General features: G+C 64.3%; 51 protein-coding genes (1 of these 51 running past the window's edge). 23 read left to right on the top strand and 28 right to left on the bottom strand.

Annotation, left to right across the window (positions count from 1 at the left end; translation table 11 throughout):
• Positions 1–86 precede the first annotated feature (86 nt).
• The gene (locus LB526_RS22565) at positions 87–554 is read right to left on the bottom strand and encodes a VOC family protein (protein ID WP_224545143.1); all 468 of its coding nucleotides are present in this window, start codon (positions 552–554) and stop codon (positions 87–89) included.
• Positions 555–825: 271 nt separating this feature from the next.
• Between LB526_RS22565 and ilvD the strand changes: the two genes are divergently transcribed.
• A complete protein-coding gene (gene ilvD / locus LB526_RS22570) occupies positions 826–2670 on the top strand; it encodes a dihydroxy-acid dehydratase (RefSeq protein WP_224526950.1) in 1845 nt (614 codons plus the stop codon).
• A gap of 192 nt (positions 2671–2862) precedes the next feature.
• On the opposite strand, the gene LB526_RS22575 is transcribed toward ilvD, so the two are convergent.
• A complete protein-coding gene (locus tag LB526_RS22575) occupies positions 2863–4617 on the bottom strand; it encodes an ABC transporter ATP-binding protein (protein ID WP_224545144.1) in 1755 nt (584 codons plus the stop codon).
• 176 nt (positions 4618–4793) lie between these two features.
• Between LB526_RS22575 and LB526_RS22580 the strand changes: the two genes are divergently transcribed.
• Together LB526_RS22580 and LB526_RS22585 are read left to right on the top strand one after the other, a co-directional pair.
• A complete protein-coding gene (locus LB526_RS22580) occupies positions 4794–6074 on the top strand; it encodes an amidohydrolase family protein (protein WP_224526946.1) in 1281 nt (426 codons plus the stop codon).
• Positions 6075–6155: 81 nt separating this feature from the next.
• Complete coding sequence (locus LB526_RS22585; protein ID WP_224629889.1) at positions 6156–7076, top strand: DMT family transporter; 921 nt, start codon at positions 6156–6158, stop codon at positions 7074–7076.
• 84 nt (positions 7077–7160) lie between these two features.
• Here LB526_RS22585 and LB526_RS22590 read toward each other — a convergent pair whose 3' ends face one another.
• Positions 7161–8063 (bottom strand): phosphotransferase family protein, encoded by a 903-nt coding sequence (locus LB526_RS22590; protein WP_224526940.1) that lies wholly within the window; start codon positions 8061–8063, stop codon positions 7161–7163.
• A 96-nt stretch (positions 8064–8159) separates the two neighbouring features.
• On the opposite strand from LB526_RS22590, the gene LB526_RS22595 reads away from it, so the two are divergent.
• Complete coding sequence (locus tag LB526_RS22595) at positions 8160–8792, top strand: class I SAM-dependent DNA methyltransferase (RefSeq protein ID WP_224526937.1); 633 nt, start codon at positions 8160–8162, stop codon at positions 8790–8792.
• Positions 8793–8804: 12 nt separating this feature from the next.
• Here LB526_RS22595 and LB526_RS22600 read toward each other — a convergent pair whose 3' ends face one another.
• Together LB526_RS22600 and LB526_RS22605 are read right to left on the bottom strand one after the other, a co-directional pair.
• The gene (locus tag LB526_RS22600; RefSeq protein ID WP_224545145.1) at positions 8805–11258 is read right to left on the bottom strand and encodes an FAD-dependent oxidoreductase; all 2454 of its coding nucleotides are present in this window, start codon (positions 11256–11258) and stop codon (positions 8805–8807) included.
• A complete protein-coding gene (locus LB526_RS22605; RefSeq protein WP_224629890.1) occupies positions 11255–12139 on the bottom strand; it encodes a phosphotransferase in 885 nt (294 codons plus the stop codon). The genes LB526_RS22600 and LB526_RS22605 overlap by 4 nt, the downstream gene beginning before the upstream one ends.
• A gap of 387 nt (positions 12140–12526) precedes the next feature.
• On the opposite strand from LB526_RS22605, the gene LB526_RS22610 reads away from it, so the two are divergent.
• Entirely contained in the window at positions 12527–13291 is a 765-nt protein-coding gene (locus LB526_RS22610; protein WP_095766071.1) for a DeoR/GlpR family DNA-binding transcription regulator, read from the top strand.
• Between the two features lie 20 nt (positions 13292–13311).
• On the opposite strand, the gene LB526_RS22615 is transcribed toward LB526_RS22610, so the two are convergent.
• Together LB526_RS22615 and LB526_RS22620 are read right to left on the bottom strand one after the other, a co-directional pair.
• Positions 13312–14208, bottom strand: coding sequence for an NAD(P)/FAD-dependent oxidoreductase (locus LB526_RS22615; protein ID WP_224629891.1), 897 nt, complete (start codon positions 14206–14208; stop codon positions 13312–13314).
• Positions 14198–14647: an RrF2 family transcriptional regulator gene (locus LB526_RS22620; protein WP_224629892.1), complete on the bottom strand. Its 450-nt coding sequence runs from the start codon at positions 14645–14647 to the stop codon at positions 14198–14200. The genes LB526_RS22615 and LB526_RS22620 overlap by 11 nt, the downstream gene beginning before the upstream one ends.
• A 90-nt stretch (positions 14648–14737) precedes the next feature.
• Here LB526_RS22620 and LB526_RS22625 point away from each other — a divergent pair, with 90 nt between their 5' ends.
• The 6 genes from LB526_RS22625 (at position 14738) to LB526_RS22650 (ending at position 21723) form a co-directional block, all read left to right on the top strand.
• Positions 14738–15649 carry a LysR substrate-binding domain-containing protein gene (locus tag LB526_RS22625; RefSeq protein ID WP_140629159.1) on the top strand — a complete coding sequence of 304 codons (912 nt, stop codon included), beginning with the start codon at positions 14738–14740 and terminating at the stop codon, positions 15647–15649.
• 208 nt (positions 15650–15857) lie between these two features.
• Positions 15858–17012, top strand: coding sequence for an ABC transporter substrate-binding protein (locus LB526_RS22630; RefSeq protein WP_224629893.1), 1155 nt, complete (start codon positions 15858–15860; stop codon positions 17010–17012).
• Positions 17013–17191: 179 nt separating this feature from the next.
• On the top strand, positions 17192–18190 hold the full coding sequence (locus tag LB526_RS22635) for an ABC transporter ATP-binding protein (RefSeq protein ID WP_224545150.1): 999 nt from the start codon (positions 17192–17194) through the stop codon (positions 18188–18190).
• 223 nt (positions 18191–18413) lie between these two features.
• Positions 18414–19379 (top strand): ABC transporter permease, encoded by a 966-nt coding sequence (locus tag LB526_RS22640; protein WP_411967983.1) that lies wholly within the window; start codon positions 18414–18416, stop codon positions 19377–19379.
• Complete coding sequence (locus LB526_RS22645) at positions 19369–20184, top strand: ABC transporter permease (RefSeq protein ID WP_224545151.1); 816 nt, start codon at positions 19369–19371, stop codon at positions 20182–20184. Before LB526_RS22640 ends, LB526_RS22645 begins: the two co-directional genes overlap by 11 nt.
• A gap of 111 nt (positions 20185–20295) precedes the next feature.
• Positions 20296–21723 carry a gamma-aminobutyraldehyde dehydrogenase gene (locus LB526_RS22650; RefSeq protein ID WP_224545152.1) on the top strand — a complete coding sequence of 476 codons (1428 nt, stop codon included), beginning with the start codon at positions 20296–20298 and terminating at the stop codon, positions 21721–21723.
• 155 nt (positions 21724–21878) lie between these two features.
• Here the strand turns inward: LB526_RS22650 and LB526_RS22655 are convergent, their stop codons facing one another.
• The 11 genes from LB526_RS22655 to LB526_RS22705 form a co-directional block, all read right to left on the bottom strand.
• A complete protein-coding gene (locus tag LB526_RS22655) occupies positions 21879–23285 on the bottom strand; it encodes an FAD-binding oxidoreductase (protein WP_224629894.1) in 1407 nt (468 codons plus the stop codon).
• A gap of 324 nt (positions 23286–23609) precedes the next feature.
• Complete coding sequence (locus tag LB526_RS22660) at positions 23610–23924, bottom strand: hypothetical protein (RefSeq protein ID WP_095766062.1); 315 nt, start codon at positions 23922–23924, stop codon at positions 23610–23612.
• A gap of 41 nt (positions 23925–23965) precedes the next feature.
• Positions 23966–24328, bottom strand: coding sequence for a nuclear transport factor 2 family protein (locus LB526_RS22665; RefSeq protein WP_224629895.1), 363 nt, complete (start codon positions 24326–24328; stop codon positions 23966–23968).
• Between the two features lie 85 nt (positions 24329–24413).
• Entirely contained in the window at positions 24414–24884 is a 471-nt protein-coding gene (locus LB526_RS22670) for a carboxymuconolactone decarboxylase family protein (RefSeq protein WP_224629896.1), read from the bottom strand.
• Between the two features lie 109 nt (positions 24885–24993).
• Positions 24994–26547: an alpha/beta fold hydrolase gene (locus LB526_RS22675; protein ID WP_224629897.1), complete on the bottom strand. Its 1554-nt coding sequence runs from the start codon at positions 26545–26547 to the stop codon at positions 24994–24996.
• 113 nt (positions 26548–26660) lie between these two features.
• Positions 26661–26972, bottom strand: coding sequence for a formate dehydrogenase subunit delta (locus LB526_RS22680; RefSeq protein WP_224629898.1), 312 nt, complete (start codon positions 26970–26972; stop codon positions 26661–26663).
• Entirely contained in the window at positions 26962–27792 is an 831-nt protein-coding gene (gene fdhD, locus LB526_RS22685; protein ID WP_224629899.1) for a formate dehydrogenase accessory sulfurtransferase FdhD, read from the bottom strand. The genes LB526_RS22680 and fdhD overlap by 11 nt, the downstream gene beginning before the upstream one ends.
• 144 nt (positions 27793–27936) lie before the next feature.
• Complete coding sequence (fdhF, locus tag LB526_RS22690; RefSeq protein ID WP_224629900.1) at positions 27937–30849, bottom strand: formate dehydrogenase subunit alpha; 2913 nt, start codon at positions 30847–30849, stop codon at positions 27937–27939.
• Positions 30850–30859: 10 nt separating this feature from the next.
• Positions 30860–32416, bottom strand: a complete 1557-nt coding sequence (locus tag LB526_RS22695; RefSeq protein ID WP_224629901.1) for a formate dehydrogenase beta subunit — start codon at positions 32414–32416, stop codon at positions 30860–30862.
• Positions 32413–32892, bottom strand: coding sequence for a formate dehydrogenase subunit gamma (locus LB526_RS22700; RefSeq protein WP_095766057.1), 480 nt, complete (start codon positions 32890–32892; stop codon positions 32413–32415). The genes LB526_RS22695 and LB526_RS22700 overlap by 4 nt, the downstream gene beginning before the upstream one ends.
• A gap of 193 nt (positions 32893–33085) precedes the next feature.
• Positions 33086–33985 (bottom strand): LysR family transcriptional regulator, encoded by a 900-nt coding sequence (locus LB526_RS22705; protein ID WP_095766056.1) that lies wholly within the window; start codon positions 33983–33985, stop codon positions 33086–33088.
• Positions 33986–34143: 158 nt separating this feature from the next.
• On the opposite strand from LB526_RS22705, the gene LB526_RS22710 reads away from it, so the two are divergent.
• Both LB526_RS22710 and LB526_RS22715 read left to right on the top strand, forming a co-directional pair.
• Complete coding sequence (locus LB526_RS22710; RefSeq protein ID WP_224629902.1) at positions 34144–34785, top strand: DUF47 domain-containing protein; 642 nt, start codon at positions 34144–34146, stop codon at positions 34783–34785.
• Between the two features lie 3 nt (positions 34786–34788).
• Positions 34789–35793, top strand: a complete 1005-nt coding sequence (locus LB526_RS22715) for an inorganic phosphate transporter (protein ID WP_095766055.1) — start codon at positions 34789–34791, stop codon at positions 35791–35793.
• Positions 35794–35822: 29 nt separating this feature from the next.
• On the opposite strand, the gene LB526_RS22720 is transcribed toward LB526_RS22715, so the two are convergent.
• Positions 35823–36200, bottom strand: a complete 378-nt coding sequence (locus LB526_RS22720) for a VOC family protein (protein WP_095766054.1) — start codon at positions 36198–36200, stop codon at positions 35823–35825.
• Positions 36201–36407: 207 nt separating this feature from the next.
• Here LB526_RS22720 and LB526_RS22725 point away from each other — a divergent pair, with 207 nt between their 5' ends.
• On the top strand, positions 36408–37595 hold the full coding sequence (locus LB526_RS22725; RefSeq protein ID WP_224629956.1) for an Mrp/NBP35 family ATP-binding protein: 1188 nt from the start codon (positions 36408–36410) through the stop codon (positions 37593–37595).
• An 18-nt stretch (positions 37596–37613) separates the two neighbouring features.
• Here the strand turns inward: LB526_RS22725 and LB526_RS22730 are convergent, their stop codons facing one another.
• On the bottom strand, positions 37614–38063 hold the full coding sequence (locus LB526_RS22730; protein WP_224603147.1) for an SRPBCC family protein: 450 nt from the start codon (positions 38061–38063) through the stop codon (positions 37614–37616).
• Between the two features lie 150 nt (positions 38064–38213).
• On the opposite strand from LB526_RS22730, the gene LB526_RS22735 reads away from it, so the two are divergent.
• Both LB526_RS22735 and LB526_RS22740 read left to right on the top strand, forming a co-directional pair.
• Entirely contained in the window at positions 38214–40019 is a 1806-nt protein-coding gene (locus LB526_RS22735) for an IlvD/Edd family dehydratase (RefSeq protein ID WP_224629903.1), read from the top strand.
• A gap of 131 nt (positions 40020–40150) precedes the next feature.
• Entirely contained in the window at positions 40151–40549 is a 399-nt protein-coding gene (locus LB526_RS22740; protein WP_224629904.1) for a hypothetical protein, read from the top strand.
• Between the two features lie 176 nt (positions 40550–40725).
• Here the strand turns inward: LB526_RS22740 and LB526_RS22745 are convergent, their stop codons facing one another.
• The gene (locus tag LB526_RS22745) at positions 40726–42315 is read right to left on the bottom strand and encodes a trimethylamine methyltransferase family protein (protein WP_224629905.1); all 1590 of its coding nucleotides are present in this window, start codon (positions 42313–42315) and stop codon (positions 40726–40728) included.
• Between the two features lie 221 nt (positions 42316–42536).
• Entirely contained in the window at positions 42537–44030 is a 1494-nt protein-coding gene (locus LB526_RS22750; protein WP_224629906.1) for a PLP-dependent aminotransferase family protein, read from the bottom strand.
• A gap of 418 nt (positions 44031–44448) precedes the next feature.
• Here LB526_RS22750 and pgi point away from each other — a divergent pair, with 418 nt between their 5' ends.
• Together pgi and LB526_RS22760 are read left to right on the top strand one after the other, a co-directional pair.
• Positions 44449–46092 carry a glucose-6-phosphate isomerase gene (pgi, locus tag LB526_RS22755; RefSeq protein ID WP_224629907.1) on the top strand — a complete coding sequence of 548 codons (1644 nt, stop codon included), beginning with the start codon at positions 44449–44451 and terminating at the stop codon, positions 46090–46092.
• 6 nt (positions 46093–46098) lie between these two features.
• Complete coding sequence (locus LB526_RS22760) at positions 46099–46824, top strand: HAD family hydrolase (protein WP_095766047.1); 726 nt, start codon at positions 46099–46101, stop codon at positions 46822–46824.
• A 26-nt stretch (positions 46825–46850) separates the two neighbouring features.
• Here the strand turns inward: LB526_RS22760 and LB526_RS22765 are convergent, their stop codons facing one another.
• The 6 genes from LB526_RS22765 to LB526_RS22790 form a co-directional block, all read right to left on the bottom strand.
• A complete protein-coding gene (locus tag LB526_RS22765; RefSeq protein ID WP_224629908.1) occupies positions 46851–47405 on the bottom strand; it encodes a CGNR zinc finger domain-containing protein in 555 nt (184 codons plus the stop codon).
• 12 nt (positions 47406–47417) lie between these two features.
• Positions 47418–48314 (bottom strand): DMT family transporter, encoded by an 897-nt coding sequence (locus tag LB526_RS22770; RefSeq protein ID WP_224551437.1) that lies wholly within the window; start codon positions 48312–48314, stop codon positions 47418–47420.
• A gap of 10 nt (positions 48315–48324) precedes the next feature.
• Entirely contained in the window at positions 48325–48651 is a 327-nt protein-coding gene (locus LB526_RS22775; RefSeq protein WP_095766044.1) for a hypothetical protein, read from the bottom strand.
• Between the two features lie 40 nt (positions 48652–48691).
• Entirely contained in the window at positions 48692–49570 is an 879-nt protein-coding gene (locus tag LB526_RS22780) for an alpha/beta fold hydrolase (RefSeq protein WP_224629909.1), read from the bottom strand.
• A gap of 150 nt (positions 49571–49720) precedes the next feature.
• Positions 49721–50359, bottom strand: a complete 639-nt coding sequence (locus LB526_RS22785; protein ID WP_224629957.1) for a class I SAM-dependent methyltransferase — start codon at positions 50357–50359, stop codon at positions 49721–49723.
• 71 nt (positions 50360–50430) lie between these two features.
• Positions 50431–52380: a long-chain fatty acid--CoA ligase gene (locus LB526_RS22790; protein WP_224629910.1), complete on the bottom strand. Its 1950-nt coding sequence runs from the start codon at positions 52378–52380 to the stop codon at positions 50431–50433.
• Between the two features lie 457 nt (positions 52381–52837).
• On the opposite strand from LB526_RS22790, the gene LB526_RS22795 reads away from it, so the two are divergent.
• The 5 genes in view from LB526_RS22795 to LB526_RS22815 are tightly spaced (at most 51 nt apart) and all read left to right on the top strand, a layout consistent with a single transcriptional unit that may run on beyond the window.
• Positions 52838–54436 carry an ABC transporter substrate-binding protein gene (locus tag LB526_RS22795; RefSeq protein WP_095766043.1) on the top strand — a complete coding sequence of 533 codons (1599 nt, stop codon included), beginning with the start codon at positions 52838–52840 and terminating at the stop codon, positions 54434–54436.
• Positions 54437–54487: 51 nt separating this feature from the next.
• The gene (locus LB526_RS22800) at positions 54488–55495 is read left to right on the top strand and encodes an ABC transporter permease subunit (protein ID WP_140629740.1); all 1008 of its coding nucleotides are present in this window, start codon (positions 54488–54490) and stop codon (positions 55493–55495) included.
• On the top strand, positions 55496–56404 hold the full coding sequence (locus tag LB526_RS22805) for an ABC transporter permease subunit (protein ID WP_095766042.1): 909 nt from the start codon (positions 55496–55498) through the stop codon (positions 56402–56404).
• Positions 56404–57255, top strand: a complete 852-nt coding sequence (locus LB526_RS22810) for an ABC transporter ATP-binding protein (protein ID WP_095766041.1) — start codon at positions 56404–56406, stop codon at positions 57253–57255. The genes LB526_RS22805 and LB526_RS22810 overlap by 1 nt, the downstream gene beginning before the upstream one ends.
• On the top strand, positions 57252–57377 hold the beginning of the coding sequence (locus LB526_RS22815) for a dipeptide ABC transporter ATP-binding protein (RefSeq protein WP_126079682.1). Its footprint extends 699 nt past the window's final position; the window shows 126 of its 825 coding nt (coding positions 1–126); the start codon lies at positions 57252–57254; its stop codon lies beyond the right edge, outside the window. The genes LB526_RS22810 and LB526_RS22815 overlap by 4 nt, the downstream gene beginning before the upstream one ends.

The raw sequence follows: 57377 nt of genomic DNA on the forward strand, positions 1-57377 counted from the left end.
TGGCCTTCAAAAAACGCCTCATTAGCCCAACAAACAGAATTCACTCTCCCGTGCAAAGCCCTCACAAGGGGAGAAGGAAAAAGTGCTCACCCCTTCGCCGCCGCTTCCAGTTTGTCGATTTCGATCTTGCCCATCTGCATCATCGCGGACATCACGCGGCCGGCTTTCTCGCGGTCCGGATCCTGAAGCAGCCGCGGCAGTTGCTCCGGCACGACCTGCCAGGAAACCCCGAACTTGTCCTTCAGCCAGCTGCAGCGTCCCGGTTCGCCGCCTTCGGTGAGCCTGGTCCAGAAATGATCCACCTCTTCCTGCGTCTTGCAGTCGATCGACAGCGAGATCGCTTCGGTGAACTTGTATTGCGGCCCGCCGTTGAGGGCTTGGAATTGCACGCCGTCGAGCTCGAACGAGGCGACCAGCACCTGGCCTTCCTGGGGATGGCCTTTGGGCCAGCGCGTCACGCTCAGCACCTTCGAATTCTTGAAGATGGAGATGTAGTGGTTCATGGCCTCCTCGGCCTGGTCGTCGAACCACAGGAAGGTGGTGATCTTCTGCATGCCTTGCTCCTCGGGCTTCATGTTGGCTTCGTTGTCAAACGGTTCGGTGGCGATTTCGTGCCATTTCGATGCCGTCTGCCTCAAGGACGCTTCAGCGAAGCGTCATCCGACAGCGGCAACAAAAATTTTCTGAAAAGCGCAAATTTGCCGAAGCATGCTGTCGCAGCGCAAAATGGTGGTCATGCCGAGACATGGCCGCTATAACCGCTGCCGACTAAATTCGAGCGCCGCCCGCCGCGCATCGGTGTGGCCAGCCAGCAAGGACAATCGAATGCCCGCCTATCGTTCCCGCACCACCACCCATGGCCGCAACATGGCCGGCGCTCGCGGCCTCTGGCGCGCCACCGGCATGAAGGATTCGGATTTCGGCAAGCCGATCATCGCGGTGGTCAATTCCTTCACCCAGTTCGTGCCGGGCCATGTCCATCTGAAGGATCTCGGCCAGCTCGTCGCGCGCGAGATCGAGAAGGCTGGCGGCGTCGCCAAGGAGTTCAATACCATCGCGGTCGACGACGGCATCGCGATGGGTCACGACGGCATGCTCTATTCGCTGCCGTCGCGCGAGCTGATCGCCGATTCCGTCGAATACATGGTCAACGCGCATTGCGCCGACGCCATGGTCTGCATCTCCAACTGCGACAAGATCACCCCCGGCATGCTGATGGCCTCGCTGCGCCTCAATATCCCGACCGTCTTCGTTTCCGGCGGTCCGATGGAGGCCGGCAAGGTGGTGCTGGCCGGCAAGGCGCAGGCGCTCGATCTGGTCGACGCCATGGTCGCGGCCGCCGACGACAAGATCTCCGATGAGGACGTCAAGGTCATCGAGCGCTCGGCCTGCCCGACCTGCGGCTCCTGCTCCGGCATGTTCACCGCCAATTCGATGAACTGCCTGACCGAGGCGCTGGGTCTGTCGCTGCCGGGCAACGGCTCGACCTTGGCCACCCATGCCGACCGCAAGCGCCTGTTCGTCGAGGCCGGCCATCTCATCGTCGATCTCGCCCAGCGCTATTACGAGCAGGACGACGAGACGGCACTGCCGCGCAGCATCGCCTCCAAGGGCGCCTTCGAGAACGCCATGGCGCTCGATATCGCCATGGGCGGTTCGACCAACACGGTGCTGCATATCCTTGCCGCCGCGCATGAAGGAGAGGTCGACTTCACCATGGAGGACATCGACCGGCTGTCGCGCAAGGTGCCGGTGCTCTGCAAGGTGGCGCCGGCCAAGTCCGACGTGCACATGGAGGACGTCCACCGCGCCGGCGGCATCATGGCCATCCTCGGCCAGCTCGACGAGGCCGGTCTGATCAATCGCGACCTGCCGACGGTGCATACGGCGACCCTCGGCGAGGCCCTCGACCACTGGGATATTTCGCGCACCTCTGCCGAAAACGTCCGCGACTTCTTCCTCGCCGCTCCCGGCGGCGTGCCGACCCAGGTCGCCTTCAGCCAGGACCGCCGCTGGGACGAACTCGATCTCGACCGTGAGAAGGGCGTCATCCGCTCGGCCAGGACGCCGTTCTCGAAGGATGGCGGTCTTGCCGTCTTGAAGGGCAATCTGGCGCTCGACGGCTGCATCGTGAAGACTGCCGGCGTGGATGAATCCATCCTGAAATTCACCGGCCCGGCCCGCGTCTTCGAAAGCCAGGACGCCTCGGTCAAGGCGATCCTCGGTAACGAGATCAAGGCCGGCGACATCGTCGTCATCCGCTACGAGGGACCGCGCGGCGGCCCCGGCATGCAGGAGATGCTCTACCCGACCAGCTACCTGAAGTCGAAGGGCCTCGGCAAAGCCTGCGCGCTGATCACCGACGGCCGCTTCTCCGGCGGCACGTCGGGCCTTTCCATTGGCCACGTCTCGCCGGAAGCCGCCGAAGGCGGCGCCATCGGCTTGGTCCAGGAAGGCGACACGATCGAGATCGACATACCCAACCGCACTATTCGCCTCGCCATCAGCGATGCCGAGCTCGAAGCGCGCCGGGCTGCGATGAACGCCAAGGGCGCAGACGCCTGGAAGCCGGCCGAGAAGCGCAAGCGCAAGGTGACGACGGCATTGCGTGCCTATGCGGCTTTCGCCACCAGCGCCGACAAGGGCGCGGTGCGCAAAGTGCCGGAGTAAGGAGCGCTTCCCCTTCTCCCCTTGGGGAGATGGTGGATCGGCGCGCAGCGCCGAGACGGATGAGGGGTGCTCCAGCGGAGCGAGACGCTCGCAAATTCCGACTGGATGAACGGCGCCACCAAGCTGGAACACCCCTCATCCGTCGCCTTCGGCGACACCTTCTCCCGCAGGGGGAGAAGGAGAGGCGCTGCGTCACGGCATCAGCTGATATTCATAAAGCTTCTGGTAGAGCCCGCCCTGCTTGAGCAGCGTCTTGTGCGGGCCGCTTTCCACTACTTTGCCCTTTTCCAGCACCACGATCGTGTCGGCTTGGTGCACGGTCGACAGCCGGTGCGCGATCACGATCGTCGTGCGCCCGACGGTAAGCTGCTGCAGCGCGTCGCGGAACAGCGCTTCCGATTCGGCATCGAGCGCGCTGGTCGCCTCGTCGAGCAGCAGGATCTCGGCGTTGCGCAGCATGGCGCGCGCGATCGAAATGCGCTGGCGCTGGCCTCCGGACAACAGCGAGCCGTTCTCGCCGACCTCCGTGTCGTAACCCTTGGTCATGGCGCTGATGAAGTCATGCGCGTTGGCGGCCTTGGCGGCGGCGATCACCTCTTCGTCGGTCGCGTCCTCGCGGCCGAGGCGGATGTTGTGCATGACGGTGCCGGCAAACAGGAACGTGTCCTGGCTGACATAGGCGATCTTGCGCCTGAGCGAATCGAGCGTCGCGAACGAGATGTCCTGGCCGTCGAACATCACCTTGCCGGTCTGCGGATCATACATGCGCATGATCAGGTTCAGGATCGTCGACTTGCCGCTGCCCGACGGTCCGACCAGCGCCGTCATCTTGCCGGCGTCAAGCGTCAGGTTGAATCCTTCGAACACCGGAGGGCTTTCCGGATAGGCGAAGCTGACATTGTCGAAGCGGATTTCGCCCGGACCGGGTTGGAGCGGCGTGGCGCCGGGTTTCTCGGCCAGCGTCAGCGGCCGGTCGGCGAGCTGGAACATCATGCGCACGCCGACAATGCCCGTCTCCAGCGAGATGCGGACGCGGGCCAGGCGCTTTGCCGGCTCATAGGCCAGCAGCAGCGCGGCGATGAAGGCCATGATGTTGCCCGGCATCTGGCCGCCCTGCAGCACCAGCAGGCCGCTGACCAGCACGGCGCCGGCAATCGCCAGCCCGGCCAGCGTTTCCATCACCGGGCTGGTGGCGGCTTCCAGCGTGGCGATGTTGTTGGCACGGGTTTCGACGTCCGACACCGCCTTGTGCATGCGCTTGCGCATAGCGGCTTCGAGATTGAAGGATTTGACGACCCGCACGCCGATCGCCGTTTCCTGCATCACATGCACGATCTGGCCGAGCGAGATGAATTCCATCGCCGCGATCTTGCGGACGCGTCTCAGGATGCGGTTGACGCCGTAGATCGCCACCGGTCCGACGACGAAGCAGATCAGCGACAGCGCCGGCTGTTGCCAGACCATGACCATCACCAGCACAACCAACGTCACCAGGTCGCGCACATAGGACGTGACGACGAGGTCGAGCACGCTGCGCGCCGCCTGCGCGTTGTTGGTCATGCGGGTGATCAGGTCGGAAGACGAGGTCGAATGGTAGAATTCGATGCCTTGCGCCAGGATACGGTCGTAGATCTTGCGCTGCCGGTCGGCAATGATGGCATTGCCGACGCGGCTCATGAAATAGGTCTGGACGAAAGTCGCGATGCCCTTGAGAACAAAGATCGCCGCCACACCCCCGGCAATCAGGTTGACGCGGTCTATCCGCTTATAGACCACGAACTCGTTGGTGATTTCGCGCAGGATCCAGGCGCTTGCCCCCGTCATGAGGGCGACCACCAGCATCGACAATATGGCCGCGCCATAGCCGAACTTATGGTCGTGGAAGGATTCTCTTACCAGCCTCGCGATGAGGCGTTGGTTTTCCGTCGAGCGGAAGAAGCGAAACAACGGCCGATCCTATGGCTGGCTGTGAGAAATTCGGATTCGCCACAAGGGCGCGTGGCGGCTTATAGAGCGAGTTGAGGCCGGATGGAACCTTTCGCCGTCGAGGGAAAGAAAAGGCTGCGGCAGGCTGTCTTTTCGGTCACGATAGCAGCCGATTCTGGTATTGGGGACGACGGCAGATGGATTTCGACTTGATCGTGCGCGGCGGCACGCTGCCGGATGGCAGGATTGCCGACATAGGGATTGCGGGCGAGACCATCGTCGCGATCGAACCAAAGCTCCAGGGTTCGGCGCCGGCCGAAATCGACGCGAGCGGCAATCTCGTCTCGCCGCCTTTCGTTGATCCGCATTTCCATATGGACGCCACGCTCTCCTACGGCATTCCGCGCATCAATGCGTCGGGCACGCTGCTCGAGGGCATCGCGCTCTGGGGCGAGCTGAAGCCGCTTTTGACGCATGAGGCCGTGCGCGAGCGCGCGCTCGCCTATTGCGACTGGGCCGTGTCGATGGGCCTGCTCGCCATCCGCAGCCATGTCGATGTCTGCGACGACCGGCTGCTCGCGGTGGAAGCCCTGCTCGATGTGAAGAAAACCGTCGCGCCCTATATCGACCTACAACTGGTCGCGTTTCCGCAGGACGGCCTCTACCGCTCGCCGAATGCTCGTGAAAACACCATCCGCGCGCTCGACATGGGCGTCGACATCGTCGGCGGCATCCCGCATTTCGAGCGCACCATGGCCGAGGGCGCCCGCTCGGTGACCGAGCTTTGCGAGATCGCGGCCAAACGCGGCCTGATGGTCGACATGCATTGCGACGAGACTGACGATCCGCTGTCGCGCCATATCGAGCAGCTGGCCTATGAAACGCAGCGCCTTGGGTTGCAGGGCAGGGTGGCCGGCTCGCACCTCACATCGATGCATTCGATGGACAATTATTACGTCTCGAAGCTTTTGCCGCTCATCGCCGAGGCCGGTGTATCGGCAATCCCAAATCCGCTGATCAACATCATGCTGCAGGGGCGCCACGACACCTTCCCGAAGCGGCGCGGCCTGACCCGTGTCAAGGAGATGCAGGCGCTCGGCATCCGCGTCGGCTGGGGCCAGGATTGCGTGCTCGATCCCTGGTATTCGCTGGGCACCGCCGACATGCTCGACGTCGCCTTCATGGGCCTGCATGTCGCGCAGATGTCGAGCCCGGCCGACATGGCGCGCTGCTTCGACATGGTGACCAACGTCAACGCCGCCATCATGGGGCTCGATCATCTGGGCCTTGCCGTCGGCAAGCGGGCGAGCCTCGTTGTGCTCGATGCCGGCAATGCGATCGAGGCCGTTCGCCTGCGCCCCGAACGCCTCTGCGTCATCGCCAGGGGCAAGGTGGTGGCTGAGCGGACGAAGCAGGAAACGCGGCTTTCGATCGCGGGACGGCCGGCGCAGGTGAACAGGCGGCATAAGGCCGGCTAGAACCAGCCGATTTCCGCCGCTGGTCTTACCGATCGCCCCATTTTCCCTCGTCAAGCCGGCCGCTTGCGGCTAGGGAGCGGCATGGCCTTGCTCGCCCGAAATTTCACGATCAGGAACATGTTGCTCGCCGGCATCCCCTTGATGCTGGCCGGCGACTTCATGTTCGCGCTGAACGACGCGATGGGCAAATGGCTGGTCGCCTCCTTTTCAGTCGGGCAGGTGGTGCTGATCCGCTCGATCGGCGCCTTCATCGTGCTGGGCCCGATGATCGCCAACCAGGGCACGGCCAGGCTGTTTCACATGGACCGGCCGGTTTTGCAGTTCCTGCGTGTCGTGGCCACCACCGCCGATACCGGGCTTTTCTACGCCGCGGTCGTCTACCTGCCGCTCGCCGACGTAATGAGCTTCTACATGGCCGGGCCGATCTATGTCGCGGCGCTGTCGCACTTGCTGCTCGGCGAAAAGGTCGGCTGGCGGCGCTGGCTGGCGATCCTGGTCGGCTTCTGCGGCGTGCTGATCATTCTCAAGCCGTCCTCGGCGGCCTTCTCGCTGTCATCGGCCTTCGCGCTGGTGGGCAGTATCGCCTTCGGCTTTGCCATCATCCTCGGCCGCCTCCTGCGCGGCACCAGCGACACGACTTTGGTGACCTGGCAGACGATCGGCACGCTGATTGTCGGCGGCCTGCTCACCATCGGTGCTTGGCGCACGCCGTCGGCGCTCGATTTCGGCGCCATGCTACTACTCGGTGTCGTCTCCTGCGCCGCGCATCTGATGATCACGAGGGCGCTGAAGCTGGCGCCGGCCTCGACGCTGGCGCCGCTGCACTACAGCCTGCTTCTGTGGGCGGTGGTCTTCGGACTGGCCTTCTTCGGCGACATGCCCGGCCCGCGCATTCTCGTCGGTGCCGCCATCGTCGTGCTTGCCGGCATGTTCATCTTCCATCGCCAGAAGGTGGTGGAGACCGAGGTGCCGCCGGAGAACGTGCTGAAGGGCGTGAATTAATGCATGTCGCGCAAAAGTGTGCAGCGGTTTTGCGATAACGACATGTATGAAAACAAAAGCTTGAAGGCTTGGCTTTTCCGGTGCCTAACCCGCGCGCACGGCAGCGAGGTGCCGCGAAAATTCCGCGGTCTCCATCAGCGCCTTGCAGCGGGCAAAGCGACCGTCGGCATAGGCGCGGAAATCGTCGGCCGGATTGTCGTTGGCGAGCTGGATCAATCCCCAGAGCGTCCATAAAAGGTCGCACATCGCCTTGTAGATGACGATACGTCCGCGCGCCGCCGGCCTCGCCTCGCCGCCGAAATAGGCGCGCATCAGTTCCTCATCCTGGTCCGCATCGAACCGGCCCTCGACCGAAAGGTCGCCGAGGTCCCACAGCGGATCGTTCATGCCGGAATATTCCCAGTCGACGATCCACATCCGCTCGCCCGTATCGAGGAAATTTTCGCACAGCGGATCGCAGTGGCAGGCGGCGAGCGGGATGGCGTGCGCGGCAAGCGCGGCGCGCACCGCGCCTGCCTCGCGCACCACGTCGTGATAGCCGGCGGGCAGCGCCACGTCCTTCGTCGATAAGACCTTGAGATAGTCGTCGATCATCGCGAACAATTCGAAGCGGAAGGGGAACACCGCGCCCGAAGCATGCAGCTTGCGGAAGGCGTAGCCCGCTCGCGCGGGGCTGCCCGACCGCGCCTTGAATTTCTCCGGCGACATCGTCTCGGCACCGGCGATGAAGCGCGTCGCCATCAGGCCGGACGCCGGATCGGCATAAAGCACCTCGGGGCTGACTCCGGCCCTGGCCGCTTCGCGTGCCGCCACTGCCTCGTTGGTGCGGTTGATATATTCTTCCGTGCCCTTGCCGGGAATGCGCAGACACGCTTCGCCGGCCCGGTAGACCTTGTTGGTCAGGCCGGCCAAACGCTCCAGCGGCCCGTCATAGCCTGCCAGCGCCGGAATGGTGGCCAACGCGGCGCGCGCCTCGTCCATCGTCATCCCCTTTACCATCACACGATGTTTTACAGCGGAACGGTTCCACAGTTTTTGCCGCTTGGCTACCATTGCGGATACGAATCGGCGGCGGGAGCAGAAATGGCGGACGGCAAGCACAGCGGCTCGCTAAGCGCGGCCTACGCCGCGAAGCGGCCTGAGGAAGTGGCGGCGATCTATGACAGCTGGTCCGAGACCTATGATGCCGACATGTCGGCCGCCGGCTATCGCCACCCGACGATCTGTCTGGCGCTGCTTGCCAGGCACCTGCCGCGCGGCGCCGAACCCTTGCTCGATGCGGGCGCCGGCACCGGCCTGATCGGCGAATGGCTGGCCATCACCGGCTATCCGAAGGTCGAGGCGCTCGACATCTCGCAAGGCATGCTGGACAAGGCCGACGCCAAGGGCGTCTACAGTGCACTGCATCGCCTGGCGATGGGCGATACTTTGCCCTTCGCCGACGGCGCCTATGCCGGCATTGTTTCGGCGGGCGTCTTCACCTCGGGCCATGTCGGGGCTGAGGGACTGGACGAGTTGATCCGCATCTGCCGCCCAGGCGGGATCATCGTGCTGACCGTCAAGAACACGCTGTGGCAATCAGGCTTCGCCGAGCGCATTGCCGGACTTGAGGTTCAGGGCAGGTTGAAGCGCCTCGAGGAAACGGCGCCCTACGCCTCGATGCCGGGCGAGTCCGATACCGTGCCGAGCAGGGGACTTGTGCTGCGTGTCAGCTGACCGTTTCGTCGATCAAGCCTTTATCCTTGCCCCGGCCGGGTCATACATCGGCTCGAGATGGATCTTTGCCGGCGTGCGCTCCATCGCCACGACAAGCTCATAGTCGCCCGAGGCCAGAAAATCGTCGCTGACGCCGTCGGCATTGCGCACATAGCCGTAGCCGATATTCTTGCCCACCGTGTAGCCGTAGCCGCCGCTGGTCAGGTAACCGACCGGGTCGCCATTGCGCAGGATCGTCTCGCGTCCGACCAGCACGATCTCCGGGTCGTCAACCGTGAAGCCGGCAAAGCGTTTCATCGGCGGCTTGCCGGCTGCCTTCTCCAGCGCCCGGCGTCCGATGAAGTCGGTATTCTTGCGAAGCTTCACGGCCCAGCCGAGCCCCGCCTCCTGCGGCATATCGTTCGGCGTGATGTCGGAACCCCAGGCGCGATAGCCCTTCTCCAGTCGCAGCGATTCCAGCGCCCGGTAGCCGACCGGGCGAATGCCATGCGCCTTGCCCGCCGCCATCAGCGCATCGAAAACCTCGCCGGTGGCGGCGATCGGCACATGCAGCTCCCAGCCCAGTTCCCCGACATAGGTGACGCGCAGCGCCTTCACGCTGTGGCCGGCTATTGCGATCTCGCGCGCATGGCCGAAGGGGAAGGCGGCGTTTGAGACATCGGCGTCCGTCACCGCCGACAGCACGTCGCGGGCGCGCGGCCCCATCAGCGACAGCGTGCCGAAATCCTCCGTGACGTCGGTCAGCCTGGCATCCAGCCCGTGGCCTATATGGTCGCCGATCCAGGAGAGGTCATGCGTGCGGAAGCCCGTGCCGGTGACGATGTAGAACCGGTTCTCGCCGAGCCGCGACACGGTGAGGTCGGCCTCGATGCCGCCGCGCGTATTGAGAAGCTGCGTGTAGGTCAGCCGTCCGACCGGCTTGTCGACGTCGTTGGCGCAGATCCAGTCGAGCGCCTTCAGCGCGTCAGTGCCGGTCAGCTCGTATTTGGCGAAGGAGGACTGGTCGAAGATGCCGACCTTCTCGCGCACATGACGGTGCTCGTCGCCGACCGGGCCGAACCAGTTCTGGCGGCCCATCGAATAGACGTCCTCGGCGGCCGCGCCATCCGGCGCAAACCAGTTCGGCCGCTCCCAGCCAAGCTTGGAGCCGAACACGGCGCGATGCATCTTCAGCCGCTCATAGAGCGGCGAGACGATGCGCGGCCGCCCGGAGAGATACTCCTCGTGCGGGAAGCCGATCGTGTAATGCTTGCCATAGGCCTCCAGCGTGCGGTCGCGGACCCAGTCGCGGTCGCGGTGCAGGCCGGAGAAGCGGCGGATGTCGACCACCCAGAGGTCGAGCGGCGCCTCGCCGTCGACCACCCATTGCGCCAGCACCCATCCTGCGCCGCCGCCGGAAGCGATGCCGAAGGCGTTGAAGCCGGCGCCGACGAACATGTTGGCGCATTCCGGTGCTGCGCCGAGGACGAAGTTGCCGTCCGGCGTGAAACTCTCCGATCCGTTGATCATCTGCTTGACGCCGGCGGTTTGCAGCGCCGGAACACGCGCGATCGCCTGGGTCATGTGCTGCTCGAAATGATCGTAGTCGTCATCGAACAGGCGGAATTCCCAGTCGTTCGGGACATCGCCGCCGGGAAGTCCGGTTGCCCAGGCCTGCGGGTTGGGCTCGTAGCCCCCCATCACCAGCCCGCCGACCTCTTCCTTGAAATAGGTGCGGCGGTCGGGGTCGCGGATTGTCGGCGCGTCGGTCGCAAGGCCCGCGATCTTCTCGGTGATGATGTACTGGTGCTTGACCGGCTGCAGCGGCACGTTGATGCCGGCCATCGCGCCGACCTGCCTTGCCCATTGTCCAGCGCAGTTCACCACCTTGTCGCAGGCAATGTCGCCTTGTGAAGTCTTCACCGCCGTGATGCGGCCGTCCTTCATCGTAAAGCCGGTGACGCGCACGCCCTCGAACAGTTTCGCGCCATGCATGCGGGCGCCCTTGGCGAGCGACTGGGCGATGTCGGAGGGGCTCGCCTGTCCGTCGGTCGGCAGCCAGGAAGCGCCGACAAGGTCGCTTGTCTCCATCAGCGGCCACATGCGCTTCACCTCCGCCGGCGACAGCAGCTGCATATCCATGCCGAAGCTTTTGGCCGTCGTCGCCAGCCGCTTGAACTCGGTCCAGCGGTCGGCATTCGTCGCCAGCCGCAGACAGCCGGTCATCTTCCAGCCGGTCGCCAGGCCCGTCTCGGCCTCCAGCCCCTTGTAAAGCTCGACCGAATATTTGAGCACGCGCGTGATCGAGGCGGAGGAGCGCAGCTGCCCGACCAGGCCGGCGGCGTGCCAGGTCGAGCCAGAGGTCAGCTTGCCCTGCTCGAGCAGCACCACATCCGTCCTATGGTCGCGCGCCAGGTGGTAGGCAGTGGAACAGCCGATGATGCCACCGCCGATGACGACGATTTCGGCATGGCTGGGCAAGGTCATGATCTGGTTCCGTATTTCGTCCGGTAGTTGTCCAGCGCCGCGTCGAGCCGGACGAGGTTTTCCTCGCTATAGGCGACATAGTCGATGCCGGGCGCGTCGAGATAAAGCTCGGACACCATGCTCCACATCGCTTCGCGCAGCAGCGAGGCGCATTGCATGGCGGCATGCGATCGGCGGATTTCGCCGTCCGGCTCCTTCATGAAATAGGCGGTCATGAAGGCGAAGGATTCGTCATCGCTCAGGCCGGCGTTCGAGGCGGCACCGGCGAGGTCGAACATTGCCGTGTTGAAGCCGGCATACTCGAAGTCGATCAGCCACAGTCGCTTGCCGTCGTCGAGGATGTTTGCCGGCAAAAGATCGTTATGGCCGAAGACGATGGGCAGCAGTTTTTGCGCCCGCTCGAGCTCGTCCGCCAGGGCCAGATAACGTGGCAGCTCGCCCTTCTTACGACTGCCGCCCTCGTCCAGCGTGCGCGCATAGTCGCGAATGACGTGGAACACCCAGAACATGAAGCCGGCGCCGGAGACATGCTTCGGCATCTCACGGTGAAAGCCGCGCAGCAGCGCCGCCACGCGGCCGAGATTGGTCCGCACATCCTCTCCCAGGAAGGTCCTGGCGCCGAGGAATTCCGTCACCAGGATGCCGGGCTCGGCATAGTGCACGGCCGGCGCGAAGCCCGCCGCATGCGCCGCCCGCGCCGTCATCACCTCGCGCTCGCGAAAGACATGGTGGAACGGGAAGTCTTGGCCGAAGCGCACGACATGCCGCCCGGCCGCGTCGGTGACGACAAAATTGGCGTTGCTGAGGCCGCCCGGCAGCGGCTCGATCTCGATGCCGCCGTTCCAGCACGGCAAGGCGCGGATGCGGTCTTCGGCACTCACGGCTTCGCTCCGGCCCCAACCGGTCCCGCGGAAAACAAGGCTGGGAGAACATGAAAAAGCCTCGTCGGTGCGAGACGCCAGGATCGGTATCCCGCACCGCACCGACGAGCCCCTTGGCCAGGTATGATATCCCGGCATCCGCCCCCGCGGATTCGATAAAAGCTCGCGCCTGGCTGGTTCCAGGCGATCTGGTCACTAGGTTGCGGCTCTGCCATCACCCTCCCGCGGCAGTTCCGAGCCTGTCACAAGGTCAATGTCACGCCAGCGTGGCAGCGCTGTCAATCCAAAAGCTGTGACCTTTTTTGGGTGTTTTGCCCGAAAATATAAGCGACTCCTTTCAAAGCGTCGGCAAAGCCTTAAATTCGGTCAGAATTCCCGGACACACCGATGATCCATTCGAAACGGCACGGCGAAATCCTGCGGCTCCTCAGCGAGGAGGGCACGATCACCATAGCCAGCCTCGCCGAGCGGCTCGGCGTCTCGCTGGAAACCGTGCGGCGCGATGTCAAGCCGCTCGCCGATGACGGGTCGGTGCTGAAGATGCATGGCGCCGTGGGCCTTGCCTCGATTGTGGGCGAGGCGCCGTTCGAGCGGCGCATGCGCGAAAATGCCGAAGCCAAGCGCCTGATCGCCAGGATGGTCGCGGCTACGATCCGCGATGGCGAGGCGATCATGCTCGATACCGGCACGACCACATCCTTCCTTGCGCGCGAGCTGCTCGGCCATCGCCGGCTGACGGTGGTCACCAATTCCTCCGACATTGCCCGCACGCTGGCGACGGTGAACGGCAACAAGGTCTACATGGCGGGCGGCGAGCTGCGCAGCGATTCGGGCGCGGCTTTCGGCATTTCGGCGATCGAGTTCGTCAGCCGCTTTTCGGTCGACCATGCGGTGATCTCGATCGGAGCCGTCGATGCGGCCGCCGGCCTGACCGACTATGATCTGGACGAGGCGGAGTTCGCCCGCATGGTGCTGTCGCGCGGCCAGCGCTCGCTGGTCGTCACCGACCATTCCAAGTTCGGCCGCCAGGGACTGGTCCGGGTCTGCGGCTTCGACGGCTTTTCCGAGCTCGCCACCGACCAGCCGCCGCCGCGCGATATAGCCGCCGCGCTGAGCCAGGCCGGCGCCCGGGTCAGTATCGCCGCGGCCTGACGTCGCCTAAGGGATAAGACCTAGCCGAACACCAGCGACTGGTGCGCCGCAACCCCGGCCATCGCGCCGCCCGACACCGCGAAGGCGATGTTGTGCATCAGGCGCGCGGCGTCTCCTGCCGCGAAGACGCCAGGCACCGATGTCTGCTGCTTGTCGTCCACGACGATCGCCTTGCCGAGCGGGCCTTCGTTGAAGGCGCAGCCCAGCTGCTCGGCGAGCGGGCTTGCCATCACATTGCGCGGCGCGGTGAACAGCGCACGCACGCTCGCGCTGCGATTGCCGTCGAGCCTGACGACCAGGCCGCCGGACCCGTCGTTCTGCACTTCGCTCACCTTACCCCGCTCGAACCGGATGTTGCGCTTCTCCAACGCCCGCGCCTGGTCAGCGTCCGGTTCGAACAAACCGTCGGCGAACAGCGTGACGTCGCCCCAGTCGGAAATCAGCTCGGCCTGGTGCAGCGACATCGGTCCAGTCGCCAGCACGCCGAGCGGCCCGCCGGCCACCTCGTAGCCGTGGCAATAAGGACAATGCAGCACCGTCTTGCCCCAATGCGCGGCAAGTCCTGGAACGTCCAGCAGGATGTCCCGGACGCCGGTGGCCAGCACCAGCCGCGTCGCGCCGAAACCCTCGCCATCGTCCATCCGGACCTCGAAGCCGGTGTCGGTGATTGCCGCCCGCTCGGCGCGGCCCTCGATCACCGTGACGGCGGGATAGGCGAGCAGCTGTGCCTTGGCCTCGCCGAGAATGTCCACCGGCGCCCGTCCGTCCTGGCCGAAGAAGCCGTGCGAATGTTCGGCAAATCGATTCCGCGGCTCGCCGGCATCGATCACCAGCACCTTGCGCCGCCCGCGCGCCGCATACATGGCGGCGGACAGGCCGGCAAAGCTGCCGCCGACGACGATCACATCATACTGCATGGCTGGATACTCCAATGAGGTCATAACGGCGGCGGAAATCGGCCGCCAGGTCGGCCAGCGTGATATGGCTGAGCCGCTCAGTGAGCAGCCTTTCCGCGTCCAGGCGAAAGTCGTCGAGCACGGCGATCACCGCCTGCTCGACAAGGCATCCGGGACTTTCCGGCTCGGTGCTGAACGGCAACAGCGTTTCGCCGAGCGCGCCGCTGATCTCGGCCAGCGAGATCTTGTCCGGCGCGCGGCCGAGTTGCCAGCCGCCGCCATGGCCGCGCGACGAGGTGACGATGCCGGCCTCCCGCAGCCCGGCAATGGTGCGGCGCACCACAACCGGATTGGTGTGGATGAAGCCGGCAAGCTCTTCGGAGGTCAGCGCCCGCTCGGGAGCGTCGGCCATATGGACGAGGATATGCAGGGTCGAGGACAGTCGGCTGTTGCGTTTCATGTAACTTAGTTAGTTACGAATCGGAAGGTGGTCAAGTTTCGGAGCTTGCCCCACTTCCCAACGCCACGTTGGCCGGTGTTTAGTCCGGCCATGGCTTTCACCATCCGCCAATTGCAGTTCTTCGTCGCCGTCGCCGAGCAGGGCACCGTCTCGGGCGCCGCGCAGAACCTGTCGATTTCCCAGTCCTCGGTCACCGAGGCGATCAAGGAACTGGAGAGCGATCTCGGCGTCGAGCTCTTCGAGCGCCATCCACGTGGCCTCAACATCACCCACAAGGGCCACCAGTTCCTGCGCCACGCGACCAAGATCCTGGCCGACGTTTCCGACGCGCGCCGCTCTTTCTCCAGCGAGCAGGCCGCCGCTGGCGGCCGTCTGCAGCTCGGCGTCACCTCGCTGGTCGCCGGCTATGTGCTGTCCGACCTGCTCGCCCGCTACCGGCGCGCCTATCCCGGCGTCGAGGTCTCCGCAATCGAGGACAATGGCGATTATCTCGAGCACCTTTTGGTCGGCGGCAAGCTCGACATCGCCGTCATGGTGACGTCAAACCTGCGCGACCGCACGGCGCTGCAGTCGGAAATCCTGGAAGTCTCGGCCTACAGGCTGTGGATTCCGCTCAGCCACAGGCTCGCCAGCGCCGACATCATCGGGGTCAATGACATCGTCTCCGAGCCGCTGATCATGCTCACGGTCGACGAAATCGAGGAGAACACCGGCAAGCTGCTGTCGGCGATCGGCGCCAGGCCGCATGTCGCCTTCCGCACCCGCTCGGTCGAGGCAGTGCGCAGCCTGGTCGCCACCGGCGCCGGCGTGGCGCTGCTGCCCGACCTCGTCTACAGGCCCTGGTCGCTGGAAGGCGACCGCATCGAATCGCGCGACGTTTCCGGCTCGCTGCCGGTGGTCCAGGTCGGCACGGTGTGGCGTCGCGGCTCCGCCCTGCCGCAGGCGGCTCGCGATTTCATCGGCCTCGCGCAGTCGCAGCGCATGGTGCGCCAACGGCCGTGATCACGCAATTCCAGGAAAAGTGTGAAGCGGTTGGGTTCGGCGACTTCGCCGTAGCCTTCCGTCCGGAATTGCGTCAAACAAAGTATCGGTAAAACCGATATCGGCTTTCTGATAAATGAATTTGCGAAACCGGATTTTTCACCGCACTTTCGCTCAGGGAACAAAGCCGCGCCCCGAGAGCGCGGCCCCTAGCAATGGGAGATCGACGATGAATGCATTCCTGAAGTCGTGCACGGCGCTGACTGTCGCGCTGACTTTTTCCGGTCAGGCCATGGCCCAGGTCAAGGAGCTCGGCAAGGGCGAGGGCGAGGTCAACATCGTTGCCTGGCCCGGCTATATCGAGCGCGGCGAGACCGACAAGAATTACGACTGGGTGACGGCTTTCGAGAAGGAAAGCGGCTGCAAGGTCAACGTCAAGACCGCCAACACCTCGGACGAAATGGTCTCCCTGATGAACGAGGGCGGCTTCGACCTGGTCACCGCTTCGGGCGATGCATCGCTGCGCCTCGTTGCCGGCAAGCGCGTGCAGCCGATCAACACCGATCTCATCCCGAGCTGGAAGACCGTCGACAACCGCCTGAAGGACGCGCCCTGGTTCACCGTCGACAAGGTCCATTACGGCGTTCCCTACCAGTGGGGTCCGAACATCCTGATGTACAACACCGAAGTCTTCAAGGAAGCGCCCAAGAGCTGGAACGTCGTCTTTGAGGAAATGAAGCTGCCCGACGGCAAGTCGAACAAAGGCCGCGTCCAGGCCTATGACGGCCCGATCCACATCGCCGATGCCGCCAACTATCTGATGTTCCACAAGCCGGAGCTCGGCATCAAGGATCCCTACGAGTTGAACGAAGACCAGTACAAGGCGGCGCTCGAACTCTTGCGCACGCAGCGCACGCTGGTCGGCCGCTACTGGCACGATGCCGCGATCCAGGTCGACGACTTCCAGAACGAGGGCGTGGTCGCTTCCGGCTCCTGGCCCTATCAGGTCAATACGCTGGTCGCCGCCAAGAAGCCGGTCGCCTCGACCGTGCCGGAAGAGGGCGTCACCGGCTGGGCCGACACCACCATGATGGAAGCCGACGCTGCCCATCCGAACTGCGCCTATATGTGGCTCGAGCATTCGCTGTCGCCGAAGGTCCAAGGCGACGTTTCGGCATGGTTCGGCTCGCTCCCGGTCGTGCCCGCCGCCTGCAAGGGCAACGAGCTTTTGACCGACGAGGGCTGCAAGACCAACGGCTACGACAATTTCGACAAGATCAAGTTCTGGAAGACGCCGGTGTCGAAATGCGCCAGCCAGAACGACCAGTGCGTGCCCTATTACCGCTGGGTGTCTGACTATATCGGCGTCATCGGCGGCCGGTGAGCTCCCTTACCCTCCTCCTTGTGGGGAGGGTCGACGCGTAGCGTCGGGGTTGGGGGTCAGCATGGACATTGGCGCCAACCACCCCCACCCGCGGCTTCGCCGCGACCTCCCCATCGAGGGGAAGCAGGGCGCCGTGCGAACTCGCCTTCGTTTAACCGGCAACTGAACTGACTGGGCCCATGACCTCTGCCGTTTCCTTCAAACAAGTCTCGCGCCATTTCGGCAGCGTGCGCGCCGTCGACGCTGTCGATCTCGACATCGTGCCCGGCGAGTTCTTCGCCATGCTGGGTCCGTCCGGTTCCGGTAAGACGACCTGCCTCAGGCTGATCGCCGGCTTCGAGCAGCCGACGACAGGCTCGATCTCCATCTTCGGCGAGCGCGCCGAAGGCGTTCCGCCCTATCGCCGCAACGTCAACACCGTCTTCCAGGACTATGCGCTGTTTCCGCATTTGAACGTGCTCGACAACGTCGCCTACGGCCTGATGGTCAAGGGTGTCGGAAAGGCCGAGCGGCTCAAGGCAGCTGAGGAAGCGCTTTCGCTGGTGCGCCTGCCGGGCTACGGCGCGCGCCGTCCCGGCCAGCTCTCCGGCGGCCAGCGCCAGCGCGTGGCGCTCGCCCGAGCGCTGGTCAACCAGCCCAAGGTGCTTTTGCTCGACGAGCCGCTCGGCGCGCTCGACCTCAAGCTGCGCGAGAACATGCAAGAGGAGTTGAAGTCGCTGCAGAAAGTGCTCGGCATCACCTTTGTCTTCGTCACCCACGACCAGGGCGAGGCGCTGTCCATGGCCGATCGTATCGCCGTCTTCAACGACGGCAAGATCATGCAGGTCGGCACGCCGGAGGATATCTACCAGCGGCCGAACACGCGCTTCGTCGCCGATTTCGTCGGCTCGTCGAATGTGCTGCCGCCGGATTTCGTCCAGCGCTATTCCGGCCAGCACCGCTGGGGCAGCCTGCGCCCGGAGTCGATCCGCATTTCAAGCGCGGCAAGCGGCGACGGTGTCGCCGCCCGCCTGGTCGGGACCAATTATCTCGGCGCCACGACGAGGCTGGCGCTCGATGCCGACGGGTTGAGGCTGCATGCGGTGGTGCCGGCGGGAATGGCGCTGCCGGCCGAGGGCGAGGCGGTGATGCTGACCTTCAACCGCGACAGCCTGCATCTGATGGACGAGCCGGCATGAGGAAGGTTTGCGCGAGGCGCCCCCCTCTGGCCTGCCGGCCATCTCCCCCTCTAGGGGGGAGATCAGCAGTTTCTCGGCCTCGCCAATCCTGTCACGTTGGCAATTGGCGAAAGCGGCCGCGACATCCAATCTCCCCCCTTGCGGGGGAGATGTCCGGCAGGACAAAGAGGGGGGCGAAGGATCGCGGCCTCTCCCCTGATTCCGTTCAACACGCGGCGGCGCCATGACCATCGCCGCTGTTCAATCCAACCCCACACCCGCCATCCTGCCAGGCAGCGGCGGCATGCGCGGCGCGTTCTCCGACCTCTTCTGGCGCCGCCCAAAACTCCTGCTGCTGCTCATGTTGCTGCCGCCGCTTCTCTGGCTGGGCATCGTCTATATCGGCTCGCTCTTTGCGCTGCTCCTGCAGAGCTTCTTCTCGATCGACGAGTTTTCCGGCCTCATCAACCGCGAGTTCACGCTGAAGACCTATGGCGACCTGTTCCAAGCCGCCAATCTCGACATCATCCTGCGCACGGTGACGATGGCGGCGCTGGTCACGCTTGCTTCGGCGATCATTGCTTTCCCGATCGCCTATTATGCTGCGCGCTATGCGCGCGGCCGCTGGAAGGCGCTGTTCTATCTCGGCGTCATGCTGCCGCTGTGGTCGAGCTACCTGGTCAAGATCTACGCCTGGAAGCTGATCCTGGCCAAGGAAGGCATCCTCACCTGGCTGCTCGCCAAGCTGAACCTTCTGTGGCTGCTCGAGGCCTGGCTGTCGCTCCCCGTTGTCGGCGGCAATTCGCTGTCGGTCTCCTTCACCGGCACCTTCATCGTCTTCGTCTATGTCTGGCTGCCCTTCATGATCCTGCCCGTTCAGGCCGCGCTCGAGCGCGTGCCCGGCAATCTGGTCGAGGCTTCGTCCGATCTCGGCGCCTCGCCGGGACAGACCTTCCGCAACGTGCTGTTCCCGCTGGCGCTGCCAGGCATCGTCGCCGGGTCGATCTTCACCTTCTCGCTGACGCTCGGCGACTACATCATCCCGCAGATCATCGGCACCTCGCGGCTGTTCATCGGCCAGGCCGTCTATTCGCAGCAGGGCACCGCCGGCAACATCCCTTTGGCCGCCGCTTTCACCGTGGTGCCCATCGTCATCATGGGCTTCTATCTCTGGGGCGCCAAGCGCATGGGGGCTTTCGATGCGCTCTGACCGTGGTCAATCCGCTCCGCTCGGCCTGAAGATCGCCGCCGCCTGCGGCCTGCTCTTCCTGCATTTGCCGATCCTGCTGATCTTCGTCTACGCCTTCACGACGGAAGAGAAGAGTTTCGTCTGGCCCCCGCCGGGGCTCACCACGCAATGGTTCGCCGTCACCTGGAGCCGGCCGGATGTCTGGGAGGCGCTGTCGCTGTCGGTCCGCGTCGCCGCCATCTCCACGGCGATCGCGCTGGTGCTCGGCACGCTCTGCGCCGCGGCCGTCTCGCAGACGCGCTTCTTCGGCCGCGAGGCCATCTCTTTGCTGGTCATCCTGCCGATCGCGCTGCCCGGCATCATCACCGGCATCGCGCTGCGCTCGGCCTTCGCGCTCGCCGACATCCCGTTCTCGTTCTGGACGATCGTGCTCGGCCACGCAACCTTCTGCGTGGTCGTCGTCTACAACAACGCCGTCGCCCGCTTCCGCCGCACGTCGGGCTCGATGATCGAGGCCTCGATGGACCTCGGCGCCGACGGTTTTCAGACCTTCCGGCATGTCGTGTTGCCGAACATCGCAACCGCGCTGCTTGCCGGCGGCATGCTCGCTTTCGCGCTGTCCTTCGACGAGGTCATCGTCACCACCTTCACCGCCGGCCAGCAGCAGACCGTGCCGATCTGGATGCTGGAAGAGCTGATCCGCCCGCGCCAGCGCCCGGTCACCAATGTCGTGGCCATGGTCGTCGTACTGGTGACGCTGCTGCCGATCCTCTTTGCCTATTACCTGACCCGCGACGGCGATCAGATTGCGGGCAGTGGAAAATGAAAAACAGCGAATAGGGAGTAGCGAATAGCAAATAGCGAATAGGGAAATCGATGGCCAAACCCTACTCGCTATTCGCTACTCCCTATTCGCTCCTGTTAAGGGAGAAATCCAATGAACACCCAAATGCTGATCGGCTCGAAATTCGAGAAAGGCACCGAGGCCGAGGAGCCGATCCTCAATCCGAAAACCGGGGCGACGATCCTCAACCTGCCGGAGGCGAGCCCCGCGCAGATCGAGGCTGCCGTTAGTGCCGCCGAACGAGCGTTCGTCGGTTGGTCGCGCACCACGCCGGCGCAGCGCTCCGGCTACATGCTCAAGATTGCCGACCGCATCGAGGCCGAAGCGAAGGAGTTCGCCGCGCTCGAGGCGCTGAACTGCGGCAAGCCGATCAATGCCGTGCTCAATGACGAGATTCCGGCGATCGTCGACTGCTACCGGTTCTTCGCCGGCGCGGTGCGCTCGATGCCGGGCCAGGTGGCCGGCGAGTATATTCCGGGCCACACCTCGATGGTGCGGCGCGACCCGATCGGCATCGTCGCTTCCATCGCGCCCTGGAATTATCCACTGATGATGATGGCCTGGAAGCTGGCCCCGGCGATCGGCGGCGGCAACACGGTGGTCTTCAAGCCGTCGGAGCAGACCCCGCTGACGGCGCTGAAACTCGCGAGGATCCTTTCCGAGATCCTGCCCGAGGGCGTTGTCAATGTGGTGCTCGGCCGCGGCGACAGCGTCGGCAACACGCTGATCAACCACCCCAAGGTCAACATGATCTCCATCACCGGCGACGTCGCCACCGGCAAGAAGGTGCTGCAGGCAGCTGCCAAGTCGGTCAAGCGCACGCATCTGGAGCTCGGCGGCAAGGCGCCTGTCATCGTCTTCGACGACGCCGACCTCGGCGCCGTGGTCAACGGTCTGCGCGCCTTCGGCTACTACAATGCCGGCCAGGACTGCACGGCCGCCTGCCGCATCTATGCCGGCAAGAAGATCTACGACAAGCTCGTCGCCGACCTCTCCTCCGCGGTCTCGACCATCAAGTACAACCAGCCGGACGATACGGACAATGAGATCGGGCCGCTGATCTCGCGTCGCCAGCGCGACCGCGTGTCGAGCTTCGTCGAGCGCGCTTCGGAACTGAAGCACATCGAGATCACCACCGGCGGCAAGCCGGGCGAGGGCTCCGGCTTCTATTACCAGCCGACGGTCGTCGCCGGCGCGCTGCAGGAGGACGAGATCGTGCGCCGCGAGGTGTTCGGTCCGGTCGTTTCGGTCACCCGCTTCGCGGATGTCGACGAAGCGGTGAGCTGGGCGAACGACAGCGACTACGGCCTTGCCTCGTCGGTATGGACCAAGGACGTCTCGCGCGCCATGGCGACCGCCGCCCGCCTGCAATATGGCTGCACCTGGATCAACACCCACTTCATGCTGACCAACGAGATGCCGCATGGCGGCCTGAAGCAATCCGGCTACGGCAAGGACATGTCGCTCTACGCACTGGAGGATTACACCGCCGTGCGGCATGTGATGGTGGCGCATGGGTAGCGCAGTTTCCCTTCTCCCCCTGTGGGAGAAGGTGGATCGGCGCGCAGCGCCGAGACGGATGAGGGGTGTTCCAGCTTGGCGCCAAGTCACCCCTCACCCGGATTGCGAAGAGCAATTCGGAGGCAATCCCTGTGTCGGCAGAGGCAGCGTAAAAACTAAGCAGCCGTCCTGCCCATCTCCGATGTCGCGGGCTTGATGTTCTGGTTGACCCGGAAGACGTTGAGGGGGTCATAGGTGCGTTTCACCTGGCTCAGCCGCTCGTAGTTTGCGCCATAGCTCGCCCGCACGCGCGCCTCCCCTTCATCTTCCATCATGAAATTCACGTAGCCGCCTTCGCCGTTGTGGGGGTGGATGCTCGCCCAGTAGTCCTTGGCCCACTTGGTGAGGTCGGCGGCCTTGCCCGGATCGGGATCGATGGCAGCGATGACCATCGACCAGCTTGCATCGCGCGCGTTCCAGGCGGTTTCATCCTTGCCGACGCGGCGCACGGCGCCGTCGATCGGGTAGAGATGCATGAGCGACAATTCGCTCGGCGCCTGGGCGGCCTGCGCGATATGGGTCGCGATGGCTTCGTCGGGGAGCGACTTGACGAAATCGCCCTTCCAATACCATTGCAGGCCCTTCGGAAGCAGCGGATCGAACAGCGCCTGCAACGCCGGGTACGGCATTACGCCCATCCAGTTGAAGATCGGCGGCGGCAAGGTGTCCAGCAGCGGCGCCATGGCCTTGCGCCCATCTTCCTCCGTGCCGTTGTAGCACGAGATGATTGCGCAGGCGCGCTTGCCCCAATACTCGCGCGGGAAGGGATCGGTCGAGGGAACGGACTTCAGGCCGACAAAGGCGCCAAGATCTTCCGGCGCCTCCGGCAGGTAGTCGCGATAGGTCTGCATGACGGCCAGGGCATCCTTGGCCTCCCAGAACACCGGGCCGCCGAAGATCATGTTCACAGGATGGGCCTGGAACAGGAAGCTCGTCACGACGCCGAAATTCCCGCCGCCGCCCCGCAGCGCCCAGAACAGGTCGGGGTTCTCCGCTTTGCTGGCAGTCACCACGCTGCCGTCGGCCAGCACCAGATCGGCTTCGACCAGATTGTCGATGGTGAGACCGTATCTGCGCGTGAGATAGCCCGTCCCGCCGCCGAGGGTTAGACCGGCAACGCCCGTGGTCGAGACGATCCCGGATGGGACAGCCAGCCCGAAAGGATGGGTGGCATGGTCCACGTCACCCGACGTGCAGCCGGGGCCGACCCTGACGGTGCGCGTTTTCGGATCGACATGGACCCCTTTCATCGTCGACAGGTCGATAACGAGCCCGTTGTCGCAAATCCCCAGCCCGGCGCCGTTGTGCCCACCGCCGCGCACGGCGATCAGCAGGTCGTTGTCGCGCGCATATTTTATAGCGGTGATCACGTCGGCGACATCGGCGCAACGCGCAATCAGCAGCGGGCGCTTTTCGATCATGCCGTTATAGACCCTGCGGGCCTCGTCATACCCGGCATCGTCACGCAGGATCACCTCCCCGCGCAGGCTTTCACGCAGTTTCGCATGGGTTTCGTCGGTCATAGGTTTGCTCCCTTGATTGCGCCCATCGCCATGCGGCGTCGGCGCGACGCATTTGTTGCTTCTTTATGCCGCCTCGACGGGCGGGTGCGTTGGATGGTGCAAGAAGTGCACATTGCACCAATTCGGTGCGCGCCGCTTCGCCCGAAAGGACCAGCGGGGTATGGCCCAGGAGAGCCATGAACAAGGCAGCCATGGCCGCCGGGACTGCCCAGATGCTCGGTTCCTGGCCTTGTCAATCTGATGATGACGAGCGGCCGCTCGCATTGCAGCCGCTCGCGCCTTCGTGCTCGCCGGCGGCCTCTCAGCCCCGGATCTTCGGTGCCGCTACTCCACGATCCGGAAGATCGTCCATTTGCTGGTGCCCGACACTACATAGGGCTCCAGCTCCTTGCCCCATTTGGCATGCGCGTCGATCTTGGCGATCTTGGCGAAGAATTCCTCCAACTGGGCCAGGCTTTCGACCTGGTGGTGCGCCTCGATCGTCGCTTCGCGTGCGCCCACGGAACCGGTCATGAGCTGGAACTTCATGTCGGCGAGCCCGACCTGCGAGCCGATCTCGCGCTCCCATTTGCGCATCAGCTCGAGCGCGGTCTGCTTGTGACCGAACTTGGCGTCGATCTGCCATCTGGCACTGAACATTTTGGTTCTCCTCCCTGATTTGCGGTTGAGCTCGCTGTTAACTATTCGTCCCAGGCCTGCACGACGGTCTGCCGCGCGATGCGGCCGTTCTTCAGCTCCAGCATCGTCGCGCAGAACACCTTCGTGCCGTCCGGGTAGGCGCAGGCCTGGGTGAAGGCGAGGCTGTCGCCCTCGGCGATCGTGGTGTCGACCTTGTGGGTCATCGCCCGGCTGCAGATATCATCCCAGAAGGTGCTGATCGCCGCCCGGCCGCGGATCTCGCGCGGCTTGCTCGGCGGATTGTTGCGGTCGATCACCCGCACCAGCGCGTCGTCATTGTAGAAGCTCGACAAGAGCTTGCCGTCACGGCCCTCGATCGCCTTCTTGATCGCCGCGCCGTCCACTGTCTGTGTCTTGGTTAGCATGTCATCCTCCATGTGCCCGTCTTCTCGATCGGGCTGTTGACGAGGGAAGGACTGCCCGGCGATCATTGTCGGGCAGGGATTTCGTTCACTGCGACTTGGCCTTGACGGCCGCGAACACGTCGTCTGTCTGTTTCTTGAAGGTCGCCAGGTCGACCTGGCTGCCATTGAGCATCGTCGACCAGTGGCGCACGATCGCCGCCATGGCCACCGCCTCCTTGATTTCCTCGTCGCTCGCGCCGTTGAGCTTGGCGGCCTCGGTGTGGAAATAGATGCAGTACTGGCAGGGAATCTGCGCGGCGACCGCAAGGCCCAGCAGCTCCTTGGTCTTGCCGTCGAGCGCGGTCTTGGGGTTGAGCTGCACGCCCTTGATCTCGGCCCAGGCGCCGGCGACCGCGACGTCGGGCAAGGTCTTGAACATGTCAGGCACCGAGCCGAGGGTGGCCTGGATGTCCTTGTAGGCGGCGCTGGCCGCGTCTTCAGCATGCGCAGGGGTGATGGCCAGCAATGCGCCCGCGGCGAATGCCAGCAATCCGATCTTGCGATTGAGCTTCAGCATTTCATCCTCCATTTCGCAGCGCCCTTTCGGCGACATCGCCCGGCCTGCCTGGGGTGAATTGGTATCGCTTGTGGCAGCCCCGGCGCTTCCCCCGAAAGCGCCATGGCTCTCATGGCCCGTCCGGGCCAGTGTGCCTCGCCGAAAATGCCGCCGCCGCCGCCCGCGACGGCAGGTCGAGCTTCAACAGAATGTTGGCGACGTGCCGCTTGACCGTGTGCTCGCTGAGGCTGAGCTCGGCGGCGATCGCCGCATTGCTCTTGCCATCGGCGATCAGGTTCACCACCTCGCTCTCGCGCGCCGTCAGCGCCGGCGGCTCGGCCGGCCTTGCCCTGGGCCGGCAGGCGGGCTCCAGATGCTGCTCCGACGTCGCCAAAACCGCCGGCATGGGCTCATCCAGCTCGTCGAGGCTGACGCGGCCGGCATCGACGAAATGCAGGCCGGAGCCTGTTGCGAGATCGGCGACCAGCCGCGAGGCGAGGATGTCGCCGCGTCCGGCATGCGTGGCGAGCTGCATCGTCACCCGCGCCGTCAGCCCGACCGGCTGGCCGCGCATTTCGATCTCGCCGACATGCACGCCTTGCGCGCTCGCCACGCCGATCTGCTGCGCCGCCTCGCGCAATGCCGCGGCGCAGCGCACGGCGCGCGCCGGCCCATCGAAGCGCGACATCATCAATTCGCCATGCGTGCCGGCCGTGCGGCCGCCATGGCGGCCGACAAGAAGCCGCCAGGTTTCCTGGAAGCGCTGGCTGCGCTCGCTCCACATGCGATCGCCGAGCCTGGCCGTGTCGTAGATACGCGTCACCAGCAGCGCCGCCAGCACGCGCTCGGTATCGGCCACCGCGGGCTCACCGGTGAGGCATTCCTCGATCAGATCGGCAACGCGATCGACATCGCCGGTCCAGATCGGATGATCGCGCCCGGCTATCTCGACCAGCCGGGCATGCGGGATCTTCTTCGCCAGGAAGCGGCTGGCGTCAGGGTCGACACGGACGTCGTTGCGGCGATGGATGAGCAGCGTCGGCGCGCTGATCATCGCCAGGATGCCGCGCACGTCGATGTCGGCGTTCATGCGGGCAAGCGCCGCCGCGGCCGTCGGGCTGGCAGAAAGCCGCTCGAACCGGGCCCACCACTGGGCGAAATGCGCATCGTCGACCCGGCCAGGCGCGAAATTGGGCAAGGTGGCGCCGGTGCCCCACGACGTCTCCGCCGTCTCGATGAAGGCCTCCAGCCGCTCCGGCGGCATCACCCATTTGTAGAAATGCGCATAGCCGCCATAAAGCACCAGCGCGCGCGTCCGCTCCGGATAGGTGGCGGCGAACAGCATCGCCATCGGCGCGCCTTCCGAGGCGCCGAGGATCGCCGCCCGACCGCTGCCGGCGGCGTCCATCACCGCGCGCACGTCGTCCATGCGGGTCTCCAGGCTCGGCAGATGACGGGTATCGACACGGTCGGAGAGTCCGGTGCCGCGCTTGTCGAACAGGATGAGCCGCGAGAAAGCCGAAAGCCGCTTCAACAGGCGGCTGTAGCCTTCGTCTTCCCAGTGCAGGTCGAGATTGGAGATGAAGCCGGGCACGAACACAAGATCGAACGCGCCTTGGCCGACCACCTGATAGGCGATCCGCACGTCCCCGCTGCGGGCATATCGCGTCTCGATCGGCCTCACGAGTTCTTCCGCCCGGCCCGACGATTTTCCGATCGTCAAACATAGCAGAGCCGCGCCGATAGCGGCAGCTTAAATTTTAGCAGAAAGAAATATAAGACCGCCCGGTCGCTACGCTATTTTTGCGAAGCGGCGACATCTGCCGGGAACGCCGTAAGACCAAGCTTCATGTCGGCCTCCGCGGGACTGATCGGCCGCTTGATCTTGGCCGAGGCAGCGACCACGAGCTCGTCGAAATTCTCGGTACCGGCGTCGAGCATCTCGAAGAACTGGCGCCGCATCCGCGGCTCCCAGAACTTGTTGATGTGCTCGGCAACGCCGGCAATGCCTTCCTCGCGCGGTTTCGAATGGAAGAAGGCGGCGATCTGGTTGGCCATGCGCACCAGCTTCTCCCTGGTGCTGGCGATGTGGTCTTCGTCATGCGACATGCTTGGCAACTCCGGAAGCCACCCGTTCAGGGTGGGTGAAAATATCGAAATCGTCGCCGCGAACCAGCGCCACCAGCGTCATGCCGGCAGCCTCGGCCGTGCGAATGGCAAGCGCGGTCGGCGCCGAAACCGCCATGATGATCGCGGCGCCGATGGCGGCCGACTTCTGCACCATCTCCACCGACACGCGCGAGGTCACCACGACGGCGCCCGAAGCGCCGTCGATGCCGGCCCTGGCCAGCGCGCCGGCCAGCTTGTCCAGCGCGTTGTGGCGGCCGACATCCTCCCGCGCCATGACGATGCCCTTGCCGGGAACGTAGAAACCGGCGGCATGCACTGCGCCGGTGTCTTTGTGCAGCGGCTGCTGCTTCGACAGCAGGCGGACGGCGCTTGTTATATCTTCAGATTGAAGCGTAAGTCGCGATGCACCAACGGCGTCGACCGAGCGCATCGCCTCCTCGATGGATTCGATGCCGCACAAGCCGCAGCCGACCGGTCCGGCCAGCCTGCGCCGCCGTGCCTGGAAGCGCGTGTTGGCCTTGTCCTTGAGCCGTATCTGGATGTCGATGCCGGCGCCGAGATCCTCGACCTCGATCGCCTCGATCTCTGCCGGGCCGGCAATGATGCCTTCGGTCAGCGAGAAGCCGAGCGCGAAATCCTCGAAATCGGCGGGGCTCGCCATCATCACCGCATGCGTGGTGCCGGCATAGGAGAACGCCACCGGCGTCTCTTCAGGCACCATGCGGTTCGCGGCCGCGGTGCCGCCGGCGCGATGCGCGAGGCGAGAGATCTGGGAAATGGCCGGACGTTCTTTCGTCACGAGGCGCGCCTCCCTGCACCGCCCACCCTTCGCAGCAACTCGCGCATTTCCTCTCCCCCGTCGATCGGGGGAGAGGTGTCGAGCGAAGCTCGATGGAGTGAGGGTCGATCAGCCGTCAAGATTGAAGCTCTTGCCTCGACACACCTACTCCGCCGCCTGCAGCGGGGCGATGCGCCGGCTCTGCTTGGCCTGCTCGTTATAGTCCTTCTGCCAGTCGGTCGGACCGTTGGACGGCGCCACCTGCACGGCGGTGACCTTGTATTCCGGACAATTGGTTGCCCAGTCCGAGAAGTCGGTCGTGATCACGTTGGCCTGCGTGTCCGGGTGGTGGAAGGTCGTGTAGACGACACCGGGCGAGACGCGGTCGGTGATCAGCGCGCGCAGCGTGGTTTCGCCGGAGCGGCTCGCCAGCCGCACCCAGTCGCCGTCGCGGAGGCCGCGGACTTCGGCGTCGTGCGGATGGATCTCCAGCCCGTCCTCGGCATGCCACGTGACGTTTTCGGTGCGCCTTGTCTGCGCGCCGACATTGTATTGCGACAGGATACGGCCGGTGGTCAGCAGCAGCGGATAGCGCGGACCGGTCCGCTCGTCCGTCGCCACATATTCGGTGCGGATGAACTTGCCCTTGCCGCGCACGAAACCGTCGACATGCATGATCGGCGTGCCGAGCGGCGCCTTCTCGTTACATGGCCACTGCACCGAGCCAACGCGGTCGAGCAGCTCGAACGAAACACCGGCGAAGCTCGGTGTCGTCTGGGCGATCTCGTCCATGATCTGCGAGGGATGGGTATAGTTCCAGTCGAGCCCGATGGCGCGGGCAAGCTCCTGCGTCGCTTCCCAGTCGGCATAGCGCGCCTTCGGCTCAATGACCTTGCGCACCATGTTGATGCGGCGCTCGGCATTGGTGAAGGTGCCGTCCTTCTCGAGGAAGGTCGAGCCCGGCAGGAAGACATGCGCGTAGTTCGCCGTCTCGTTGAGGAAGAGGTCGTGCACGACCACGCATTCCATCGCGGCGAGGCCGCCGGCGACATGCTTGGTGTCCGGATCGGACTGCAGGATGTCCTCGCCCTGGATGTAGATGCCCTTGAACGAACCGTCGACGGCGGCGTCCAGCATGTTGGGGATGCGCAGGCCCGGCTCGTCGTCCAGCTTCACGCCCCATAGGCTCTCATAGATGTCGCGCACCGCTTCGCCCGAGATGTGGCGGTAGCCCGGCAATTCATGCGGGAACGAGCCCATGTCGCAGGAGCCCTGCACGTTGTTTTGGCCGCGCAGCGGGTTCACACCGACGCCCGGACGGCCGATATTGCCCGTGGCCATGGCGAGGTTGGCGATGGCGATCACCGTGGTGGAGCCCTGGCTGTGCTCCGTCACGCCGAGGCCGTAGTAGATCGCGCCATTGCCGCCCTTGGCATACATGCGCGCGGCACCCCGGATCAGTTCCGGATCGACGCCCGAGAGCTTGCCGACCACCTCAGGGCTGTTCTCCGGCAGGGTGACGAAGGACGCCCAGTCCTGGAACTCGGCCCAGTCGCAGCGCTCGCGGATGAACGCCTCGTCGAACAGGCCTTCGGTGACGATGACATGTGCCAACGCCGTCAGCACCGCCACGTTGGTGCCAGGCTTCAAGGGCAGGTGGTAGTCGGCTTCGATATGCGCCGACTTGACCATCTCGGTGCGGCGCGGATCGAGCACGATCAGCTTGGCGCCCTGGCGCAGCCGCTTCTTCAGCCGCGATGCGAAGACGGGATGGGCCGAAGCCGGATTGGCGCCGATGATGACTGCGACATCGGTGAACTCGACCGAATCGAAATCCTGCGTGCCGGCCGAGGTGCCGTAGGTCTGGCCGAGCCCGTAGCCGGTCGGCGAGTGGCAGACGCGCGCGCAGGTGTCGACATTGTTGTTGCGGAAGCCCTGCCGTACCAGCTTCTGGACGAGATAGGTCTCCTCATTCGTGCAGCGCGAGGACGTGATGCCGCCGATCGCCGTGCGTCCATACTGGTACTGGATGCGGCGGAATTCCTTCGCCGTATGGGCGATCGCCTCTTCCCAGGTCACTTCGCGCCACGGATCGGAGATCTTCTCGCGGATCATCGGCGACAGGATGCGGTCCTCGTGGGTGGCGTAGCCATAGGCGAAACGGCCCTTGACGCAGCTATGGCCGTGGTTGGCCTTGCCGTCCTTGTAGGGCATCATGCGGATGACCTCGTCATCCTTGACCTCGGCCTTGAACGAGCAGCCGACGCCGCAATAGGCGCAGGTGGTGACGGCCGAGCGCTCCGGCATGCCCTTCTCGAGCACGGTCTTCTCGCGCAGCGCGTCGGTCGGGCAGGCCTGCACGCAGGCGCCGCAGGACACGCATTCCGACGCGATGAAGTCCTCATGCATGCCGGCGACCATGCGCGATTCGAAGCCGCGGCCCTCGATGGTCAGCGCGAAGGTGCCCTGCACCTCCTCGCAGGCGCGCACGCAGCGCGAGCAGACGATGCACTGTGCCGGATCATAGGTGAAATAAGGATTGGATTCGTCGCGGGCGATGTAGTCGACCGCCAGCGAGCCATGGCCGGGCGCGACGCCGCCTTCTTGCTTGACGTGGTTGCGGCCCTCGACGCCGTAGCGGTTCTCGGTGAGGCCGACCGACTTCGCCACCGCGTCGAACTCGCTGGCGCCGGTTCCGGCCTTTTCGTTCCAGCCCATCGGGTGGTCGGAGACATAGAGTTCCATGACGCCGCGGCGGATGGCGTCGAGCCGGTCGGACTGCGTGCGCACCACCATGCCTTCGCCGACTGGCGTCGTGCAGGAAGCCGGCGTGCCGCCGCGCCCTTCGATCTCGACCAGGCAGACGCGGCAGGAACCGAAAGAGTCCAGCATGTCGGTGGCGCAGAGCTTCGGGATCTCGACGCCGCCTTCCATGGCCGCGCGCATGATCGAGGTGCCTTCCGGCACGGTGATGCTTTGCCCGTCGACTGTCAGGGTCACCTGCTTCGTAGCTTTCGACTCCGGCGTGCCGTAGTCGATCTCTTCGATGAGTGTCGGGAAGTCGGCCTTGATGTTCATCTGCCAGCTCCTATTCAGCAGCCACGCGTGCCGGCGCGGGCTTGAAATCCTCGGGGAAATGCGTGATCGAGCTCATCACCGGGTAGGGCGTGAAGCCGCCCAGGGCGCAAAGCGATCCGAACTTCATCGTGTTGCAGAGGTCGGTGACCAGCGCGAGGTTCTTCTCCGCCTCGATGCCGGCGGCGACCTTGTCCAGAACCTCCACGCCGCGCGTCGAGCCGATACGGCAGGGCGTGCACTTGCCGCAGCTTTCGATGGCGCAGAACTCCATGGCGAAGCGCGCCTGCTTCAGCATGTCGGCGGTGTCGTCGAACACGGTGATGCCGGCATGGCCGATCAGCCCGTCGCGCTTGGCGAATTCCTCGTAGTCGAACGGCGTGTCGAACAAAGCGCGCGGGAAATAGGCGCCGAGCGGACCGCCGACCTGCACCGCCTTCACCGGACGCCCAGTGGACGTGCCGCCGCCGATGTCGTCGACGATCTCGCCCAGCGTCAGGCCGAAAGCCGTCTCGAACAGGCCGCCATGTTTGACGTTGCCGGCGATCTGGATCGGGATCGTGCCGCGCGAGCGGCCCATGCCGAAATCCTTGTAGTAGGCAGCGCCCTTGTCCATGATGACAGGCACCGAGGCCAGGCTGATCACGTTGTTGATCACCGTCGGCTTGCCGAACAAGCCTTGGATCGCGGGCAGCGGCGGCTTTGCGCGCACCACGCCGCGCTTGCCCTCGAGGCTGTTGAGCAACGAGGTTTCCTCGCCGCAGACATAGGCGCCGGCGCCGACGCGGATTTCCATGTCGAAGGCGTTGGGTGAGCCCAGCACGTTGACGCCCAGCACGCCCGCCCTGCGGGCGATAGCGACGGCCTTGTTCATCGTCGCCACTGCATGCGGATATTCCGAGCGGATATAGACGAAGCCCTTGGTCGCGCCGGTGGCGATGCCGGCGATCGCCATGCCCTCGATCAGCACGAAGGGATCGCCTTCCATGATCATGCGGTCGGCGAAAGTGGCGCTGTCGCCTTCGTCGGCGTTGCAGACGATGTATTTCTGCTCGCCCGCCGTATCCAGCACCGTCTTCCACTTGATGCCGGTCGGGAAGCCGGCGCCGCCGCGGCCGCGCAGGCCGGATTCGGTCACCTGTTTCACGATGTCCGCGGGCGCCATCGCCACTGCATTCTGCAGGCCGTTCAGGCCGCCATGCGATTTGTAGCTGTCGAGTGACAGCGGATCGATGATGCCGCAGCGCGCGAAGGTCAGCCGCGTCTGCTTGGCGAAGAAGGGGATCTTGTCGGGGGAGCCCAGCCAGCGCTTGTGATGGCCGCCCTTGAGGAAGCCGCTGTCGAACAGGCTCTTGACGTCGGACGGCTTGACCGGCCCGTAGGCGACGCGGCCCTCAGCCGTCGCCACCTCGACCATCGGCTCCAGGAAATAGGCGCCGCGCGAGCCGTTGCGCACGATCTTGGCTTCGACGCCGCGCTCCTTGAGCTCCTTCTCGATCGCTTTGGCGACCTTTTCTGCACCAAGCGCCAGCGCGCCGGAATCTGCCGGGACATAGATGCGCGGGATCATGAACGTACCTCCGCGACGATCTCTTCGATCTTCTCGTCATCGAGCCGGCCGATGACTTCGCCGTCGAGCATCGCCGACGGCGAGCAGGCGCAAAGCCCGAGGCAATAGACCGGCTCCAGTGTAACCGATCCGTCGCGCGTGGTCTCGTGGAAATCGATGCCCAGCAACTGCTTGATCTTGGCCGCGACGGCGTCCGAACCCATCGACTGGCAGGCTTCGGCCTGGCAGAGCTTCAGCACGTGCCGTCCGGCGGGCTTGGCGCGGAAATCGTGATAGAAGCTGACCACGCCGTGCACCTCGGCCCGCGATAGGTTCAGCCCATCGGCGATCACCGGCAGCGCGTCTTTCGGAACATGCCCGAACTCTTCCTGTATGCTGTGCAGGATCGGCAGCAACGGGCCTTCGAGGCCTTTCATCTCGTCAATGATCGCCGCCGTGCGCGACGCGATCTCGGTACTTGCGGCCTGCATGCTCACGCAGCGCCCTCCCTGGTCGTGGCGGCCAATGTATGTCACCCCGGAATATAGAGCGGTTTCGGGGCAACGACATGCATAGGGCGCAATATCGCTAAGTCCTTACGAAATCAGAGGAAACCTCCGAAATCAATAAAGCGCTTTCGTCGCTTGATAGAAATTTTCTATCAAGATCCGGCGGCTCGCATTGTCTAACCTAGCGGTGGGCGCGGAAATCGTCCGCCAGCGCCATCGCCTCTCCCAGAAGCGCCTGCACCAGGGGCGTGTGCGGCTCGCGCGGCGCCGCCACCAGACCGACCGTGTGGCTGGCGTCCGGCTCGACGATCGGGATGGCCCGGATGGGCTCGGAAAAGCCGAACGTTTCCGCAAGGTTGAGCGGCATGATCGATGACCATTTGCCTGTGCGGATATGCGAGAACAGCACGATCATCGAATTCGATTCCAGCGTCGGCCGCACCTGCACGCCGGCTTCCGCCAGATGCTGGTCGATGATGCGCCGGTTCTGCATATCCGGCGTCAGCAGGCAGAGCGGCAGCTGGCTGATCTCGGCCCACGACACTTTGTCGCGGTCGGAATAGGGGTTCCCGACCGCGGTGATCAGCTGATAGCGCTCGTCATAGAGCGGCACGCTGGTCACGCGCCCGAGCGGCTCGTTGTCGAGATAGGTGATGCCGGCATCGACGTCGAAATTGCCGAGCAGCGACAGCACTTCGATGGATGTTCGCGACAGCACCGAGAAGGTGACGCCCGGATGCTTTTCGCGGAATGGCGTCGTCAGCCGCGCCACCATGGCGAGCGCCGTCGGGATCGCGGCGATGCGGATGCGCCCGGACAGGCCGTGGCGCGCCGCCCGCATCTCCTCGCGCATCGTGCGGGAGTCGCCGACGATGCGGCGCGCCCAGCCCAGCACCTGCGTGCCCTCCGGCGTCAGCCCCTGGAAGCGCGAGCCGCGCAGCACCAGCATGACGCCGAGCTGTTCCTCGAGCTGCTTGATGCCGGCCGATAAGGTCGGTTGGGTGACGCCGCACACTTCCGCGGCCCGGCCGAAATGCTCCTCCTTGGCGAGAGCGATGAAGAATTCCAGTTTGTCGATCATGCCGTCCGATCCGCCGCGGTTTGCCCAAGGTCGGGGAAATCGCCCTGCTTCGCAAGACGCATGCGCAATCGGCCTCGTCCACATTTTTGAGCCGGCTATCTGTTTTCCCGCGCTGCGCGTGGCGTTATGTGAGATAGGTGGAAGCAGGGAGGGACGACATGCTGGGTTGGTTTCGCAAGCTGTTGCCGCGCGAGGATCGCTTCTTCGACCTGTTCGAGCGGCATTCGCGCACCGTGGTCGGCGGCGCCGAAGCCCTTGAGCAGCTTCTCCAGGGCAAGGATATCGACCGTTGGTGCCAAAAGATCATCGATTTCGAAAACGAGGCTGACGGCATCACCGCCGAGGTCCTGCTTGCCGTCAGGCGCTCCTTCATCACGCCCTTCGACCGCGGCGACATCAAGGATCTGATCCAGTCGATGGATGACGCCATCGACATGATGCACAAGACCGTCAAGACGGTGAAACTGTTCGAAGTGAGGGAATTCGATCCGCTGATGCGGGAAATGGGCGGCGTCATCGTCCAGGCCGCCCGGTTGGTCGCCGAGGCGATCCCGCTGCTCGGCAAGGTCGGCGCCAACGCAGCGCGCCTCAACGCCATCGCCGAGGAGGTCATGCGCGTCGAGGGCCGCGCCGACGATCTGCACGAGCATGGCCTCAAGGATCTGTTCAAGCGTCACGGCCGCAGCGACGCCATGGCCTATCTGATCGGTTCGGAGATTTATGGCCAGCTGGAGAAGGTGGTCGACCGTTTCGAGGATGTCGCCAACGAGATCAGCGGCATCGTCATCGAGAACGTTTAGGCGATGGACGCCACGATCGCCTTTCCCCTGCTGGTCGGCCTCGTTGCCGTGGCGCTGTTCTTCGATTTCCTCAACGGCCTGCACGATGCCGCCAACTCGATCGCGACCATCGTCTCCACCCGGGTGCTCAGGCCGCATTACGCGGTGCTGTGGGCGGCTTTCTTCAATTTCATCGCCTTCCTGTTCTTCGGCCTGCATGTCGCCGAGACGGTGGGAAAAGGCATCATCGACGCCAGCATCGTCACGCCGGCGGTGATTTTTGCCGCACTCGTCGGCGCCATCGTCTGGAATATCGTCACCTGGGTCGCCGGCATTCCGTCGAGCAGCTCGCACGCGCTGATCGGCGGGCTGGTCGGCGCCGGGGTCGCCAAGGCAGGCCTGGGCGCCATCGTCTGGTCGGGGCTCGGCAAGACTGTCGCGGCCATCGTGCTCTCACCCGCGACGGGATTCGTGCTGGCGCTCGTCCTGATACTCATCGTCTCATGGCTGTTCGTGCGGCAGACGCCATTTGCGGTCGACAACAGCTTTCGCGTGCTGCAGTTCTTTTCCGCCTCGCTCTATTCGCTGGGACACGGCGGCAACGACGCGCAGAAGACCATGGGCATCATCGCCGTGCTGCTCTTTTCGCAAGGCGCGCTCGGCCCGACTTTCCATGTGCCGCTGTGGGTGGTGCTCACCTGCCAGTCGGCACTGGCGTTGGGCACGCTGCTCGGCGGCTGGCGCATCGTCCACACCATGGGATCGAAGATCACGCGGCTGAACCCGATGCAGGGTTTTTGCGCCGAGAGCGGGGGCGCCATTACGCTCTTCGCCGCCACCTGGCTCGGTGTCCCGGTTTCGACGACGCATACCATCACAGGCGCCATCATCGGCGTGGGTGCCGCCCGCCGCGTCTCCGCCGTGCGCTGGGGCATCGCCGGCAACATCGTCGTCGCCTGGGTGATCACCTTGCCGGCGACGGCGGCGATTTCGGCGTTGACCTATCTCGCCACAAGGCTGGCCGGATGACGGGTTCCGGCTCCGCCTGAGAGTGGGCGCTATTTGCCCACCAGGTTCAGGATGTTGCCGTCGGGATCCTTGAACCAGGCCACCTTCATGCCCGAGCCGACATGGATGTCGCCTTCAAGCGACAGGCCGGGCATATCATAGTGCTCGAAGGTGATGCCCTTCGACCGCAGCGATTTGACGATCGGCTCGATGCGGTCGCCTACCGCCCAGGTTGCGGCCGTCGCCTTGTTGGTGCCGGCGAATTGCGAGCGATAGACATTGAGGAGCGTGTCACCGCTTTTGTAGACGATCAGCTCGCCATCCATGTCGTCCACTTGGTTGAGGCCCAGCGTGCCCTCGTAGAACGCCCTTGCCTTGGCGATGTCCTTCACCGCGAGATTGGCTGTCACATTGCTGTTTTCAAGCATGACCGTCTTCCTTCCCCGGCTGTCGTGATGGCGATGGAGATAGTGCGGGCGCACCGTTTGGCTATGACCGGGCCCGAACCTGCGCCGCGGCCGTGGCCAAATCCGACACCATCCGTCGCTTTCCGGGGCACGCCGGGCGAGCCGTTGCGCCACGGCTTGGTTCCGCCGGCAAACTGCACTATCTGGAACGCCAAACGCCGAGGAAAGATCATGACCGTTACCAAGGAATCCGTCATCGAGCGCCTGAAGACGGTGAACGGGCCGGACTTCACCGGCAACATCGTCGATCTCGGCATGGTCTCCGAGATTTTCATCGCCGATTCCAAGGTCTTCTTCTCGATCACCGTGCCCGCCGCCCGCGCCCAGGAGCTGGAGCCGTTGCGTGCCGCCGCCGAGCGCGCGGTGAAGGCTATCCCCGGCGTCGCCAGCGCGGTCGTCGCGCTGACGGCGGAGAAGAAGGGCGGCGGCATGGAAGCGCCGGTTCCGCCGCGTCAACCTTCGCAGGCTGTACCGCAGCGGCCGACTCCGCAGCCGGCGCCGCAGCGCCCCGCGCCGCATGCGCCCGCCTCGCAGCGCCATGGCAGGCGCGGCGTGCCCGGCATCGACGCCATCATCGCCGTCGCCTCCGGCAAGGGCGGCGTCGGCAAGTCGACGACCGCCGTCAACCTGGCGCTCGGCCTTGCCGCCAACGGGCTGAAGGTCGGCGTGCTCGATGCCGATATCTACGGCCCTTCCATGCCCAGGCTGCTCAACATCCACGGCCGGCCGCAGACCGTCGACGGCAAGGTGCTGAAGCCGATGCAGAATTACGGCCTCAAGGTGATGTCGATGGGCTTCCTCGTCGATGAGGAGACGCCGATGATCTGGCGCGGCCCGATGGTGATGTCGGCGCTGACGCAAATGCTGCGCGAGGTCGAATGGGGTCCGCTCGACGTGCTGGTGGTCGACATGCCGCCCGGCACCGGCGATGCCCAACTCACCATGGCCCAGCAGGTGCCGCTCGCCGGCGCCGTCATCGTCTCGACGCCGCAGGATCTGGCGCTGATCGACGCCCGCAAGGGCCTCAACATGTTCAAGAAGGTCGACGTGCCGCTGCTCGGCATCGTCGAGAATATGAGCTACTTCCTCGCTCCCGACACCGGCAAGCGCTACGACATTTTCGGCCATGGCGGCGCGCGCCGCGAGGCCGAGCGCCTCGGCGTCACCTTCCTTGGTGAGGTGCCGCTTGAGATGGGCATCCGCGAAAGCTCGGATGCCGGCGCGCCGGTCGTCGCCTCCAAGCCGGAGGGCGCGGAAGCAAAGATCTACCGCGATATCGCCAGCAAGGTCTGGGAAAGGGTCCAGGAAGAGCGCGGCGCCGCCGAAGCCGCCGTGCCAAGCATCGTGTTCGAATAACGCCCTTTCCTTTGAGGGTCAGGCGCCGACCTTCTCGCCAAACGTCGAGAAGAACTGCCCTGCCAATTTCTTCGATGTCGATTGGATCAGCCGGCTGCCGAGTTGCGCGATCTTGCCGCCGACCTCGGCCTTGGCGGCGTATTTGAGCACTGTCGAGTCCGCCCCGTCGGCGGTCAGCGTCACGTCGGCGCCGCCCTTGGCGAAACCGGCAACGCCGCCCTTGCCTTCGCCCTGGATGGTGTAGGAATGCGGTGGCTTGAGGTTTTTCAGCGTGACTTCGCCGTTGAAGGTCGCCTTGATGGGGCCGATCTTGAGCACCACGGTCGCAGCCATGGCGGTGTCCGAATTCTTCTCGAGACTCTGGCAGCCGGGAATCGCCACCTTCAGGATCTCCGGGTCGTTAAGGGCTTCCCACACTTTCCCGATGGGTGCGGCGATCCGCTCCTCGCCTTCGATCACCAAAGCCATCAAGACCTCCCGCATTGCTGATGCCGGTTGGTCGTAGCGCGCGGCCCGAAACAAGTCTATCGCACCAAAGTCCGGGTTCCGGCTGCGCCTGCCTCTTGCCTGCATGGACGCATTGTCCTATCGATTTGTCATACAAATACGGAGACCACCATGGCAGGCGCCCCCACCAAGAAGAAGAAATTTCGCTCGCAGGAGTGGTTCGACAATCCCGACAATCCGGGCATGACGGCGCTCTATCTCGAACGCTACCTCAATTACGGCCTGACTCGCGCCGAGCTGATGTCGGGCAAGCCGCTGATCGGCATCGCGCAGACCGGTTCCGACCTTTCGCCCTGCAACCGGCATCACCTCGAGCTTGCCAAGCGCGTGCGCGAGGGCATCGTCTCGATGGGCGGCATCCCATTCGAGTTCCCCTGCCATCCGATCCAGGAGACCGGCAAGCGCCCCACGGCCGCGCTCGACCGCAACCTTGCCTATCTCAGTCTGGTCGAAGTGCTCTACGGCTATCCGCTCGACGGCGTGGTGCTGACCATCGGCTGCGACAAGACGACGCCTGCCTTGCTGATGGCGGCGGCCACCGTCAACATCCCGGCGATCGCGCTTTCGGTCGGCCCGATGCTGAATGGCTGGCACAAGGGCAAGCGCACCGGTTCGGGCACCATCGTCTGGGAATCGCGCCAGCGGCTGTCTGCCGGCGAGATTGACTATGACGAGTTCATGGACATCGTCGCCTCCTCGGCGCCGTCGACCGGCTATTGCAACACCATGGGCACGGCTACCACGATGAACTCGCTGGCCGAGGCGCTCGGCATGCAACTGCCGGGCTCTGCCGCCATTCCCGCGCCGTACCGCGAGCGCGGTCAGATCGCCTACGAGACGGGCAAGCGCATCGTCGACATGGTGCATGAGGATCTGAAGCCCTCCGACATCATGACGCGGGAGGCCTTCGAGAACGCCATCGTCGTCAACTCGGCCATCGGCGGCTCCACCAACGCGCCGATCCACCTCAACGCCATCGCCCGCCATCTCGGCGTGCCGCTCGACAATGACGACTGGCAGAAGATCGGCCTCGACATCCCGCTGCTGGTCAACCTGCAGCCGACGGGCGAGTATCTCGGCGAGGATTATCATCATGCCGGCGGCGTGCCGGCGGTCGTCGCCGAACTGATGAAGGCCGGGCTGCTGCCGCATCCCGGTGCGATCACCGCCAACGGCAGGACGATGGCCGACAATTGCAGGGATGCCGTCAACGAGAACTACGACGTCATCCGCAGCGCCGACAAGCCGCTCAAGGCCAATGCCGGCTTCATCAACCTCAAGGGCAATCTGTTCGATTCCGCCATCATGAAGACCAGCGGCATCTCGCCCGAATTCCGTGAGCGCTACCTCTCCAACCCGAACGACCCGGAGGCATTCGAGGGCAACGCGATGGTCTTCGACGGGCCGGAGGATTACCACGCCCGCATCGACGATCCGGCGCAGGGCATCGACGAGCACACGATCCTGTTCATGCGCGGCGCCGGTCCGGTCGGCTATCCGGGCGGCGCCGAGGTGGTCAACATGCAGCCGCCTGCCTACCTGATCAAGAAGGGCATTCACGCCCTTGCCTGCATCGGTGACGGCCGCCAGTCCGGCACGTCGGGCTCCCCGTCGATCCTCAATGCCTCGCCTGAAGCCGCGATCGGCGGCGGGCTGGCGCTGCTCAAGAGCGGCGACCGCGTCCGCATCGACCTGAAAAAGGCCACGGCCAATATCCTCGTCAGCGACGAGGAGATCGCCAAGCGGCGCGCCGCGCTGCAGGCCAATGGCGGCTATCATTATCCCCAACACCAGACGCCTTGGCAGGAGATCCAGCGCGGCATGGTCGACCAGTTCTCGGCCGGCATGGTGCTGAAACCGGCGGTGAAATACCAGGATGTCGCCCATACCAGCGGCGTGCCGCGCGACAATCACTAAGCCTATTTATTCGGCCGATCAAAAGGGGCGGCTTGCCGACGGCGAGCCGCCCTTTTCTGTTGCCCTTGTTTCATCTCCAAGGAACCCACAGATAAGCTCGACCTCGGCAGCTCACGAAGGGACAGATCATCGTGGCAAAACGGCGCTCTTCTCTCGGCTTTCTCGGCATGTTCGGCCGCTCCGGCGATCTGCGCCAGCTCGACGACGCGTTGCGTGCGGCCGACCTGCATCCGGCGCTGGTACCAGAGGGCGTGAAACTCACCATCGTCAACCTGATGAACGACCGCTGGCCCGATGAGCCGCCGGGGGACGCCTATGCATCCGTGGCGCAGCTCTGCGGCTATTGCGTCGCCGGACGCCATGTGTTCGAGCAGGCCAACGGCCGCGAGCCGACATTGCAGGTCGAGCGCCGCATCGAGGCGGCGCTGGAGACCGGCGACAGTTTCGACGCGCAGATCGTGCTGATGACGCTGCACGCCAAGCTGATCAACGCCGAGGTAGTCGAGCGCTACGGACTGAGTGTGGAATGAACCGCTGGATAGTATGCGTTGATATTCAGGTCAGGCCGAGTCGAAAACGGTGTCTTCCGAGAACCGGCCTACGCCGGCCGTAGCCTTAACTTCCGCGCCGCCGCCCATGAGTGCTTCGGCCGGCGAAGGCCGGAAGCGCAGGAAGGCATCGTTTGCAGGCCGGCCTCACCTGAATATTAGCCGCCCATCTTGCTGCGCGGCAATTTGATCATCTCGCCGAAGCGGGCGCGCAATTTGTCGTCCAGCAGGCGCGAGACGTGGCGCGGGAAGCGCTCGGCAAGCACGCGCTTCTTCTCCGCGATTGCCCGCGACAGGATGTCGGGCCGGCCCTTCTCGTTCCATTCCTTGGGCGAGAAACGGTCGCCGACGGCGGGATAGAAATATTCCGTCTGCATCAGCTTCAGCGTCTGATCGTTGCCGAGATAATGGCCGGGGCCCTTGAGGCAGACATCGGTGATGGTGTCGATCGACAGCGCATCGTGGGTCACCTCGATGCCGCGCACGCAGCGCAGGCAATGTCCGAGCATGTCGTTGTCGATGATCAGGCTTTCGAGGCAGAAGCCGAGCAGCGAGGCATGCATGCCGGCCGATTCATAGACCAGGTTCAGGCCGGACAAGCCCGCCATGACATTGGTGATGCCCTTCTCGTAGCCGGCCTGGATGTCGGGCAGCTTCGAGTCCGACATGCCGGCGGCCGAGCCGCCGGGCAGGTCGTAATATTGCGCCATCTGCGCGCAGGCCGCGGTCAGCACTGCTTGCTCCGCCGAGCCGCCCGACATGGCGCCGGTCCTGAGGTCGGAAACGAACGGCCATGTGCCGAAGATCGCCGGGTGTCCAGGCTTGACGGCATTGACATAGACCAGGCCCATCAGCACTTCCGCCACCGCCTGCACGACGGCGCCGGCAATGGCGGCAGGTGCCGTGGCGCCGGCCTGGCCGGCCGACAGAAGCAGGATCGGAATGCCGCCTTCGACGCAGGCCTCCAGCACCCCGCAGGCGTCCTCGGCGAACTTCATCGGCGGCACGACGAAGCAGTTCGAGTTCGACACGAAGGGCCGCGCGCGGAAATTCTCCTCCCCGCCGGCGATCGCATAAAGCATTTCCAGCGCCGGCTTGACGTTCTCGCGCACGGTGAACGAGGTGCCGACATGCTTGGACGTCCCCATCACGCAGGCATAGAGCGTGTTGAAATCCATATCGAGCGGGTCGGGAATGTCGCGCGGCACCATGGTGCGCTGGAAGAAGTGGATGTTGTCCAGCCCATCGACGAGACGGGCGGCGTCGTAGAGATCCTGCAGCAGCGATTCGCGATATTCGCGCTTCTCGACATCGACCAGATGCACCGCCGCGCCCGCCGTGCCGTAATGCACGCGTTTGCCCTGGATCAGCATGTCGTGCTTCGGATCCTGGCCATGGAGGGTGAAGTTGCGCGCCGCCTTTTTGATCGTGTCCAGCACCAAGGCGCGCGGCAGCCGAACGCGGCCGTCATCGCCATGGGTGGCGCCGACCCGGGTCAGCGCCTCGATGCAGGACGGGATGGCATTGGCGAAGCCGACCGTTTCCAGGAGGGTCAGCACCGCTTCGTGGATGCGTTCGCGGTCGTTCTGGCTCAATGGGCCATAGCTGCCGCCTTCAAGCCCCGGCCGCACCGGACGGATGTCGTCGGCCAAGGGCGCTGCCCGCATCGCGCGGCGCGCTTCGCGCCCGCCGGAACGCCGCGAACGCTGGTCCGACGACGATTCCTGCTTCTCGAGAGCCACTGACATGGAAGCACTCCACCTTTTGTCTTTTTCTGCGCGGCGAACGCGGCGGTTGGTCCACCATCGGCTGCCTCGTCCCCTTCTGGCTCCGACTATGCCGCCGGCATTGGCACAGCCTATGGGCCAAGCAATCCCGTCGAATATGCCAGAGTGCTAAAGCGGCAAACATGCGCCCAAACAAAAAGAGCCGGCGCGGTGCCGGCTCTTTTTCAGGAGGTCCGTGGCGATCAGGCGGCGGCGGGCCTGCGCCCGGCGGCGGTGGCAAGTTCGCGGATGCCCGGCTCGATATGCTGCAGCGAGATCGAGGAGATGCCCAAGCGCATGAAACGAGAGGGCTTTTCGCTGCGATCGAAGAACCGGTCGCCGGGTTCGATGATGACGCTGCGCGAAGCGGCCGCTTCCGCAAGGCCGCGTGAATCAGTGCCGCGCGGCCCTTCCAGCCACAGCGATGTGCCGCCCGCCGAGTCGGTCGAACTCCACTCTGGCAAGAAGGCGGAAATCGCATGGACCAGACGCTTGCGCCGTTCGTCGAAGGCGGTGGAAAGCCTGCGCACCAGCGCCTCGTGATGGCCGAGCGACAGGAACAGCGCAACGGCGCGCTGGTTGTTCGCCGGCGGGTGCCTGAGCATGAAGCGGCGCAGCGCGCGAAGCTCGGCGATCAGCCCGGCCGAGGCCACGATGTAGCCAAGCCTGAGACCTGGAGCCAGCGTCTTCGACATCGAGCCGACATAGATCACGCGGCCGGAACGATCGAGGCTCTTCAGCGCCTGCTGCGGCGCCTCGTCGAGCAACTGGCTGTCATAGCCATCCTCGATGATGATCTGATTGTTGCGGTTGGCGCGCGCCAGGAGATCCTGCCGCCGCTCGGCCGACAATGGCACCATGGTCGGGCAGTGGTGGCTGGGCGTGACGAAGACGAAGCCGGAATCGCTGGGGATCGCCGAGGTCACGATGCCCGACTGGTCGACCGGAACCGGCTGGATATCGGCGCCGGCCAGCCGGAAGATCGAGCGGGCGTCGGGATAGCCCGGGTCTTCCATGGCCACCTTCGAGCCCTTGGTCATTAGCAGCGATGCAAGCATGTAAAGCGCGTTCTGCGCGCCCAGCGTCACGATGATCTCGTCCGGATTGGCGAAGATACCGCGCCGCGGCAGAAGCCTGGCCTGGATCTGTTCGATCAGCAGCGGATCGTCGCGATCCACCATGTCGGACGCCCAGTTGCGGATCTCGAGCACCGCCAGCGCCATGCGGTTGCACTCGCGCCATTCGGCGGTCGGAAACAGCGCCGGATCGAACTGGCCGTAGACGAAGGGATAGGAGGACTTGATCCAGTTGTCGTGCTTGGCCGGCGGCGGCATGTCGCTCGCGGCGATCTGCCGGCGCGCCTTCCAGTCGATCTCGTTCTGCTGGTCAGGCGCTTTCTGGTGCGGCTTGGCGGGAGTGGCCAGCACGTCCGGATTAACGAAATGGCCGCGCCGTTCGCGCGCCACCAGGAAGCCCTGGTCGACCAGCTGCTGGAAGGCGAGCACCACTGTGCCGCGGGCAACCCCGAGTTTTTCCGCAAGAATTCGGCACGACGGCAACGGCATCGAGGCGGCGATCTGTCGGTCGAGAATGGCCGCGACGATCGCCTGGCGGATCTGCGCCTGGAGGGTTTGGCCGGATTCAGCCGAAATCCGGAACAGGCCGGACCATATGGCCGTGTCATTGCGCTGCGGCATGGGAAATCTTCCTCGGACGGCCAGCTGTTTTCACTTGGCTGGACCAGTGGAGTGTATGGGTGGCATAAGGTGTTGCGCCAATCAATTTTTCTGATCGCTGGGATTTATGCCAGTGATCTATCAAGCGCGATGCGCAGCATCGTCGCCCCCGCGATGCGCAGCATCCAAGCGCGATGCGCAGCATCGTCGCGGCACTGTTCCAAGGCGCGATGCGACAGCATCGTCGCCCTCCGCCCAGCGCCCCGCCGCGAGTTCCCGCACCTCACCATCCAACACCGCCCCTCATCAAAGCGTGAATGCGGTGCGGCAAAGCCGCGCTTGAACGAAATGGAAATCGGCTCGATAGAATGACGCGCCGACACGCGCCGGAAACATCCGGCCTGTTAAAATGGTCTAAAAACCCGCCAGGAGCCCGCCAGTGGATCAGTCAGCCTTCGACAAGCAGGTCACCGCTCTGCGTGAGCAGCGTGCGGCGGCCAAGGGCACAATGCGCGAGGCCTTCGCCGCCGATCCCAAGCGCTTCGAGGCATTCTCCGTCACCGATGGCGACCTTCTGCTCGACTGGTCGAAATGCGCGGTCGACGCAAATACGATGGCGATGCTGGAAAAGCTCGCCGCCGCCGCCGATCTCTCGGGGCGCCGCGCCGCCATGTTCGAGGGCAAGAAGATCAACATCACCGAGAACCGCGCCGTGCTGCACACCGCGCTGCGCAACCTGACCGGCAAGAGCGTGATCGTCGACGGCCAGGACACGAAGGCCGATGTGATCGCCGTGCTCGACGCCATGGGCGCCTTCGCCGACGCCATCCGCTCCGGCAAGGCGGCCGGCGCCACCGGCAAGAAGATCACCGACATCGTCAATATCGGCATCGGCGGCTCCGATCTCGGCCCGGCGATGGTGACGCTGGCGCTCGCGCCCTATCATGACGGGCCGCGCGCGCATTACGTCTCCAATGTCGACGGCGCCCATATCCACGACACGCTGAAGGGTCTGTCTGCCGAGACCACTCTGTTCATCATTGCCTCCAAGACCTTCACCACCGTCGAGACGATGACGAATGCGCAGACCGCGCGCGATTGGGTTCAGAAGGCGTTGGGCAAGGAAGCGGTCGGCAAGCATTTCGCCGCCGTCTCGACCGCCCTCGACCTGGTGGCGAAGTTCGGCATCGAGCAGGACCGTGTCTTCGGCTTCTGGGACTGGGTCGGCGGCCGCTATTCGGTCTGGAGCGCCATCGGCCTGCCGGTGATGATTTCCGTCGGCCCCCGCAATTTCCGCGCCTTCCTCGACGGCGCGCATGAGATGGACGAGCATTTCCGCTCGGCGCCGATGCAAAAGAACCTTCCGGTGCTTCTGGGGCTGATCGGCTGGTGGCATCGCGTCGTCTGCAAATATCCGGCCCGCGCCGTCATCCCTTACGACCAGCGCCTGTCGCGCCTGCCGGCCTATCTGCAGCAGCTCGACATGGAATCGAACGGCAAGAGCGTCACGCTGGACGGCACTGCGGTCGCCACGCCGACCGGCCCGCTGGTCTGGGGCGAGCCCGGCACCAACGGCCAGCATGCCTTCTTCCAGCTCCTGCATCAGGGCACCGACTTTATCCCGGTCGAATTCCTCGCCGCCGCCGTCGGTCACGAGCCCGAATTGAAACACCAGCATGATCTTTTGCTCGCCAACTGCCTGGCGCAGTCGGAGGCCCTCATGAAGGGGCGCACGCTGGGAGAGGCGCGCGCCCAGATGCTGGCCAAGGGCATGAAGCCGGCCGACGTCGACCGCATCGCGCCGCACCGCGTCTTCTCGGGCGATCGCCCCTCGCTGACCATTCTCTACAGAAAGCTCGACCCGCGCACGCTCGGCCGGCTCATCGCGCTTTACGAGCACCGCGTCTTCGTCGAAGGCACGCTGTTCAATATCAATTCCTTCGACCAATGGGGCGTCGAGCTCGGCAAGGAACTGGCGACAGGCCTGCTGCCTGTCGTGGAAGGCAAGGAGACTGCCGCAAAACGCGACGCCTCGACTGCCGGGCTGGTGGGACATATCCACCAATTGCGCGGCGCGGAGTAAACGGGATTGGCGGATATCAAGGGAATATTGTTCGACAAGGACGGCACGCTTGTCGACTTCAACGCAACCTGGCTCGGCGTCGCCGACTTCATGGCGATGGATGCCGCCGAGGGCGATCGCTGGAAGGCGGATCGGTTGCTCGCCGCCGCCGGCTTCGACTTCGTCACGAAACGCTTCAAGCCGGATTCGATCTTCGCCTCCGGCTCGAACATGGACGTCGTCGAGCTCTGGTTTCCGCGCCTGTCCGAGGAGGACCAGATGCACGCCGTTTCCCGCTTCAACGAGATCACCTCGGCGCAAGGTTCGGCTATGGCGGTCGCGCTGCCGGGCGTCGTCGACTCGTTGCGGGCCTTGCACAAACGATCCTATCGCATGGGCGTCGCCACCAACGATTCGACCAGCGGCGCCGAAAAGACGCTGGCCACGCTGGGCATCGCGCAGCTCTTCGATGCCGCCTTCGGCTATGACGCCGTTGCTAACTCCAAGCCGGCGCCCGACACGGTCGTCGCTTTCTGCGACCTGACCGGGTTGAGGCCCGGCGAGATCGCCATGGTCGGCGACAACCGACACGATCTCGAAATGGCCCGCGCCGGCGGCTGCGGCCTGGCGGTGGGGGTGCTCTCCGGCACCGGCACGCGCGACTCGCTGGCGCCGATGGCGGACGTCGTTCTGGACTCGGTCGCCGACCTGCCGGATTTTCTGACTGCGCGGGTGAACGTGCCGGCGGGTTAGACCAGGCGCCGTCCCAGGAAGACGCCTCAATCAGCCATTCTCCGATGCGACTGCTTCTTGGCCCGATTGCCGCAGCTGTTCATCTCGCACCACCGTCGCGAACCGTTCTTCGTGTGATCTATGAAAAGCCAGCGGCAGTCGTGCGGCGGGCATTGTTTGAGACGCGATAGTTCGTCGCCGCGAAGCAGGTCGAGAGCCGACCACGCGATTGCTCCGGTGATGCGATTGGCGCCTCGGAAATGCAACGACACCGGCGATCCAGCGAGCGCGGCGGTTCTGAGCGCTTCGGCCGCGTATTTTCTGATGGTATCGAGCGCGGCAGCGGGAGGTTCGTCGCCGTGAGCTATTGCCGAGCCGGCGTCGTTTACGGCGCGGCGAAGGGCGAGAACGTCTTTGACCAAAGCTTTGTGGTCGGCCGAAGGAAGCGCGAAATCATCGTCGATCAGGCCCGTTTGCTTTGACCACGCCAGGATGTCCACCGCCGTCGCGAGATGGTCGATTTCCCGGTCGGTGCCGCGCCGACTGATGGTGTTGGCGAGGTCAAGGGCCAGGTTGCCGGCGATACGATGGGGAAATGACATCGGCGACGGCTTTCATTTCCTCGCTGCGTTGGGGCGGTCGCGCCCAAACAACGCCAATCCTGCGGCTACCAACAACAGTGCGGCGCCGCCGATCTCGGCCGCTCCGACCTTTTCGCCGAACAGCCAAACGCCTACGGCCAGTGCAACGATGGGCGAGATGAAGGCATAGAGCCCGGCGCGGGCGGTGCCCCATTGTTCAAGCAGACGCAGATAGATCGTGTAGGCTACGATGGTTCCGAGGAGGGAGAGGAACAACAGGCTTGCCGCAGCCGGAGCGACGTCGATTTTTCCTGGCAGCGTCGCCGAAACCTCGCCCAGAAGGAACGAGACGACGATCAGCGCCGCGCCGCCGAGAACGGCGTGGATCGCGGTGAGCGTCAGGGGCTTGATCGGGCCGATCAGCGGCCGCGCAATGACGCTCCCCGCGCAGTAGCACGCCGTGCCGGCCACGATAGCGGCAAGGCCCAATCCGTTTCCGGATTCCTGCTCGACAAGACGCGTCCAGAAGAGGCCAAGGAGACCTGTGCAGCCGAGCGCCAGCGCCAGGCCGTGCCGCCAAGTGGGCCGCTCTTCTCTGAGCAGGACTGCCAAGCCAAACAGAAGCACCGGAACCAGCGCGAGATTGACCAAGCCGGATAGGCCGGACGGGACCGTTTGCATGCCCCAGAACAGCAGTCCGTAGGTTCCGGCATTCGTCAGCAGGGCCGATATGATGACTCGCATCGACCGGCCTTCCGCGAAGGCCGATAAGGCTCCCTGTGTCCAAAATGCCAGGATTCCCGCGGTCAGCAGATAGCGCAGCCCCGCCAGAAGGATCGGGGGAACGCCGGCCTCCAGGCCGATCTTGACTGCCGCCCAGGTCAGCCCCCAGATCAGCGCCATGAGCCCGAACAGGGCGAGGTTGCTCATGACGGCAACGTCAGCGCAGATTCTGATCGTCGACGAGGATTCGATGGATCTCGATGCGCTCGGGCAGTTCGATCAGAAATTCGGCGTCGCGGTCCAGATGGTGGACTTTGATCGGGTCGCCCTTGGTGAAAGCGGTCATCGCCTCGATATCGGGCCAGTAGGAGATGGTCGTGAACCAGGTCTCCTCTTCCCGGTCCTCGCGAAAGAGTTGGACGCCGAGCGCAACCCGCTGAAGCGGAGGAATGCCTTCTGCCTTCAAATAGGTTTCGTAGCTGTTCGCGACGTCGCGACGGGTGCGGCCGCGCCAGATGCGTGCGATGGTTGGTTTCGTCGCCATGTTCGTCTCCTTGGGTTCTGGATGTGGCGGAGAGCCGTGCTTACGGCAGCGTTCGCGAGAGGAAGTCGCGCACCAGCCGCAGGGCTTCCTCGAAATGTGTTTCCAACAGCCAATGGCCGGCCTCGTCGAGGATGTGCAGTTCTGCATCCGGGAGGTCGCGCCGATAGGCGAGCGCCGACTGTTCGGGCATGTAGCCGTCCTGCGGTCCCCAGACGATCAGCGTCGGCGGACGGTGCTCGCGCAGATAGGATTGGTATAGCGGGAACCATTCGATGTTCTGCTCGAGCTTTTCCATCAGCCGGACCGACACCGCCTTCCGGATCGGTGTGTTCATGAGCGGCCAATGCAGCTTCCACAGATCCGGAGGGACGCGGCTGGCGACGTCCTCGGAGACCTCGCCGATGAACTCCTCGCGGAATCCCTCCTCGCTCACCGCCTCCTCGAGTGGACGGTGTCTCTCGACCGATTTATCCGCCCACCAGGCTTTGATCGTCTCGTATTTCGGCCCGAGCACGTCCTCGTAGATGTCGCCGTTCTGGATGATCAGCGCCGCGATCCTGTCGGGATGCGCTATCGCGTGACGGAGGCCGATCTGAGAACCGTAATCGTGGAGCCAGAGCGCATAACGCTCCAAATGCAGCGCATCGGCAACGTCAGCGAGAACGCCGGCATAGGCGTTGAAATCATAGTCGAACTCGGCGGGGTCCGGTGTGTCGCTGTAGCCGAATCCAGGCCAGTCGAATGCTACTGTTCGCCAGCGGTCGGCCAAGCCCGGCATCAGGCGTCTGAACTGGTAAGACGAGCAGGGGTAGCCATGCGGCAAAAGAAGAACGGGAGCATCGGGCGGCCCTGCTTCCCGCAGAAATATCGTGTGGCCGCCGATTTTTGATCGACGGTGATTTGCGTCGTGGATTTCCATGACTGCTCCGTCTCTTCGTTCTATCCGTTAGAACTGGTGAAACGGGTTTAGCTGGTCCCTGTTCCGAGCTTTGCTCTCGGAACCATGAACAAGAAAGTGCTGTATGACCCGTGCCGCCCGATGTGAGGCGAGGGGCGATTGCTGGACTCCTTAGTCGCCCTTTATCGGGACAAAGGCGAACACCGCGCTGGGCCTGGGCTCGCTGCCGCCATTTCCGCCGACGTCCGGCACGTGATATTCGCCGAGCAGGCAAAGCCGCGGTCTCGGCAGCCAGGCGCGGCCGGGATCGCCGACCAGCACATCGATGCCGGCGGCTAGGCAGCGGTCGAGGAACGGGATCATCCGTTGCCCGACATCCTGCGCGTAAAAGACGTCGCCGGCGAGAACCAGGTCGACCACCGGCGGGGAGCCGTCGGTGAGGTCCTCGTCGCGTGTCTGGATGGCGACGCCGTTGGCTTGCGCATTGAGGCGGAGCGCCACGATGCCGTTGCGGTCGATCTCCGCTGCGATCACTGCGCTCGCGCCGGCTTTTGCCGCAGCGATGCCGACCAGCCCCGAGCCGGCGCCGAGGTCGAGCACGCGTTTGCCGGCTACGATCGACGGACGGTCGAGGATATAGCGTGCCAGCACGGTGCCGCCGGCCCAGGCATAGGCCCAGTAGGGCGGCTGTGGGTCAGGCCGGCTTCCGTCGCTCTCGTCTTCCGGTTCGAGCAGCCGCCGCAGTCCGCTGCCGGGATGCGCCTGGTAGAGTCGGACCTCCGGCACTGACGGTACCGGTGCCAGCCGCATGTTCGCCTTGATGAAATCCGCCGGATCGAGCCGCTTGCCTCGCTCCCATGCCTTGCCGGCGGAATAATCGCTCAAACCTGGTCCCGCAGCGCCCGCCGTAGGATCTTGCCGACCGGTGTCTTCGGCAACTCGGTGCGGAACTCGATGAATCTCGGCCGCTTGTAGCCGGTCAGGTTCTCGCGGCAATAGGCCATCAATGTCTCGACGGTGAGCGCCGGATCCTTCTTCACCACGAACAATTTAGGCACCTCGCCGGAATGCTCGTCCGGCACGCCGATGGCCGCCACTTCGAGCACGCCGGGGTGATGCGCCACCACCTCTTCCAGTTCGTTGGGATAAACGTTGAAGCCGGAGACCAGGATCATGTCCTTCTTGCGGTCGACGATCTTGGTGTAGCCGCGCTCGTCCATGAACCCCATGTCGCCGGATTTGAAGAAGCCGTCCTTGGTCATTGCCTTGGCGGTCTCGTCGGGCCGGTTCCAGTAGCCGGCCATAACCTGGGGGCCGCGGATGCAGATCTCGCCCACTTCGCCGAGCGGCACGTTGTTGCCGTCGTCGTCCCGAATGGCGATCTCGGTCGAAGGCAGCGGCAGGCCGATCGTGCCGGTGAAATCGGCCGAGCTGAACTTGTTGGCGGTCGCCACCGGCGAGGTTTCAGAGAGCCCATAGCCTTCGCTCACCGGACAGCCGGTCAGCGCCTTCCAGCGCTCCGCCACGCCCTTCTGCACCGCCATGCCGCCGCCCAGCGTCAGGATCAGCGGCTTGAAGTCCAGCTTGCGGAACTCCTCATTGTTGAGCAGCGCGTTGAACAGCGTGTTGAGGCCGGGGAAGATGTGCATCGGGTATTTCGCCAGTTCCTTGACGAAGCCCCGGATGTCGCGCGGGTTGGGGATCAGCACGTTCTGCGCGCCCTGCTGCATGCCCATCAGCGCGTTCACCGTCAGCGCGAAGATGTGATAGAGCGGCAGCGCGCAGATGAAGTTGAGATGCGCCGGCTTCGGCTTGACCGTATAGGCGTCCTCCACCCACAGCGAATTCTGCGCGACGTTCGAAAGCACGTTGCGATGCAGCAGCACCGCACCCTTCGAGACGCCGGTAGTGCCGCCCGTATATTGCAGGAAGGCGATGTCGTCGCCGGAGACCATCGGCGGCTTGAAGGCGATGCTCGCGCCGGTCTTGAGCACGGCGTTGAATTTGACATGGCCAGGCAGCGACCATGCCGGAACCATCTTCTTAACCCGTCGCACCACGAGGTTGACGATGGCGCCCTTGAGTCCGCCCAGCATGTCGCCCATGGCGGCGACGATGACATGCTTCACCGGCGTCCTAGCGATCACCGCCTGCAGCGCGCCGGCGAAGTTCTCGAGGATGACGATCGCCTGCGCGCCGGAATCCTTCAGCTGGTGTTCCAGTTCGCGCGGCGTGTAGAGCGGGTTCACGTTCACCACCGTATAGCCGGCGCGCAGTATGCCCATCATCGCCACCGGATATTGCAGCACGTTCGGCATCATCAGCGCCACGCGCGCGCCCTTCTCCAGGCCTCTCGCCTGCAGATAGGCGCCGAACGCGGCCGACAGCCGTTCGACCTCGGCATAGGTGATCGACTTGCCCATGCATACGAAAGCCGGCCGCCCGGCGAATTGCTTGCACGCGCCGACGAGGAACTCGCCGATGGACTTGTAGGGCAGGGCGCCGATCTCGGCCGGCATGTTCTTGGGATAGCTTTTCAGCCACGGCTTTTCCGGCAGGCCGACGGTGAGCTCGGTGATCGCCTTCGGCAGGCTCTTCGAGGCAGGCTTCGCGTTGCCCGTCGCGGGCGCCGTCTTCGCGGCGGGCGACTTCGCGGCCGCTTTTCCGGCTTTTGCCGCCGCGGGCTTGGCAGCGGCCGGCTTTGGGGCTGACTTTGCGGTCGTCTTCGCCTTCGGTGCGGCTGCGGCCTTGGCAATCTTGGGTGCATCGCTTGCGGCGGCGCCCTTGGCCTTTGCGTTCACCGGGGCTGTCGTCTTGGCTGCTTTTGCCACCTGTCTCTCCCTGTCGCCTTCGATCTCGGCGCCCGCTTCCAGGGAAGCGTCCTCCACGCCGTCGCGGATTTTCGGGAAATCCCGCCCACAGTCTATGTATTGCCTCTATCGGCGACGGTGCAAGCCTTGCCCCTGCGGCAGGGCGGGGAAAGATTTGCCGTCGAAATCCGATGATCCGGACACTTCCGCAGCATGTCCGGCGGCGGGCAGATCTCCGGCAGCCGGGGCCTGTCGGCTCGTTTTAACAGGTAGGCGATCAATAAAAAAATGCCGTCGTTAATAATGTCGTGAGCAGAAAAAACTACTCATTTTTTCTGCGGTTTGAGCAAAAGCTAGATTCTTTTCCTGCTTCCCATGGGGTACGCAAACGAGGTGTTCCAAAGGCGAAGAAACGGTGCTTATATGCGCCCTTCGCGAGCCTGATAGAGGGGCTTGAGAGAACATCAGGGAGTGGTCAATGAAAAAGACAATGACTTTTGCAGCCGCGTTGCTGGCTGCAAGCGTCCTCAGCGGCATGGCCAGTGCTAAGACGCTCGTTTATTGCTCGGAAGCGTCGCCGGCCAATTTCGATCCGGGTACGACGACCGGCGGCAACGACTTCGATGCGTCTTCGCGCACCGTCTATTCCCGCCTGGTCGAATTCAAGCATGGTGGCACCGAGATCGAGCCTGGTCTGGCCGACAAGTGGGAAATCTCCGACGATGGCCTGGTCTATACTTTCCATCTGCATCCGGGCGTGAAGTTCCAGACCACCGACTATTTCAAGCCGACGCGCGACCTCAACGCCGATGACGTCGTCTTCTCCTTCGATCGCCAGTTCAACAAGCAGAACCCGTGGAACGGCGACAAGTATCTGCCGAACCTCACTTGGGACTATTACACCGGCATGGACATGCCGAAATACGTCGCCAAGTGGGAGAAGGTCGATGACCTCACCGTCAAGCTGACGCTGACCGAGCCGAACGCGCCGATGCTGGCCAATCTCGGCATGGATTTCGCCTCGATCGTGTCGAAGGAATATGCCGACCAGCTCCAGAAGGACGGCAAGATGGCCGACTTCTCGACCAAGCCGGTCGGCACCGGCCCGTTCCAGTTCGTCGACTACCAGCTGGATTCGGTCATCCGCTATGCGGCCAATCCCGACTACTTCAAGGGCAAGGAAAAGATCGACGATCTCGTCTTCGCCATCACGCCTGACGCGACCGCCCGCATCCAGAAGGTGCTGGCCGGCGAATGCGACGTAGCGCCCTATCCGAACCCGGCCGACATCGCCACCATCAAGACCAACAAGGACGTGACGCTGATGGATCAGGCCGGCCTGAACATCGGCTATATGAGCTACAACACCACGATCCCGCCGCTCGACAAGCCGGAAGTGCGCCATGCGCTCAACCAGGCGATCGACCGGGAGGCCCTGATAAAGTCGCTGTTCCAGGATGCCGGCGCGACGCCCGCCGAGAACCTCATCCCGCCGACCATGTGGTCGTGGAACAAGGACGTGAAGACCGACACCTACAATCCGGAAGCGGCCAAGAAGGTTCTCGCCGATGCCGGCCTGAAGGAAATCCAGCTCTGGGCTGCCGACCGCGTTCGTCCCTACAACCCGAACTTCCAGCGCGCGGCTGAACTGATCCAGGCCGACTGGGCCAAAGTCGGCGTCAAGGCGAACATCGTCAACTACGAGTGGACGAAGTATCGCGAGGAAGGCAAGAAGAAGGACCGTCCCGGCGCCTTCCAGATCGGCTGGACCGGCGACAATGGCGATCCGGACAATTTCTTCGCCACTCTCTTCGCCTGCTCGGCCATCGGCGTCTCGAACTACTCCAGCTGGTGCGACAAGGATTTCGAGGACCTGATCCAGAAGGCCAAAAAGACCAGCGACCAGGCCGAGCGCACCAAGCTCTATGAGCAGGCGCAGGTGATCTTCGCTAAGCAAGCGCCCGCTTTCCTGCTGGCTCACAGCCAGGTTTACGCGGTCGTTCGCAATAATGTCACCGGCTTCAAGATGGACCCGCTCGGCATTCACCGTTTCGACGGCGTTGACAAGTCCGAGTAATATTGCGAACGGGGCGGCGCAACTTCCAGCGCCGCCCCGTTCCATTTGATGATGCTCCGATATCTTCTCAACAAAATCGCCCTCCTGATTCCGACTCTGGTCGGCATCACCATCTGTGCCTTCGCCTTTGTCCGGCTGCTGCCGGGCGATCCGATCCTCGCCATGGCCGGCGAGCATGGCGTCGCCCCCGCCCGCTACGAAGAGCTCAAGCAACAGTTCGGCTACAATCTGCCGATCTGGGAGCAGTATGCGCGCTATGTCGGTGAGGTCGCCACCGGCGATTTCGGCGTTTCCATCTCGTCCAAGCGGCCGGTCCTCGAGGAATTCAAGACGCTCTTCCCGGCGACGCTGGAACTGTCCTTCTTCGCCATGATCTTCGCCATGGTGATCGGCATTCCCGCCGGCATTTTTGCCGCCGTCAAGCGCGGCTCATGGTTCGACCAGTCGCTGATGGGCACGGCCCTTGTCGGTTACTCCATGCCGATCTTCTGGTGGGGCCTGCTGCTCATCATCTTCTTCTCGGGCTATCTCGGCTGGACGCCGGTCTCGGGCCGCATCGGCCTGCAGTTCTTTTTCAAGCCGATCACCGGCTTCATGACCGTCGACAGCCTCCTCTATGGCAAGTGGGATGCATTCCGCTCAGCGCTTAGCCATCTCGTCCTGCCGGCGATCGTGCTCGGCACCATTCCGCTGGCGGTGATCGCGCGCCAGACGCGCTCGGCCATGCTCGAGGTGCTGGGCGAGGACTATGTCCGCACCGCGCGCGCCAAGGGCCTTTCGGCAGCGCGCGTCATCGGCGTGCATGCGCTGCGCAACGCGCTGATCCCGGTCGTCACCACCATCGGCCTGCAGGTCGGCACGCTGCTTGCGGGCGCCATCCTCACCGAGACCATCTTCGCCTGGCCAGGCATCGGCAAGTGGATGGTCGATTCCATCTTCAAGCGCGACTATGTCGTCGTGCAGTCGGGTCTGCTTTTGATCGCGCTCATCGTCATGGCGGTGAACCTCATCGTCGATGTGCTCTATGCCGTCATCAACCCACGCATCAGGGCGGCATAAATGACCCAGACCGAAATCGCCCCGATGGCCGCCGGCAGCCCGGATCGGCTCACAGGCCTCAAGACCTTCTGGCACTATTTCTCCGTGAACCGCGGCGCCGTCATCGGCCTGTTCGTCTTCCTCCTTTTGGTGCTCGCCGCGCTGTTCGCGCCGCTGCTCGCGCCTTATGCACCCGACGTCCAGGATAAGACCGCGTTTCTCAGGCCACCGGCCTGGCAGGCCGGTGGCAGCACGCAATATCTGCTCGGCACCGATCCGGTCGGCCGCGACATCCTCTCGCGCCTGCTCTACGGCGCGCGCTTCTCGCTGCTGATCGGCGCGGTAGTGGTCACGCTGGCGCTCACCGGCGGCATCACGCTCGGCCTGCTGGCCGGCTATTTCCGCGGCTGGGTCGACGTTGCGATCATGCGCGTCATGGACCTGATCCTGGCCTTTCCATCACTGCTCCTGGCCCTGGTGCTTGTCACCATTCTCGGCCCGGGCCTGTTCAACGCCATGCTGGCGATCGCATTGGTCCTGCAGCCGCATTTCGCCCGGCTGGTGCGCGCCGCCGTGATGGCCGAGAAGAGCCGCGAATATGTCGTGGCGGCGAAGGTCGCCGGCGCCGGCCATCTGCGGCTGATGCTCGCCACCATCCTGCCCAACTGCCTGGCGCCTTTGATCGTCCAGGGCACGCTGTCCTTCTCCAATGCTATCCTGGAAGCCGCCGCGCTCGGCTTCCTTGGCCTCGGCGCCCAGCCGCCGACGCCGGAGTGGGGCACCATGCTGGCCACAGCGCGCGAATTCATCCTGCGCGCCTGGTGGGTGGTGACCTTCCCGGGTCTTGCCATCCTCATTACCGTGCTTGCCATCAACCTTGTCGGCGACGGCCTGCGCGATGCGCTCGATCCCAAGCTCAGGAGGTCGTAATGGCGCTGCTCGACATCCAGAACCTCGTCGTCGAATTCCAGACCGCGTCCGGTCCGTTCCGCGCCGTCGACGGCGTCTCGCTCCATGTCGACGAGCGCGAGGTGCTCGCCATCGTCGGCGAATCCGGCTCCGGCAAGTCGGTGTCGATGCTGGCCGTGATGGGCCTGCTTCCATGGACGGCGACCGTCACCGCCGACCGCATGGCTTTCAACGGCCGCGATCTGTTGAAGATCGACCCGGCCGACCGCCGCAAGATCATCGGCAAGGACATTGCCATGATCTTCCAGGAGCCGGTCGCCAGCCTTAATCCCTGCTTCACGGTCGGCTTCCAGATCGAGGAAGTGCTGCGTTTCCATATGGGCATGGACAAGGCCGAGCGGCGGGCGCGCGCCATCGAGCTTTTCAAGCAGGTCGGCATTCCGGAACCGGAGGAGCGGCTGAATTCCTTCCCGCACCAGATGTCGGGCGGCCAGTGCCAGCGCGTCATGATCGCCATGGCGATCGCCTGCAATCCGAAGCTGTTGATCGCCGACGAGCCGACCACCGCGCTCGACGTCACCATCCAGAAGCAGATCCTCGACCTGCTGGTCTCGCTGCAGGCCAAATACGGCATGGGCCTGATCATGATCACCCACAATATGGGCGTGGTTGCCGAAACCGCCGACCGCGTTATCGTCCAGTACAAGGGCCGCAAGATGGAAGAGGCCGACGTGCTGTCGCTCTTTGAATCGCCGAAGAGCAACTATACGCGCGCGCTGCTCTCGGCGCTGCCGGAGAACGCCGTTGGCGACCGGCTGCCGACCGTCTCCGACATGCTGTTCGAGCCCGCACCTTCAGGAGCCGGCGCATGACCAAGGTCGTCGAAGGCAAGGACATCAAGCGCGACTACCATGTCGGCGGCGGCCTGTTCCGCGGCGCGCGCACCGTCCATGCGGTGAAGGGCGTGTCCTTCAGCGTCGAGAAGGGCAAGACG

This window comes from Mesorhizobium sp. CA6, from assembly GCF_020165035.1.
Taxonomy (GTDB): domain Bacteria; phylum Pseudomonadota; class Alphaproteobacteria; order Rhizobiales; family Rhizobiaceae; genus Mesorhizobium.

What these genes read in the sequence shown, in the direction of transcription:
- LB526_RS22565 (WP_224545143.1), bottom strand. Translation starts at nt 554, where the DNA reads ATGCAGAAGATCACCACCTTCCTGTGGTTCGACGACCAGGCCGAGGAG.
- ilvD (WP_224526950.1), top strand. Translation starts at nt 826, where the DNA reads ATGCCCGCCTATCGTTCCCGCACCACCACCCATGGCCGCAACATGGCC.
- LB526_RS22580 (WP_224526946.1), top strand. Translation starts at nt 4,794, where the DNA reads ATGGATTTCGACTTGATCGTGCGCGGCGGCACGCTGCCGGATGGCAGG.
- LB526_RS22585 (WP_224629889.1), top strand. Translation starts at nt 6,156, where the DNA reads ATGGCCTTGCTCGCCCGAAATTTCACGATCAGGAACATGTTGCTCGCC.
- LB526_RS22590 (WP_224526940.1), bottom strand. Translation starts at nt 8,063, where the DNA reads ATGACGATGGACGAGGCGCGCGCCGCGTTGGCCACCATTCCGGCGCTG.
- LB526_RS22595 (WP_224526937.1), top strand. Translation starts at nt 8,160, where the DNA reads ATGGCGGACGGCAAGCACAGCGGCTCGCTAAGCGCGGCCTACGCCGCG.
- LB526_RS22600 (WP_224545145.1), bottom strand. Translation starts at nt 11,258, where the DNA reads ATGACCTTGCCCAGCCATGCCGAAATCGTCGTCATCGGCGGTGGCATC.
- LB526_RS22610 (WP_095766071.1), top strand. Translation starts at nt 12,527, where the DNA reads ATGATCCATTCGAAACGGCACGGCGAAATCCTGCGGCTCCTCAGCGAG.
- LB526_RS22615 (WP_224629891.1), bottom strand. Translation starts at nt 14,208, where the DNA reads ATGCAGTATGATGTGATCGTCGTCGGCGGCAGCTTTGCCGGCCTGTCC.
- LB526_RS22620 (WP_224629892.1), bottom strand. Translation starts at nt 14,647, where the DNA reads ATGAAACGCAACAGCCGACTGTCCTCGACCCTGCATATCCTCGTCCAT.
- LB526_RS22625 (WP_140629159.1), top strand. Translation starts at nt 14,738, where the DNA reads ATGGCTTTCACCATCCGCCAATTGCAGTTCTTCGTCGCCGTCGCCGAG.
- LB526_RS22630 (WP_224629893.1), top strand. Translation starts at nt 15,858, where the DNA reads ATGAATGCATTCCTGAAGTCGTGCACGGCGCTGACTGTCGCGCTGACT.
- LB526_RS22635 (WP_224545150.1), top strand. Translation starts at nt 17,192, where the DNA reads ATGACCTCTGCCGTTTCCTTCAAACAAGTCTCGCGCCATTTCGGCAGC.
- LB526_RS22640 (WP_411967983.1), top strand. Translation starts at nt 18,414, where the DNA reads ATGACCATCGCCGCTGTTCAATCCAACCCCACACCCGCCATCCTGCCA.
- LB526_RS22645 (WP_224545151.1), top strand. Translation starts at nt 19,369, where the DNA reads ATGCGCTCTGACCGTGGTCAATCCGCTCCGCTCGGCCTGAAGATCGCC.
- LB526_RS22650 (WP_224545152.1), top strand. Translation starts at nt 20,296, where the DNA reads ATGAACACCCAAATGCTGATCGGCTCGAAATTCGAGAAAGGCACCGAG.
- LB526_RS22655 (WP_224629894.1), bottom strand. Translation starts at nt 23,285, where the DNA reads ATGACCGACGAAACCCATGCGAAACTGCGTGAAAGCCTGCGCGGGGAG.
- LB526_RS22660 (WP_095766062.1), bottom strand. Translation starts at nt 23,924, where the DNA reads ATGTTCAGTGCCAGATGGCAGATCGACGCCAAGTTCGGTCACAAGCAG.
- LB526_RS22665 (WP_224629895.1), bottom strand. Translation starts at nt 24,328, where the DNA reads ATGCTAACCAAGACACAGACAGTGGACGGCGCGGCGATCAAGAAGGCG.
- LB526_RS22670 (WP_224629896.1), bottom strand. Translation starts at nt 24,884, where the DNA reads ATGCTGAAGCTCAATCGCAAGATCGGATTGCTGGCATTCGCCGCGGGC.
- LB526_RS22680 (WP_224629898.1), bottom strand. Translation starts at nt 26,972, where the DNA reads ATGTCGCATGACGAAGACCACATCGCCAGCACCAGGGAGAAGCTGGTG.
- fdhF (WP_224629900.1), bottom strand. Translation starts at nt 30,849, where the DNA reads ATGAACATCAAGGCCGACTTCCCGACACTCATCGAAGAGATCGACTAC.
- LB526_RS22695 (WP_224629901.1), bottom strand. Translation starts at nt 32,416, where the DNA reads ATGATCCCGCGCATCTATGTCCCGGCAGATTCCGGCGCGCTGGCGCTT.
- LB526_RS22705 (WP_095766056.1), bottom strand. Translation starts at nt 33,985, where the DNA reads ATGATCGACAAACTGGAATTCTTCATCGCTCTCGCCAAGGAGGAGCAT.
- LB526_RS22710 (WP_224629902.1), top strand. Translation starts at nt 34,144, where the DNA reads ATGCTGGGTTGGTTTCGCAAGCTGTTGCCGCGCGAGGATCGCTTCTTC.
- LB526_RS22715 (WP_095766055.1), top strand. Translation starts at nt 34,789, where the DNA reads ATGGACGCCACGATCGCCTTTCCCCTGCTGGTCGGCCTCGTTGCCGTG.
- LB526_RS22720 (WP_095766054.1), bottom strand. Translation starts at nt 36,200, where the DNA reads ATGCTTGAAAACAGCAATGTGACAGCCAATCTCGCGGTGAAGGACATC.
- LB526_RS22730 (WP_224603147.1), bottom strand. Translation starts at nt 38,063, where the DNA reads ATGGCTTTGGTGATCGAAGGCGAGGAGCGGATCGCCGCACCCATCGGG.
- LB526_RS22735 (WP_224629903.1), top strand. Translation starts at nt 38,214, where the DNA reads ATGGCAGGCGCCCCCACCAAGAAGAAGAAATTTCGCTCGCAGGAGTGG.
- LB526_RS22745 (WP_224629905.1), bottom strand. Translation starts at nt 42,315, where the DNA reads ATGTCAGTGGCTCTCGAGAAGCAGGAATCGTCGTCGGACCAGCGTTCG.
- LB526_RS22750 (WP_224629906.1), bottom strand. Translation starts at nt 44,030, where the DNA reads ATGCCGCAGCGCAATGACACGGCCATATGGTCCGGCCTGTTCCGGATT.
- LB526_RS22765 (WP_224629908.1), bottom strand. Translation starts at nt 47,405, where the DNA reads ATGTCATTTCCCCATCGTATCGCCGGCAACCTGGCCCTTGACCTCGCC.
- LB526_RS22770 (WP_224551437.1), bottom strand. Translation starts at nt 48,314, where the DNA reads ATGAGCAACCTCGCCCTGTTCGGGCTCATGGCGCTGATCTGGGGGCTG.
- LB526_RS22775 (WP_095766044.1), bottom strand. Translation starts at nt 48,651, where the DNA reads ATGGCGACGAAACCAACCATCGCACGCATCTGGCGCGGCCGCACCCGT.
- LB526_RS22780 (WP_224629909.1), bottom strand. Translation starts at nt 49,570, where the DNA reads ATGGAAATCCACGACGCAAATCACCGTCGATCAAAAATCGGCGGCCAC.
- LB526_RS22785 (WP_224629957.1), bottom strand. Translation starts at nt 50,359, where the DNA reads ATGCGGCTGGCACCGGTACCGTCAGTGCCGGAGGTCCGACTCTACCAG.
- LB526_RS22795 (WP_095766043.1), top strand. Translation starts at nt 52,838, where the DNA reads ATGAAAAAGACAATGACTTTTGCAGCCGCGTTGCTGGCTGCAAGCGTC.
- LB526_RS22800 (WP_140629740.1), top strand. Translation starts at nt 54,488, where the DNA reads ATGCTCCGATATCTTCTCAACAAAATCGCCCTCCTGATTCCGACTCTG.
- LB526_RS22805 (WP_095766042.1), top strand. Translation starts at nt 55,496, where the DNA reads ATGACCCAGACCGAAATCGCCCCGATGGCCGCCGGCAGCCCGGATCGG.
- LB526_RS22810 (WP_095766041.1), top strand. Translation starts at nt 56,404, where the DNA reads ATGGCGCTGCTCGACATCCAGAACCTCGTCGTCGAATTCCAGACCGCG.